The 55,602-nt window shown below is 64.8% G+C and carries 50 protein-coding genes, 3 tRNA genes and 2 pseudogenes (2 of these 55 running past the window's edge); 24 read left to right on the top strand and 31 right to left on the bottom strand.

Translation table 11 applies throughout. The annotated features are described in order from the left end of the window. Together Q0K12_RS00765 and Q0K12_RS00760 are read right to left on the bottom strand one after the other, a co-directional pair. On the bottom strand, positions 1 to 709 hold the beginning of the coding sequence (locus Q0K12_RS00765; RefSeq protein WP_297259507.1) for a HEAT repeat domain-containing protein. 1,226 nt of this gene lie to the left of the window's left edge; the window shows 709 of its 1,935 coding nt (coding positions 1–709); it begins with the start codon at positions 707 to 709; the stop codon falls past the left edge of the window. Positions 710 to 735: 26 nt separating this feature from the next. Then, the gene (locus Q0K12_RS00760) at positions 736 to 1,983 is read right to left on the bottom strand and encodes a chemotaxis response regulator protein-glutamate methylesterase (RefSeq protein ID WP_297259505.1); all 1,248 of its coding nucleotides are present in this window, start codon (positions 1,981 to 1,983) and stop codon (positions 736 to 738) included. 125 nt (positions 1,984 to 2,108) lie between these two features. Here Q0K12_RS00760 and Q0K12_RS00755 point away from each other — a divergent pair. Further along, positions 2,109 to 2,186, top strand: a tRNA-Pro gene (locus Q0K12_RS00755). 429 nt (positions 2,187 to 2,615) lie between these two features. Here Q0K12_RS00755 and Q0K12_RS00750 read toward each other — a convergent pair. The 4 genes from Q0K12_RS00750 to Q0K12_RS00735 are packed head-to-tail and all read right to left on the bottom strand — an operon-like array spanning position 2,616 to position 7,156. Then, positions 2,616 to 3,455: a lysophospholipid acyltransferase family protein gene (locus Q0K12_RS00750; protein ID WP_297259503.1), complete on the bottom strand. Its 840-nt coding sequence runs from the start codon at positions 3,453 to 3,455 to the stop codon at positions 2,616 to 2,618. A gap of 1 nt (position 3,456) precedes the next feature. After that, positions 3,457 to 4,722, bottom strand: coding sequence for a replication-associated recombination protein A (locus Q0K12_RS00745; RefSeq protein WP_297259502.1), 1,266 nt, complete (start codon positions 4,720 to 4,722; stop codon positions 3,457 to 3,459). Beyond that, entirely contained in the window at positions 4,686 to 5,438 is a 753-nt protein-coding gene (locus Q0K12_RS00740; protein WP_363315604.1) for a 16S rRNA (uracil(1498)-N(3))-methyltransferase, read from the bottom strand. The genes Q0K12_RS00745 and Q0K12_RS00740 overlap by 37 nt, the downstream gene beginning before the upstream one ends. After that, complete coding sequence (locus tag Q0K12_RS00735; RefSeq protein WP_297259501.1) at positions 5,438 to 7,156, bottom strand: hypothetical protein; 1,719 nt, start codon at positions 7,154 to 7,156, stop codon at positions 5,438 to 5,440. The genes Q0K12_RS00740 and Q0K12_RS00735 overlap by 1 nt, the downstream gene beginning before the upstream one ends. Before the next feature lie 190 nt (positions 7,157 to 7,346). Here Q0K12_RS00735 and Q0K12_RS00730 point away from each other — a divergent pair, with 190 nt between their 5' ends. Genes Q0K12_RS00730 through Q0K12_RS00720 form a run of 3 tightly spaced genes read left to right on the top strand, consistent with a single transcriptional unit; the run spans position 7,347 to position 10,246 of the window. Continuing rightward, on the top strand, positions 7,347 to 8,396 hold the full coding sequence (locus tag Q0K12_RS00730) for a GAF domain-containing protein (RefSeq protein WP_297259499.1): 1,050 nt from the start codon (positions 7,347 to 7,349) through the stop codon (positions 8,394 to 8,396). Positions 8,397 to 8,398: 2 nt separating this feature from the next. Continuing rightward, positions 8,399 to 9,424, top strand: a complete 1,026-nt coding sequence (locus Q0K12_RS00725) for a rod shape-determining protein (RefSeq protein WP_297259497.1) — start codon at positions 8,399 to 8,401, stop codon at positions 9,422 to 9,424. Positions 9,425 to 9,430: 6 nt separating this feature from the next. Beyond that, positions 9,431 to 10,246, top strand: a complete 816-nt coding sequence (locus Q0K12_RS00720) for an inositol monophosphatase family protein (protein ID WP_297259495.1) — start codon at positions 9,431 to 9,433, stop codon at positions 10,244 to 10,246. Between the two features lie 585 nt (positions 10,247 to 10,831). On the opposite strand, the gene Q0K12_RS00715 is transcribed toward Q0K12_RS00720, so the two are convergent. Continuing rightward, positions 10,832 to 11,332: an NUDIX hydrolase gene (locus Q0K12_RS00715; RefSeq protein WP_297259494.1), complete on the bottom strand. Its 501-nt coding sequence runs from the start codon at positions 11,330 to 11,332 to the stop codon at positions 10,832 to 10,834. Here Q0K12_RS00715 and rimI point away from each other — a divergent pair. The 7 genes and pseudogenes from rimI (at position 11,331) to Q0K12_RS12415 (ending at position 17,149) form a co-directional block, all read left to right on the top strand. Then, complete coding sequence (gene rimI, locus Q0K12_RS00710) at positions 11,331 to 11,795, top strand: ribosomal protein S18-alanine N-acetyltransferase (RefSeq protein WP_297259492.1); 465 nt, start codon at positions 11,331 to 11,333, stop codon at positions 11,793 to 11,795. The two genes, Q0K12_RS00715 and rimI, sit on opposite strands and share 2 nt — an antisense overlap. Before the next feature lie 13 nt (positions 11,796 to 11,808). Continuing rightward, positions 11,809 to 12,561, top strand: coding sequence for a triose-phosphate isomerase (gene tpiA / locus Q0K12_RS00705; RefSeq protein ID WP_297259489.1), 753 nt, complete (start codon positions 11,809 to 11,811; stop codon positions 12,559 to 12,561). Positions 12,562 to 12,635: 74 nt separating this feature from the next. Next, positions 12,636 to 13,013, top strand: coding sequence for a preprotein translocase subunit SecG (secG, locus tag Q0K12_RS00700; RefSeq protein WP_297259487.1), 378 nt, complete (start codon positions 12,636 to 12,638; stop codon positions 13,011 to 13,013). Positions 13,014 to 13,079: 66 nt separating this feature from the next. After that, positions 13,080 to 14,048 carry a Smr/MutS family protein gene (locus tag Q0K12_RS00695; RefSeq protein WP_297259485.1) on the top strand — a complete coding sequence of 323 codons (969 nt, stop codon included), beginning with the start codon at positions 13,080 to 13,082 and terminating at the stop codon, positions 14,046 to 14,048. Between the two features lie 342 nt (positions 14,049 to 14,390). After that, the gene (locus tag Q0K12_RS00690; protein WP_297259483.1) at positions 14,391 to 15,590 is read left to right on the top strand and encodes an XRE family transcriptional regulator; all 1,200 of its coding nucleotides are present in this window, start codon (positions 14,391 to 14,393) and stop codon (positions 15,588 to 15,590) included. A 74-nt stretch (positions 15,591 to 15,664) separates the two neighbouring features. Continuing rightward, entirely contained in the window at positions 15,665 to 16,306 is a 642-nt protein-coding gene (locus tag Q0K12_RS00685) for an ABC transporter ATP-binding protein (protein ID WP_297259482.1), read from the top strand. 37 nt (positions 16,307 to 16,343) lie between these two features. Further along, a pseudogene (locus Q0K12_RS12415) lies at positions 16,344 to 17,149 on the top strand (ABC transporter permease). A gap of 463 nt (positions 17,150 to 17,612) precedes the next feature. On the opposite strand, the gene Q0K12_RS00670 reads toward Q0K12_RS12415, so the two are convergent. The 7 genes and pseudogenes from Q0K12_RS00670 to xerD all read right to left on the bottom strand — a co-directional run bounded on the left by Q0K12_RS00670 (position 17,613) and on the right by xerD (position 26,353). Then, the gene (locus Q0K12_RS00670; protein ID WP_297259477.1) at positions 17,613 to 17,957 is read right to left on the bottom strand and encodes a hypothetical protein; all 345 of its coding nucleotides are present in this window, start codon (positions 17,955 to 17,957) and stop codon (positions 17,613 to 17,615) included. Positions 17,958 to 18,023: 66 nt separating this feature from the next. Continuing rightward, positions 18,024 to 18,443 carry a DnaJ family domain-containing protein gene (locus Q0K12_RS00665; RefSeq protein WP_297259475.1) on the bottom strand — a complete coding sequence of 140 codons (420 nt, stop codon included), beginning with the start codon at positions 18,441 to 18,443 and terminating at the stop codon, positions 18,024 to 18,026. A 316-nt stretch (positions 18,444 to 18,759) separates the two neighbouring features. Continuing rightward, positions 18,760 to 21,426 (bottom strand): annotated as a pseudogene (gene mutS / locus Q0K12_RS00660) (DNA mismatch repair protein MutS); the annotation flags it as partial. A gap of 170 nt (positions 21,427 to 21,596) precedes the next feature. Next, positions 21,597 to 22,103 carry a LapA family protein gene (locus tag Q0K12_RS00655; RefSeq protein WP_297259474.1) on the bottom strand — a complete coding sequence of 169 codons (507 nt, stop codon included), beginning with the start codon at positions 22,101 to 22,103 and terminating at the stop codon, positions 21,597 to 21,599. A gap of 24 nt (positions 22,104 to 22,127) precedes the next feature. Continuing rightward, positions 22,128 to 22,601, bottom strand: coding sequence for an HIT domain-containing protein (locus Q0K12_RS00650; protein WP_297259473.1), 474 nt, complete (start codon positions 22,599 to 22,601; stop codon positions 22,128 to 22,130). Positions 22,602 to 22,691: 90 nt separating this feature from the next. Next, the gene (locus tag Q0K12_RS00645) at positions 22,692 to 25,394 is read right to left on the bottom strand and encodes a CBS domain-containing protein (protein WP_297259471.1); all 2,703 of its coding nucleotides are present in this window, start codon (positions 25,392 to 25,394) and stop codon (positions 22,692 to 22,694) included. Continuing rightward, on the bottom strand, positions 25,391 to 26,353 hold the full coding sequence (gene xerD / locus Q0K12_RS00640) for a site-specific tyrosine recombinase XerD (RefSeq protein WP_297259469.1): 963 nt from the start codon (positions 26,351 to 26,353) through the stop codon (positions 25,391 to 25,393). Before xerD ends, Q0K12_RS00645 begins: the two co-directional genes overlap by 4 nt. Before the next feature lie 83 nt (positions 26,354 to 26,436). Between xerD and folK the strand changes: the two genes are divergently transcribed. Both folK and Q0K12_RS00630 read left to right on the top strand, forming a co-directional pair. Continuing rightward, positions 26,437 to 26,949 (top strand): 2-amino-4-hydroxy-6-hydroxymethyldihydropteridine diphosphokinase, encoded by a 513-nt coding sequence (gene folK, locus Q0K12_RS00635; protein WP_297259468.1) that lies wholly within the window; start codon positions 26,437 to 26,439, stop codon positions 26,947 to 26,949. A 76-nt stretch (positions 26,950 to 27,025) separates the two neighbouring features. Next, positions 27,026 to 27,325, top strand: coding sequence for a TRASH domain-containing protein (locus tag Q0K12_RS00630; protein WP_297259466.1), 300 nt, complete (start codon positions 27,026 to 27,028; stop codon positions 27,323 to 27,325). A gap of 210 nt (positions 27,326 to 27,535) precedes the next feature. On the opposite strand, the gene Q0K12_RS00625 is transcribed toward Q0K12_RS00630, so the two are convergent. The 5 genes from Q0K12_RS00625 to acpS form a co-directional block, all read right to left on the bottom strand. Next, positions 27,536 to 27,925 (bottom strand): RidA family protein, encoded by a 390-nt coding sequence (locus tag Q0K12_RS00625; RefSeq protein WP_297259464.1) that lies wholly within the window; start codon positions 27,923 to 27,925, stop codon positions 27,536 to 27,538. Positions 27,926 to 28,384: 459 nt separating this feature from the next. Then, positions 28,385 to 29,608, bottom strand: coding sequence for an aspartate kinase (locus tag Q0K12_RS00620; RefSeq protein WP_297259462.1), 1,224 nt, complete (start codon positions 29,606 to 29,608; stop codon positions 28,385 to 28,387). Between the two features lie 34 nt (positions 29,609 to 29,642). Continuing rightward, positions 29,643 to 30,155: a tRNA (adenosine(37)-N6)-threonylcarbamoyltransferase complex ATPase subunit type 1 TsaE gene (tsaE, locus tag Q0K12_RS00615; RefSeq protein WP_297259460.1), complete on the bottom strand. Its 513-nt coding sequence runs from the start codon at positions 30,153 to 30,155 to the stop codon at positions 29,643 to 29,645. Further along, positions 30,149 to 31,810, bottom strand: a complete 1,662-nt coding sequence (locus Q0K12_RS00610) for an NAD(P)H-hydrate dehydratase (protein ID WP_297259458.1) — start codon at positions 31,808 to 31,810, stop codon at positions 30,149 to 30,151. Before Q0K12_RS00610 ends, tsaE begins: the two co-directional genes overlap by 7 nt. Before the next feature lie 2 nt (positions 31,811 to 31,812). Continuing rightward, entirely contained in the window at positions 31,813 to 32,196 is a 384-nt protein-coding gene (gene acpS / locus Q0K12_RS00605) for a holo-ACP synthase (protein WP_297259456.1), read from the bottom strand. A gap of 143 nt (positions 32,197 to 32,339) precedes the next feature. On the opposite strand from acpS, the gene Q0K12_RS00600 reads away from it, so the two are divergent. Further along, a complete protein-coding gene (locus Q0K12_RS00600; protein WP_297259454.1) occupies positions 32,340 to 33,680 on the top strand; it encodes a UDP-glucose/GDP-mannose dehydrogenase family protein in 1,341 nt (446 codons plus the stop codon). 355 nt (positions 33,681 to 34,035) lie between these two features. Here Q0K12_RS00600 and Q0K12_RS00595 read toward each other — a convergent pair whose 3' ends face one another. Then, a complete protein-coding gene (locus Q0K12_RS00595; RefSeq protein WP_297259453.1) occupies positions 34,036 to 34,374 on the bottom strand; it encodes a helix-turn-helix transcriptional regulator in 339 nt (112 codons plus the stop codon). Between Q0K12_RS00595 and Q0K12_RS00590 the strand changes: the two genes are divergently transcribed. Further along, positions 34,367 to 35,098 (top strand): class I SAM-dependent methyltransferase, encoded by a 732-nt coding sequence (locus Q0K12_RS00590; RefSeq protein ID WP_297259452.1) that lies wholly within the window; start codon positions 34,367 to 34,369, stop codon positions 35,096 to 35,098. The genes Q0K12_RS00595 and Q0K12_RS00590 overlap by 8 nt on opposite strands. 399 nt (positions 35,099 to 35,497) lie before the next feature. On the opposite strand, the gene Q0K12_RS00585 is transcribed toward Q0K12_RS00590, so the two are convergent. Next, the gene (locus Q0K12_RS00585) at positions 35,498 to 36,523 is read right to left on the bottom strand and encodes a molybdopterin-binding protein (RefSeq protein ID WP_363315607.1); all 1,026 of its coding nucleotides are present in this window, start codon (positions 36,521 to 36,523) and stop codon (positions 35,498 to 35,500) included. Between the two features lie 184 nt (positions 36,524 to 36,707). On the opposite strand from Q0K12_RS00585, the gene Q0K12_RS00580 reads away from it, so the two are divergent. From Q0K12_RS00580 to Q0K12_RS00570, 3 genes are all read left to right on the top strand, one after another. Beyond that, entirely contained in the window at positions 36,708 to 37,229 is a 522-nt protein-coding gene (locus tag Q0K12_RS00580) for a DVU3141 family protein (protein ID WP_297259448.1), read from the top strand. A 114-nt stretch (positions 37,230 to 37,343) separates the two neighbouring features. After that, on the top strand, positions 37,344 to 38,906 hold the full coding sequence (locus Q0K12_RS00575; protein WP_297259447.1) for an SLBB domain-containing protein: 1,563 nt from the start codon (positions 37,344 to 37,346) through the stop codon (positions 38,904 to 38,906). Between the two features lie 369 nt (positions 38,907 to 39,275). Then, positions 39,276 to 39,632, top strand: a complete 357-nt coding sequence (locus Q0K12_RS00570; RefSeq protein WP_297259445.1) for a hypothetical protein — start codon at positions 39,276 to 39,278, stop codon at positions 39,630 to 39,632. A gap of 99 nt (positions 39,633 to 39,731) precedes the next feature. Here Q0K12_RS00570 and Q0K12_RS00565 read toward each other — a convergent pair whose 3' ends face one another. Further along, entirely contained in the window at positions 39,732 to 41,915 is a 2,184-nt protein-coding gene (locus Q0K12_RS00565) for a heavy metal translocating P-type ATPase (RefSeq protein WP_363315606.1), read from the bottom strand. A gap of 445 nt (positions 41,916 to 42,360) precedes the next feature. Here Q0K12_RS00565 and Q0K12_RS00560 point away from each other — a divergent pair, with 445 nt between their 5' ends. Further along, positions 42,361 to 42,852, top strand: a complete 492-nt coding sequence (locus Q0K12_RS00560) for a Cd(II)/Pb(II)-responsive transcriptional regulator (protein ID WP_297259442.1) — start codon at positions 42,361 to 42,363, stop codon at positions 42,850 to 42,852. Positions 42,853 to 42,959: 107 nt separating this feature from the next. Here the strand turns inward: Q0K12_RS00560 and Q0K12_RS00555 are convergent, their stop codons facing one another. The 6 genes from Q0K12_RS00555 to Q0K12_RS00530 all read right to left on the bottom strand — a co-directional run bounded on the left by Q0K12_RS00555 (position 42,960) and on the right by Q0K12_RS00530 (position 48,788). Further along, positions 42,960 to 43,670: a DUF533 domain-containing protein gene (locus Q0K12_RS00555; RefSeq protein WP_297259441.1), complete on the bottom strand. Its 711-nt coding sequence runs from the start codon at positions 43,668 to 43,670 to the stop codon at positions 42,960 to 42,962. A gap of 202 nt (positions 43,671 to 43,872) precedes the next feature. Further along, positions 43,873 to 43,948: transfer RNA gene (locus Q0K12_RS00550), tRNA-Asn, on the bottom strand. Positions 43,949 to 44,267: 319 nt separating this feature from the next. Beyond that, positions 44,268 to 44,343 (bottom strand) — tRNA-Asn (locus tag Q0K12_RS00545). Positions 44,344 to 44,411: 68 nt separating this feature from the next. Further along, complete coding sequence (locus Q0K12_RS00540) at positions 44,412 to 45,080, bottom strand: epoxyqueuosine reductase QueH (protein ID WP_297259439.1); 669 nt, start codon at positions 45,078 to 45,080, stop codon at positions 44,412 to 44,414. Then, complete coding sequence (locus tag Q0K12_RS00535; protein ID WP_297259437.1) at positions 45,065 to 47,749, bottom strand: Rne/Rng family ribonuclease; 2,685 nt, start codon at positions 47,747 to 47,749, stop codon at positions 45,065 to 45,067. Before Q0K12_RS00535 ends, Q0K12_RS00540 begins: the two co-directional genes overlap by 16 nt. A 343-nt stretch (positions 47,750 to 48,092) precedes the next feature. Then, complete coding sequence (locus Q0K12_RS00530; protein ID WP_297259436.1) at positions 48,093 to 48,788, bottom strand: metallophosphoesterase; 696 nt, start codon at positions 48,786 to 48,788, stop codon at positions 48,093 to 48,095. 70 nt (positions 48,789 to 48,858) lie between these two features. Between Q0K12_RS00530 and Q0K12_RS00525 the strand changes: the two genes are divergently transcribed. The 5 genes from Q0K12_RS00525 to Q0K12_RS00505 are packed head-to-tail and all read left to right on the top strand — an operon-like array spanning position 48,859 to position 53,030. Continuing rightward, complete coding sequence (locus Q0K12_RS00525; protein WP_297259433.1) at positions 48,859 to 49,479, top strand: 5-formyltetrahydrofolate cyclo-ligase; 621 nt, start codon at positions 48,859 to 48,861, stop codon at positions 49,477 to 49,479. Then, positions 49,470 to 50,222, top strand: a complete 753-nt coding sequence (locus Q0K12_RS00520) for a polyphenol oxidase family protein (RefSeq protein ID WP_297259431.1) — start codon at positions 49,470 to 49,472, stop codon at positions 50,220 to 50,222. Before Q0K12_RS00525 ends, Q0K12_RS00520 begins: the two co-directional genes overlap by 10 nt. Positions 50,223 to 50,252: 30 nt before the next feature. Then, positions 50,253 to 51,293: an iron ABC transporter permease gene (locus tag Q0K12_RS00515; RefSeq protein WP_297259429.1), complete on the top strand. Its 1,041-nt coding sequence runs from the start codon at positions 50,253 to 50,255 to the stop codon at positions 51,291 to 51,293. Then, positions 51,293 to 52,165, top strand: coding sequence for an ABC transporter ATP-binding protein (locus Q0K12_RS00510; protein WP_297259428.1), 873 nt, complete (start codon positions 51,293 to 51,295; stop codon positions 52,163 to 52,165). The genes Q0K12_RS00515 and Q0K12_RS00510 overlap by 1 nt, the downstream gene beginning before the upstream one ends. After that, a complete protein-coding gene (locus Q0K12_RS00505) occupies positions 52,074 to 53,030 on the top strand; it encodes a helical backbone metal receptor (protein WP_297259426.1) in 957 nt (318 codons plus the stop codon). Before Q0K12_RS00510 ends, Q0K12_RS00505 begins: the two co-directional genes overlap by 92 nt. 736 nt (positions 53,031 to 53,766) lie before the next feature. Here Q0K12_RS00505 and Q0K12_RS00500 read toward each other — a convergent pair. The 3 genes from Q0K12_RS00500 to Q0K12_RS00490 all read right to left on the bottom strand — a co-directional run. Then, positions 53,767 to 54,306, bottom strand: a complete 540-nt coding sequence (locus tag Q0K12_RS00500; protein WP_297259424.1) for a hypothetical protein — start codon at positions 54,304 to 54,306, stop codon at positions 53,767 to 53,769. Positions 54,307 to 54,322: 16 nt separating this feature from the next. After that, positions 54,323 to 54,604, bottom strand: coding sequence for a hypothetical protein (locus Q0K12_RS00495; RefSeq protein WP_297259423.1), 282 nt, complete (start codon positions 54,602 to 54,604; stop codon positions 54,323 to 54,325). A gap of 235 nt (positions 54,605 to 54,839) precedes the next feature. After that, a protein-coding gene (locus tag Q0K12_RS00490; protein WP_297259422.1) for a nitronate monooxygenase crosses the window boundary here: on the bottom strand, positions 54,840 to 55,602 show its 3' portion. 335 nt of this gene lie beyond the right edge of the window; 763 of the gene's 1,098 nt are visible here — the last part of the coding sequence; its start codon lies beyond the right edge, outside the window; it ends in the stop codon at positions 54,840 to 54,842.

Below are 55,602 nucleotides of genomic sequence, written 5' to 3'. Positions count from 1 at the left end.
CGCTGACGTTTTCCAGCGACTTGAACAGCAGCGGGATGGTCTTGAGGTCGCCCACGCTGCCGATGGCGTCGATGATGGCGGAGCACACCAGCGGCGAGACCTCCGGCAGCACCTGCACAAGGGCCCGGATGGTCGACTCGTCATTGATGCGGCTCAGGGCCTCCACCACGGCGAACTGCACCCATTCCTCATCTTCCATCATGGCCTTGGCCAGGTAGTCCACCGCTTCGGGAAAACCCAGCTCGCCCAGACTCACCGCCGCCTGATAGCGCACGTTGACTTCCGGGTCATGCAGCAGCACTTCGCCCAGCAGGGGAACGGCAAGATGATCCTGCGTATAGCCCAGGATATCGGACACGAAAATACGAACATCCGGATCCTCGTCATGCAGCCACTCGCGCAGGGCGCGCATGTTGTCCACGCCGATCTCGCGCAGGATATCCATGGCCACGTTACGGATGGGCGCATCGTCATGGCGCAGCAGCGGCAGGACGGCATCCACGGTACGCGCGCCGCGGATCTTGCGCAGGGCGTACTCCGCCGCTTCCTGTATGCCCAGATTTTCACTGGTCAGATGTTTGCACAGATAGGGGAGGGCCTCCTCAAGGCCTGCGTCACCCGCGGCAAAGGCGCCGCTGCGAATGGCGTCACTGTCTTCGCTCTGAAGATTTTCCAGTATCTGATGCACATTGGTAGACGAGTCGAGCATGATGGTGTCCTTGAGTAGGGGGTCAACTAACCTTTTACACAGGCCATTATTGCCTTGGCGATATCATCGGCATCAAGAATCTGATCGGCCAGCCCCGCATCCACGACCGCCTTGGGCATGCCGTAGACGACGCAGGAAGCCTCGTTCTGGGCAATCAGGTAGCCGCCTCTCTGCTTGAGCACCTTGGCGCCCTCGCAGCCGTCGGACCCCATGCCGGTCAGCATGACGCCCAGCACCCGCCGGCCCAGACCGTTGCCCGCCGTCTCCATGAGCACGTTGACGCTGGGCTTGTAGAGCGCGGAAGTAGGTTCCGTCGTCACCAGCACTTCCGGCAGCGGCCCCCGCATCTGGATGCCGATATGTTTGCCGCCGGGGCAGACATAGGCATGCCCGTTCTGGATTTTGTCGCCGTTGGCGGCCTCCGTCACCGTGATCTGGCAAACGCTGTCGAGGCGCTTGGCGAACGGGCCGGTGAAGGTCGCCGGCATATGCTGGGCCACCAGGATGCAGGCGGGGAAATTGGCGGGCAGGGCGGAAAGGATCTTCTGCACCACCGGCGGCCCGCCGGTGGACACGCCGATGACCACGATGTCATGCGTGCCGGTGCAGGGCCGGATGATGCCGCCTGCCGGGGTCGCGGCACTCGTGCCCGCCGCTGTGGCGGAAGTCCGCAGGGTGGGGCGGGCGGTCGCGCCCTGACGCGAGGCGGCGGAAGCGCCGCTGGTCAGGCTGCTCGTGCCGGACGTCCTGCCCAGACCGGAAGACAGGGAAGAGGGGCGCGCCGCGCTGCTGCCAAGGGACGAGGCGGAGCTGCCGGCAGAGGAAGAGAGGGAAGAGCTGCGGCCGGACTCAAGACTGGTCCTGGTGTAACGCAGACGGAGAAAAGCCTTGCGCCGGGCAATGGATTTGACCTTGTGGCGCAGTTCGACGCCGAAATCTTCCTGCTCGGCCCCGCTCACCTTGGCAATGAAATCAAGCGCCCCGTATTCCAGAGCCTTGAGGGTCGTTTCCGCCCCCTCGGCCGTCAGGGAGCTGACCATGAGCACGGGCAGGGGATTGGTCCGCATCAGTTCCTTGAGTGTCGCCAGTCCGTCCATACGCGGCATTTCCACATCCAGGGTGATGATGTCCGGTTGCAGCTGGGCAACCTTGGCCAAACAGTCCTGCCCGTCCTTGGCGGTACCGCAGACGGTGATTTCGGGATCTTTTTCCAGCAGGGCCACGATGGCGCTGCGCATAAACGTAGAATCGTCAACGACAAGAACTCGTACCACGGGAAAGCTCCAGAGCTAAAGTATTTCATCGCTCAACGAAAAAAATCTACCGCAGATAAAAAAAATTGACAAATGAAAAAAAGGCTTGCAATTCTTCCCGCGTTGGGCTAGGTTCTTTTTCGCAACGGGATGTGGCTCAGTTTGGCTAGAGCGCAGCGTTCGGGACGCTGAGGCCGCGCGTTCAAATCGCGCCATCCCGACCAGAAAAATCAAGGGGTTATGCAAATGCATGACCCCTTTTTTCGTTGTCTGGACAGGATCGTCCCGACCGATCCACAAAAATCTCCCTGACGGGGCCCGCCCGGTACAAGGAATTTCTCCTCCCGGCCCGGAAAAATCAAAAAAACTTGTCCCGCAGAAAAAAGCCGGGGCCGCTTCCCAGCAAAAAATGGCTCCACCGTCCGGCAACGGCAAAACGCGAGGCGGCGGTACAGCGCCGCCCGGCCCAAAGTGAGCGGAAAAACCGCGCTTTTTCCGCGAAACGACAGGCCGTATGGTTTGAAACGCAGCGCGTTTCAAACGGGAAATGCTCTAGTCCCTGCCGGCCAGCGCCTACATATAAATATAAAAGAGGGGACGCCGTACGTCCCCTCTTTTTTTCCAACACCGGGCGAAAAGCCGACAGGCCGTGCTCATGCCGCGCCGTTGACCCCGTCCTCCGCTTCCCAGCGAACAAGATGCTCACGGATGAACGAGCAGATGGCGGCATGCTCCGCCTTGCCGTTGCCGCTGACGTTCATGGCTTCGCCAAAGACGAAACGTACCGGCATGCCGGGACGCACCGGGCCCAGCTCCTTGACGTGCTTCCCCTTGCCCCAGGCATCCGTCTTGAGGGCCAGCGGCACCACGGGCACGCCGGCCTTGCGCGCAAGCTTGATGCCGATGGTATTGAAATGCTCTTCGCTGAACTGCCTGGACCGTGTGCTTTGCGGAAAGACGATGACGGAAATCCCCTTTTCCAGCAGGCGCTGTCCGCCCTCCAGCACCGCCGCCAAATCCTGACGGGGATTGACGCGCTCCACGACGATGGGGTCGCGCGAGCGCATGACCGCTCCGAAAAAGGGCATGGTGGTCAGACTTTTCTTGACCACGAAGGTCACGGGCCGGAACGGACGAATGATGCTGGGGAGGAGGAAGGTCTCCAGCGTGCTCATATGGTTGCCCACAAAGAGGCACGGCCCCTCCAGCCGCTCAAAGTGCCGCATGCCGTCTATATGGATGGGGCAGCCCAGCCCTTCCATGAGTTCGGCCACCCAGGCGCTGGCATGCACCCAGGCCGCGTCCGTGCATTCGCCGCGGGCGGCTTTGGCGCACAGCCAGCGTACAGGCCCCAGAAAAAGCCGATAATAAAAACCGCAGGAACGCAACAGCCCCGGCGCGGGGGCCGCGGGCAGGGCAGGGCTGCGGTAACTGTCCTCGGTCAGGAACTTGCGGCTAAAAAAACTGTCGTCAAAGGGCATGGGCATTTTCATGTCAGCCGTCCTTGTGAATTTTGTGTATCCTGCGCCACCACTGACTCAGGCGCGTCTCGTCGCCGCAGTCCTTGGGCTGGTAGAAGCGCCGCCCCTGCACCTCATCCGGCAGATAGGCCTGCTCCACATAACCTTCAGGGTAATTGTGCGGATATTTGTAATCCTTGCCGTAGCCCCATTCCCGCTGCAGCTGGGTCGTGGCGTTGCGCAAATGCAGCGGCACAGGCGGTACGCCGTTGAGCTTCACCTCACGCTGGGCGTTGAGATAGGCGGCGTAGCTGGAGTTGCTCTTGCGGGCAAGCGCCAGATAGACGACGGTTTCCGCCAGCGGGATGAAGCCCTCGGGCATGCCCACGAATTCCACGGCCTGCTGACAGGCCACGGCCAGCGGCAGCGCCTGCGGGTCGGCCAGCCCCACATCCTCGGATGCCGACAGGATGAGACGGCGGCAGATGAAGCGGGGATCCTCGCCCCCCTCCAGCAGGCAGGCCAGATAAAAAAGCGCCGCGTCCACGTCGCTGCCGCGGATGGACTTGATGAGCGCCGAGGCCAGCTCATAATGATTGTCGCCGTCCTTGTCATGCCGGGCCAGCATTTCCGGCAGGGCGGCCTTGAGCGGCTCGGCCTTCCGGCTCTCTTCCGGCAGGGCGGCCGCATATTCCACCAGATTGAGCAGAGTGCGGGCATCGCCGCCCGCCGCGGCCGCCAGCACTTCCCGGGCGGGATCCTCCAGCGTGATGTGCAGGGATTCCGCGCCGCGCCGCGCGAGCTCCATGAGCTCCGTCCGCCCCAGCGGACGCAGGCGCAGCACATGCAAGCGGGAAAGGAGCTGACGCGTCACGCTGAAGGAGGGATTTTCCGTGGTGCTGGCCAGCAGGGTCAGCTCGCCGGATTCCAGCAGCGGCAGGAAAAAATCCTGCTGGGCTTTGGAAAAGCGGTGCAGCTCGTCCAGCACCAACACCTCCACGCCGGCCAGCGAGCGCCGCAGATGCTGCAAGCCCGCTTCCGGCGCGCTGATGCGCAGGTAGCGCCTGCCGCTGGCCCGTGCCAGCAGAAGGGCCAGGGTGGACTTGCCGCAGCCGGGCGGCCCGAAAAAAAGCAGGCTCGGCAGGCGCGGGGCCTGCATGAAGGAACGGATCTTGGCCGCAAGGTGCGGTTGTCCCAGAAAAAGATCCAGCCCGTCCGGGCGCAGCCGTTCCGGCAGGGGACGGGAGGCAGCCTCCCCGCTGTTCAAGAGGGACGGTTGTTCGTGAGGTGCGAAGCCCACCAGTGAATCCCCAGACAAAGAGTTGCCGCCGTCTCGCAGCGCAGGATACGCTGCCCCAGACTGACCATGCGGAAGGAGGCCGCCTTCAGCGCCTCCAGCTCGCGCGAAGAAAAGCCGCCCTCAGGCCCGATGACATACAGGGTCGTGCCGGGCCGGCCCGCCATATCAGGCGTCAGCATGGAGGAGCCGTCCTGCAGCTCCCAGGGCAGGATACGCTGGTCCACCCCGGCGGACAGGGCGATCAGCTCGCCTATGCCTCCGGAGAGCGCGCGGATCTGCGGCAACCAGGGATTGCCGCACTGCTTGGCGCCGGCGATCATCTGATTCTGCCAGGATTCCCGGATATCGGCGGGCAGACGTCCCTGACTGTGATCCCCCTGCCAGAGCCAGACCTCCCAGGCGCCCAGCTCCACGGCTTTTTCCATAAAAAAGCCGCGCCGTACGGCCTTGCTGAAGGCCAGGGCGATGATGGGGCGGGAAACGGGTTGCGGAGAGATGTCCACACTGCGGCAGACAAGACGCACCCTGCGCTTGCCGCTCTCCACCACGGTAAACAGGCCGGTGCGTCCCCTGCCGTCCAGCAGACCGACATCCGTTCCGGGGCCAAGACGCAGGGACTGCGCCAGATGCACGGCCTCCTGCCCTTCCAGCAGGGCCTCGCCCTGCGGGGCGTCGGGCCAGTCTTCCGGCGCCAGATAAAAACGATGTTCGCTCACTACGGGGCCTCATCCTTGTGGGTTCTTGCCTTGCGGACAGCCTTGAAGCCGTCCAGCAGGGAAACCAGTTTGCCATAATTGCGCCGTATTTCAAGCCCGGCCTTGCTCAGGTGCTCTTCCGGCGGTTCCATGTAGGTGCGGAGCATGTAGCGATCAGAGAGCATGTCCTCCACACACTTCATGATGGCGTCCACAAGATCAGGGAAGAAAGTGGAGATCTCGAACTTGAGATCCGTGAGCTGTTCGAGCGCCTCGCGCATCATCTGCCGGTAGGTGATGCGCGTGCCCTTGAAGGTGCGCAGGCGCAGATCTTCCAGGATGCGCACACGCCGTGCCTGCTGGATGTAGCTGAAACGCGTGCAGACCTCGCGGTGCAGTTCGCGCATGGTCTCGAAGGCCTCGTCATTCTCCGGCGTATAGAGGTAGCGGGAAAGCACCTTGCTCACGTTGGAAAAAAATTCGTCGCTGTAGCTGATCATGCGGCGCTGATGCTTGGTCAGCCAGGCATAGAGGAATTTGAGCCGCTTCTCGTCGGTATCGGTATTCTCCACCACTTCGGTACGCTTGTAGACGATGCGCCCCGAATATTCCCCGCGCACGATGTCGTTGAGGCGCAGGAACATATTGGTGGTATCCTTGATGATGTTGAGCCCCGGCAGCGGCTGGCCCGTCAGCGGGTGCAGCACTTCCTGAAAGGCCACCGAGAGCGCGCGGTCCTGCCGGACGTTGCTCTGGTCGAAACTGTGCTGACGGTAGGTGATGCGAATGATGATGACCCGGCGGGCCCTGTCGAGGAAAAAGCCGCCCTCGTCGATACGTTCGATGGCTTCTTCCTGATCCTCATCCACCTTGACGAGCGCGATCTTTTCCAGAAGAGGGTAGCGCCGGTTCTCGCCGTCCGCCGTGTAGGTGGTGAGGGTGCGGTCCGTCTGTCCCAGCACCCGCAGCAGGAAGCGCTCTCCCATCTTGTGCAGCTTGCGGGCAAAAAGAGCCGAAGAGGTGCGGCGCTCGGAGACGATGGGAAAGCCGTACAGCTCCATGAGATACTGGTAGACGAACATGCGGTTGCGCTCGTACAGTTCGTTGTCGCCGTAAACGAACTTGCCGATGCGGATGCCGAACCGCTTGAGCTCGCTGTCGATATCCGAGGGAAAGGAAGCGAAGATGCCGGCCAGATGGAACTGCCGCCCGGCATCCAGCGCCAGCACCTGCGCCCTGTCCATGCTGCAGAGATAGGGCACGAGGGCCGGGTAGGTGTCCAGCAGGGAGGTGTCCGCCGTACGGAACTGCTGCCGGAAGACGTCCTGATGCAGACGCGGCAGACGGGAGGCTATGGTCTCCAGATTCTGGTGGTAGACCTGGCTTTCCAGGGGACAGCAGGGCACGCCCTCCACCTCGGTGATGACCGGATGCAGCTTGTCGTACTGGAAGATCTCGGAAAAATAGTGCAACTGCCGGGCAAAGGCCACCATGGCAAAGCCGGGCAGCTCCTTGTGCTCGAACATGTCGTTGTCAAAGGAGGGGAGCAGCTCGCGCGACTCCACCAGCGGGTAGCCCTTGGTCTCCTGAAAGGGCTTGACCAGGCAGAAGCGAATATGTACCGCATCAAGAAAAGACTTGAGCTGGGTGAGGTTGCTGCACGACAACGGCTCGGCAAGCGTTTCGGCGTCCCGCCAGGGCAGGCCGTTCTTGCTGAAAACTTCTTGCCATTTGAGCATGCGTCACCTTCTCTGCTTAGTAAATAATTCTACGATATTTTTCTGCCGATTTCCAGCCCCCCGCCTGCCGTTTTTTACAAAAAAACCGGCGAGCCGGACAGTTGCAGCCAGCCCGCACCTCTGGTAGCATAGCCCCGACGTCCGTGATGACGGGCCATACCCTCAACATCGGTGCATTCCCCGCATACCTATGAACAACATCCTTGAAAAACACGTCCTGAGCATCGTTTGCAGCGTTTTCGACGCCTATTCCGCCGTCCTCTTCCTGCCGGAGGAGCACGCGGAAGGCGAAGGAGAGGTTCACCGCCTGGTCGCCGCCTTCAGTCTGGGCGACGGCATTGCGGAGGGCAGCACCATCCAGCCGGGCAAGGGACTTGTGGGCTGGATCCTGCGCAGCCGTCAGCCGCTGGTCGTGCCCAACTTCGACAAGAGCCAGAGCACGCTGGGCTACTACCGCGAAGGCGAGGAGGGCGGCGTCAAGGCCTTCATGGGCTGTCCCGTGCCCACGGGCGGCGCGTTGTGCGTGGACAGCAAACGCCAGTATTCCTTCACGGACAAGGATTACAAGATCCTGCAGATGTTTGCGGAGCTCATCACCCGCCAGCAGGCCGCCCAGAACAGGACGGAACCGCTGGGAGGGGATATCTCCCGCTATTTCGCCCAGCTCTGCGTCATCCAGAACCTGCGCCTCCACCACAAACGCTGGCCGCAGTTCATCCAGAACTATCTGAAGACGGTGGCCGAGGCCACCCACTTCGACTATTGCGCCTTCGCGTCGGTGGTGCGCCCCGGCGAAGCCTATTGCCTGGAGTGCGAGTCCGTCCCCCTTCTGCTCAATGAGGGGGAAATGCTGGAATTCAGCATGAGCAGCGGGATCGCGGGCTGGGTGTTCAACAACGATCAGCCCGTCTTCGTGGAAGGCAGCAACAGCGGGCAGGGGACCATGCTCTTTGCCAAGCTGCCGGACATGCCGGACTTTCAGGCCGTCATCTGTCTTCCGGTCATCGTCAACAAGAGCACGCGCTGCGTGCTCTGCCTCGCCCACACCGCGCCCCGCGAAATGGACGAGGCTCTGCGCAGTTTCGTACAGCTGGCGGTGGATCATCTGGCTCTCTTTCTGGAAAATCTCTATCTCAAGACCAGGCTGCGCAATATGCTGCCGCGGGCGCAAGTGCACACCAGCGGTTCCCGCATGTACGACCCGGACAACGCCCCGCACCCCCACGCCAGTGAAGAATAGCCATGCTGCCGCATCTGCTTCGCCGCTTTTTCGCCCAGGACATCGCCATGGATCTGGGGACAGCCAACACGCTGCTGTTCACCCGCAAGCATGGCATCGTCATCAACGAGCCCTCGGTGGTCGCCGTAGCAGTCCAGAAAAACACGGTACTTGCCGTAGGGAGCGAGGCGCGCGAGTATCTGGGGCGCACCCCGCAGCGCATCCGGGCCATCCGGCCCATGAAGGACGGCGTCATCGCGGACTTTGACGTCACCCGGGCCATGATCGCCTATTTCGTGCGCAAGATCATCACCGGTCTGCGCCTGGTCAAACCGTCCATGGTCATCTGCATCCCCACCGGCATCACGCAGGTGGAAAAACGGGCCGTCATCGACTCGGCCCATCTGGCCGGCGCGCATGACGTCTCCCTGGTCGAGGAGCCCATGGGCGCGGCGCTGGGGGCGGACCTGCCCGTGGGCGAACCGCTGGGCAACATGGTGCTCGACATTGGCGGCGGCACCAGCGAAGTGGCGGTCATCACCTTGTCCGGCATCGCGGTCTCCCAGTCGGTCCGCGTGGCCGGAGACGCCATGAACATGGCCGTGCAGCGCTATCTGCGGGATGTCTTTCGGCTTGAAGTCGGCGAGATAACGGCGGAAAACGTCAAAAAGATCCTTGGCAACGCCGTGCCGCGTCCCGATTCGCCCCGGCTGGAGGTCTCCGGCAAGGATCTTGTGGAAGGCGCGCCCAAAGTCATCACCATCGGTGAGGGGCATATCCGCGAGGCGCTCAACGAATGCATACAGGTCATCGTGGGGGCCGTCCTGCGGACGCTGGAGCGCACCCCGCCGGAACTGGCCGCGGACATCCACCGCAACGGTCTGCTCATGGCCGGGGGCGGTTCCCTGCTCCGAGGACTGGATCAGCGCATCGCCCGGGAGACGCGCCTCAAGGTCTTTGTGGACAAGGAGCCGCTGACCACCGTGCTGCGCGGGACAGCCAAGGCCATGCTGGATCGCCGGCTCTATCAACCTGTCTTCATCAACTGACGCGCCATGTACGATCTTTCCTGCAACCTGTCCGCCCTCACGGACAAGGTGGAGGCCTTGGTACGCCGCAGCGGCGACATCATCCTTGAGCACTGGCGGCATCCCAGCCATGTCCGCCACAAGGGCCGTATCGATCTCGTCACCGAGACCGACGAGGCCGTGGAGGCCTTCCTCGTACAGGAGCTGCAGCAGCTCCTGCCGCAGGCGGGCATCCTTGCCGAGGAGGGCGACGCCTCCGGGCCGGGGACGGACGGCCTGTGCTGGATCATCGACCCGGTGGACGGCACGACCAACTTCGTCCACCGCCTGCCCCATGTGGGCACGTCCGTCGCTCTCTGGGACAAGGGAGAACCCTTGCTGGGCATCGTCAACGTGCCCATGCTGCATGAATGCTACCGGGCATGCCGCGGCGGCGGAGCCTTCCGTAACGGCGTCCGCCTCTCCGTCAGCGGCGCGGAACGCCTGACGGACAGCCTGGTGGCCACGGGCATCCCGTACGCCATACAGGAAGATCTGCCGCACATCCTCGCGCAGCTCGCCGCCGTCCTGCCGCAGGTGCAGAACCTGCGGCGCATGGGGGCGGCTTCCATCGACCTGGCCTATGTGGCTTCCGGCCAGTTGGACGCCTATTTCGAGAAGGGACTCAAGCCCTGGGACGTGGCGGCGGGCATCCTGCTCGTCACCGAGGCCGGGGGCCGGATAAGCCGCAGCGACGGCGCTCCCTACCGCTTCGGAGACGAGATCCTGGCCAGCAACGGCCATGTGCATGCGGCCATGCGCGATCTGCTGCAGTCGGCCGCGCAGGCCTGCCCGCACGGCTAGGGCCTGTGGCGCTATTGGCTGTTTGTCTGGGGGGGGAAGAATCAGGGACACGAGGCGGCGAGCACAGCGCCGTCCGGCCGAAACCAAGCGGAAAAACCGCGTTTTTTCCGTGAAATGCCGGGCCGTATAGTTTGCAAACTGAAAATGTTCTAGGGCCTGTTAACACTAATTTTACAAATAATTTCAATAGATAATTCTTATCGCCCCGACACGCTCCGCTTGTCATAGAGGCGGGGTTGCCTCGTTTCCCTGACTCTTCCCCCGGTAAAAGCGCGCTGGGGAAGGGATGGGGGGGCTTGGGGGGAAGGAGCCCCCCTCCCGCGCCGGCGGCGACCGAAAGGCGGCCCGGAGGGCCGTGTCCGTTGGGCGACGAAGGAGCCTTACGGACATCGACAGCAGAGCGCGACCGAAAGGCGGCCCGTAGGGCCGTGCCCGTTACGACGCAGGAAGTTACGGGCATCGACAGCAGAGCGAGGGGTTCCCCTTCCCCCCAAACAGACAGTGAATAGTGTTAACAGCCCCTAAAAGCAAGCGAACACGACGGACGAAACGGGCAAGACGGACAGCGCGGACAGGGCAAGCGGTTCAGCCCAGCAGATCGCTTTCCAGAACGGCATAGCGCACAAGCGGAGAAAGCAGATCGCCGCCATGCCGCGCCAGTCCCCGGAACTCCTCCTGATCCAGCGGCAGGCGCGTGGCGGTATCCTCGGCCAGCAGGCGCAGCCGGGAAGGGGTGATCCGCAGCGCGAACAGGGTCACAAAGGCCTGCTCCGTGGCCGGGCAGGGCGGCAGCGTGCCCAGCTCGCGCAGGCGGCAGGGCCCAAGCTCCAGCCGCAGGGCCAGCGCCTCGGCGCTCTCCTGCAGGGATGCGCCGGCGGGCACGGGGCTGCGGGCAAAGAAATCCCAGCCCTGCGGGCCGGCGGCCAGCAAGATGGTCTCCCTCTCCTGCACCAGCAGGCAGACTTCCCGATGGGCGAGCCGCTGCTCCCGCACGAGGCGCCCGGCAAGACGGCAAAAAGGACGATTGCGGGCATCGACGACTTCCAGCAGGGAGTGCGTGCCCGCCAGCAAGGGACGATTCCGCATGATCACACCTGAAACGGATCTGACATTCCGCCGCCTGTGCGCCGACGACGCACAGGCCATGTTCAGCCTGGAAAAACGCTGCTTCAGCCAGCCCTGGACAGCGGAACAATGCCTCGCCGCCTTCCGGCAGCCGGCTTTTGCCGCCTTCGGACTGATGCAAAAAACGGCCGGGCTAGCGGCCTACATTTCCTTTTACCACAGCGCCGATGAACTGGAAATACTCAATATCGCCGTGACGCCGGAGCGGCGCAGGCAGGGACTGGGACGCCGGGTCCTGGGAATGGCCTTGCAAGTTGCGGGGAAAATGGGTATCAAAAAGAGTTTGCTGGAAGTGCGAGAAAGCAATATCCCGGCCATCGGCCTGTACGAAAGCTTTGATTTTCGCCCGGTGGGGCGACGCCGCAACTACTACCGCGCCCCGGACGAGGACGCCCTGATCTATGAGCGCCTTGTCAGGGACTGAATGGATGCCCATCATGCAAAAAATTATTGCCGCCAACTGGAAAATGTACAAGACCCGGGCCGAAGCCCGGGAAACGGCCACCGCGCTGGCCCGCCACCTGACGGAAAAGCAGCCCGAGGGGCGGCAGGTCATCGTGTATCCGCCGTTCACGGCCATTGCCGAAGTGGCCGCCGCCCTGGCGGGGACCGCCTGTGCGGCCACCGGCGCCCAGGACGTCTATCCCGCCGCGGAGGGCGCCTTTACCGGCGAGATCTCGCCCGGCATGCTGCGTGACGCTGGGGCCTCCTGGGTGCTGACGGGCCATTCCGAGCGCCGCCACGTCCTGCTGGAAAGCGACGAGCTGGTGGGCCGCAAGACGGCCTTCGCCCTTGCGCAGGGCCTTTCCGTCATGCTCTGCATCGGCGAGACCCTTGCCGAACGGGAGAGCGGCCAGCTGCGCGCCGTGTTGCAGCGCCAGCTTCAGGCGGGTCTGGCGGAGATCGCTCCGGCCGACGTCAGCCGCCTGGCCGTAGCCTACGAACCGGTCTGGGCCATCGGCACCGGCAAGGTGGCCGGCCCGGAAGAGGCCGGCGAGGCCCATGCCCTTGCCCGCGAGCTGCTGCGCGAGGTCATCGGCGCGGCAGGGGAGAGCACGCCGCTGCTGTATGGCGGCAGCGTCAAGCCCGGCAATGCCGCCGGCCTGCTCGCCCTTGACAATGTGGACGGCCTTCTGGTAGGAGGCGCTTCTTTGGACGCGGATTCTTTCGCCCAGATCATCTTTGCCTAATCCCCGCCGGCGTCGGTGCAGCACGCCGTAAAACTTCAGGTACTGCCTGAAGGCAGGACTTCCCGGAGGAAGCAGTGGAAACCCTTATCTTAACGCTTCACATCATTGTTTGCGTTCTCCTTGTCATTCTCATCCTCCTGCAGGCGGGCAAGGAGGGGATGGGCGTCATCTTCGGGGGAGGCGGCAGCACCTCCGTGTTCGGCAGCGCCGGCGCAGGCGGCATCCTTGCCAAGCTGACGGCGTTCATGGCGGTCATCTTCGTCATCACGTCCCTGAGCTATACCTTCGTCACCAGCCCGCGCAGGGCCTCCGACGAGTCCCAGATCCTCAGCACGCCGCCGGTCAGCATCGAGGACAGCGCTCCGGCCGCTCCCCAGGCTCCTGCCGCCGCTCCGGCAGCCGAGGGCGCACAAGGCGCGCCTGCGGCGGAAGCGCCCGCCGCGGCACAATAACTCTTCCATCAGAACCTGAAAAAGCCGCGGCTCCGCCCGCGGCTTTTTTGTCCGAAGGGCTTCGCCATGTCCCACAAGGCTCATTCCGACGATACCGGCAATTCCCGTTTCAACAATCCCTTTGCCGCGCTTGATCAGAGCGCCTTCCCTCGCCGGGGAAAGCAGAGCGCTGCGGAGCGCGCGTCCGGCAATGTCCGTTCCGCATCCCGCAGCGGCGGAAAGAAACAGGCTCCCACGGATGACGACGCCGACGCGGCCCTGTTCCTGTCGGCCATGTCGCGTGTGGAAAAAACGCCCCCCAGCCCTGCGGGACGGCGGGGCTTTTCGCTCGACGAGCAGGGAAACCTCACGGAAAAGATGAAGAAGACCCGCCGGAACGCCGGCGGCACGTCCGCCCAAACTCCCCAGCCAGCCGCCCGGCAGGAGGCGTCCGCACCGGCCGCCGCCCCGGAGAACCGCCCTGCGGACGAGGAAGACGCCTTCCTGCTGGCCATGAAGCAGGTCGCTCCTCTGGCGGGCAAGGGAAGGGCCGTGGCCCCTGCCGTCAATCCCCAGTCGCCGCCGCCCGCGGCGGACACCTCCCTGCAGGACTTTCTGGACGGCAAACTCGAATTCGCGCTTTCCTTCACGGACGAATATCTGGAAGGGCATGTGGTGGGCCTGGACCCGCTCATCATGGGCAAACTGCGCTCCGGCTCGCTCAGCCCGGAGGCGCACCTTGACCTGCACGGCCTCAACGTCCTGCAGGCCTTCGAGACACTGCGCGGCTTCATGCGCGGCGCCTGGTACAAAGGCCTGCGCACGGTGCTGCTGGTGCCCGGGCGCGGCAAGAATTCGCCGGACGGCGTAGGCATCCTGCGCGGCAAGCTGCAAACCTGGCTGACGCAGGATCCCTTCAAGCGCGTCGTGCTGGCCTTCTGCACCGCCCAGCCGCACGACGGCGGCCCCGGCAGCATCTACGTCCTGCTGCGGAAGTTCCGCAAAAAAGGACGCATCTGCTGGGAGCGCATGCCGGCGGACGCCGACCTGTTTTAGCGCCTGTTGACACTCTTGCGATTTCCTTGGGGGGGAAGGGGAACCCCTCGCTCTGCTGTCGATGCCCGTAAGGCTCCCGCGTCGCCTAACGGGCACGGCCCTGCGGGCCGCCTTTCGGTCGCGCTCTGCTGTCGATGCCCGTAAGGCTCCCGCGTCGCCTAACGGGCGCGGCCCTGCGGCCGCCCGTCGGGTCGCTGCCGGCGCGGCAGGGCTTTCCCTTCCCCAGCGGCTTTCCTCATGAGAGCGAAACGGGATAGTCGAGGGCGTTCGCAAAAAAACAGACGGGCAAGCGCAGGGAGCATATCCTCTTGCCGGCAAAGCGGAAGCCCCGATGGAGCAGATATGGCTGACTATATTTTGAAACTCTTTGACAGGGAGCTGATCCGATTTTCCGCTGTCGATACGGGCGACATGCCCAAAGTCAGCATAACCCGCATGGAGCAGGCAGCCTTGCCGCTGCTGCCGCTGGGGATGGAGGCGAGCAATACGGGCGTGGCCCGCTGGCTGCGTTCTCGTAAACTCCCCAGGAACAGGGCCTTCATCCACTCCTTTCTGGCCAAACTCGGCTTGTCACCCAATGCCACACTGGCCATCATGGACGTCAGCAAGGGACTGTCGCTTAATGACAGCTACTGGGTCGTCCGCGCCGATTTCACCCAAAGCTTTGCGCGGTGCAACCTTTACGACAACAAATTCAGCGAACTGCTGGCCCATATGGCCTTTACCGGCGAGGGAAGCGCCGTGCGCGGCCCCGTGGCATCCAGTCCCGAATTCACGACCAACGGCATGCTCCCCAAGTGCTGGCGGAGACTGTCAGGAAAGATCTTCCTGTACAAGGGTGGGACGGAAGGCGCATCCAATACCGGCAACGAACCCTACTCGGAGTATTATGCATGGCAGGTCGCCCAGTTGCTGGGCGTCAACGCCATTCCCTATACGCTGACCCGATGGAAAGAAACGCTCTGTTCCCGCTGCGAGTTGTTCACCAGCAAGGAAAGCGGATTCGTGCCTGTCGGGCAGATCGTGCAAAGTGGGGGCATGCAGGCCGTCATCGACCACTATGCAGGGCTTGGGCAGGAATGCAGGTCAGCCCTGGAAGACATGTTCGTCCTTGATGCGGTCATCGGCAATACCGACCGGCATCTGGGCAACTTCGGCTTTCTCGTCGCATCGGAAAACAACCGCCTGACCGGGCCGGCGCCGTTTTTCGATCACGGCAACTCCCTGTTCAACTTTGCCGCTCAGGCCGAACTGGAGAGCAGGCAGGCCTTTCTTGCGTTTGCGGATGCCCAGACGCCCGCCTGCTACAGCGACTTTTTTTCCGTGGCAAAGGCCTGCCTGAAAGACCGCCATCGTGAAGGCCTGGGCCGCCTGCTGCACGTCAGGCTGAAGCGGCATCCCCGCTATAACCTTTCTCCGCGGCGGCTGACGCTCATTGAGGCCGCCATACGGGAGCGGGCGTCACGCCTGCTTGACGGAGAGGGTGGGGCAGCAAGCGAGCTGGATTTTAGCCGCTGGGAACAGGCGGCGGAAAATGCGTAACGCTCCCGCTTCGGAGGGCAGGTACGGCCGCCGGCGCTGCCCCCGCTCGATCCATCCCATCATGGCAGGAGGAAATGTCCTGTGATGTCCCGCCCCCGTCCCTGCAGCCCATACTGACCACCCACGATCTTTCCTTTGCCGGGATTCGCTATCCTGACGTCGCCTTTGAGCGAGAGGGCATCAACATCATCTGCGGCCCCAGCGGCTGCGGCAAGAGCACCCTGCTGCGTCTCTGCAACCGGACGCTCGTCCCCGCCACAGGCCATGTGCGCCTTGACGGCCGGGACATCCGCGACTGTGACCCGCTTGAGGTCAGGCACGAGATCCTGCTTGCCGGGCAGGACGTCTTTCTTTTCGACGGCAGCATAGCCGACAATTTCCGGGAGTTCTACGCGCTGCGCGACATGTCGGAGCCGCAGCAGGGGGGCATGCGCCGCTTCCTTGACCTCTGCGCATGTGATCTGCCCGTGGACAGTCCCTGCGGCACGCTCTCCGGCGGGGAGCGCCAGCGGGTCTTCCTGGCCATATGCCTTTCCCTCGTGCCGCGCGTCCTGCTGCTGGACGAGCCGACATCGGCCCTCGACGCCGGCACGGCCCGCCGCTTCATGACGAACCTGCGCGACTTCGCCGCGCAGCACGGCATGAGCGTCATCCTCGTCAGTCATGACCGGGAACTGACGGCCCGCTTTGCCGGCAACCTGCTGGAGCTTGCCTGAACCGTCCCCCCCTTGCCCCACAACCACGGAAGATGACATGGAATCCGCGCTGATCGCCCAGATATTCCCCTTTCTTCTGGCTTACGTCCTGCTGCTCATGGTCGGCGGCATCATGAAGGCCTGCCGTATCGCGCAGACGCGCCTCCTCTTCATGGCCGGCCTGCGCATGACCCTGCAGCTCATCCTGGCCGGTTTCGTGCTGACCTGGCTGTTCGCCCATCCGCATCCGCTGCTGACGGCCGCCTATCTGGCTCTCATGACCGGCTTCACCATCCGCACCGTACTGGGACGCCACCCACAGCTCAACCGGCGTTTTGCCCGCTGCGTGTCCTGCTGCCTTGCCTGTTGCGGCCTGCTTTCCACCATTTTTTTCGTGACCTGCATCGCACGGCAAAATGCCCTTGATCCGCAGTACGCCATCCCGCTGGGGGGATGCTCATGGGTAACGCCATGACCGGCCTCAGTCTGGCGCTCAAGAGCTTTGAAACGTCCCTGCAGGGGCAGCAGACGCGCATCCGCACTCTGGTCAATCTGGGTGTGCGCCCACAGCGCATCCTCTTTCCGCTGGTTCGCACGGCGCTGGAAACGGCGCTCCTGCCCACGCTCAACTCCATGCTGGGCATGGGCATCGTCTTCTTGCCGGGCATGATGACCGGCCAGATTCTCGCCGGGGCGGACCCGGCCACGGCCATCCTGTATCAGGGCAGCATCATGATGGCCATTTGCGCCACTGTCTGCCTGACGGTGCTCAGCGCGCTGCTCTGGGGCTACCGCAGCCTCTGGGACGCGGACATGTGCATCCGCCTGCCTGGCGATGCCCGGCAACCGGGACGGAAGGCATAGAGCGTTTTATCTTTGAACAAGATAACAGGCGAGGCGGCGGCACAGCGCCGCCCGGCCCAGACCAAACGGAAAGACCGCGTTTTTTCCGTAGTGTGAGAGCATCCGCATGGAAATTGGGCACACTTTCCATGTGAAGCCGCTCTCAGCCCGAAAACGAGGCGAGGAGGGTCATTGAGGGTAGCCGTCATGCTCCGGCACGGCTACGCCGCACCATGTCCTGTAATCCAGCTTGTCCAGACCGGGACAGGGCACATCCTTTGCCATGACGGCATAGGGCATCACGCCGGCATAATAGAGCGTTTCTCCTTTGAAAAGGGTGAAACGCGAGGCGGCGGCACAGCGCCGCCCGGCTCAAACCAAACGGAAAAACCGCGTTTTTTCCGTAGTGTGAGAGCATCCGCATGGAAATTGGGCACACTTTCCATGTGAAGCCGCTCTCAGCCCGAAAACGAGGCGAGGAGGGTCATTGAGGGTAGCCGTCATGCTCCGGCACGGCTACGCCGCACCATGTCCTGTAATCCAGCTTGTCCAGACCGGGACAGGGCACATCCTTTGCCATGACGGCATAAGGCATCACGCCGGCATAATAGTAGAAGGCATCATCTTCCCCATACAGCCAGTATTCGCCATTGCCTATATTGTCCAATGTAACGGAAAAGGTAAAAAGAGAAGACTCTTTCGGGATGAAGTATCCCCGGCTCGCAACGAGCGCTCCTATATTGCCCCAAAAATTTGTGCCCAACGACACATAGAGCAGAAGGAATACGAACACCCATTTCACGCTACGCACGAACTTTATGGAAAACATATCCCTTCCTGTCACGCTGCGGAGCAGGCTTCTCCACGCCAGCGCAGGTACGCCGGCAAGAGCGGATCAGACGTTCTTCCCGCCTGTTTTCCCGGCTGCCGTCTTGCGGGAAAGCCGGTCCAGCAGCCGATCGTAATACTGCTCGTCATCCAGATGCAGCACCCGCTCGTGGCGAGTTTTGGCGCGCATGATGAGCATGCGGAGTTTCTGCATCTGGCGCACGCGCTCCTGCTCATCCTCGCATTGTTCCAGCATGTCCGCCAGATTGGCGATGTCCTTGCGATCCTGCATCTCCGGCGGCAGGCAGCCGGCATTGCGCAGCACCTTGTAGGCCATACGCAGCTCCGGCGGGATATGGCTGTCATCCTCCAGCTGCAGCGGGCGGCCCGCCCCGGGCAGATTGTCGAATGCGCCCTGTTGCTGCGCTTCGGCAATGCGCTGTTCGGCAATGGACTGGATGACGCTCCACGGATTGGGTTGACTCATGCGTCGTTTCCTTTTCCCGTCAGGGCATGCGGGCACTTTCGACCGCTGTACTGGATGACGGGGCCTCCTGCGGCATGTTCCCTGCCGCGCTGGAAAAAATCAGACCGGCACAGACCATGCCGCTTGCCCGGCAAGGACTGGACAGGGGGCGAACAGTCCACACAAGCCCCTGTGCAGCATCCTGCGCCTAAAACGGCGGTTCGTCCCCACTCGCCGCCCCGGAAGGCGGCACGGCGTAGGAAAGTTCCGTCTTGCCGTCCGTTTCCTGACCCGCGGGTGCTTCGCTTTCCCTTTCGTCAGTCGGGCGTGGCGGCATGCCCCAGAGCTGTTTCCATTCCGTCACCAGCCGGAGGGCTTCCAGCGGGGTCAGCTTCTCCGGCTCCACGTCCCGCAGCAGCAGGACGAGGGGATGTTCCTGCGGCTGTGCCCGGCAGGCGTCATGCGGATCGACGGTGACCGTGCCCTTGCTCTTTTTTGCCGGGGAGGCTTCCGGCAGCTCCAGGCCGGGCAGGGCAAGGGAGACGGGGCCTTCGCCGCGCCGCCCGCTCTTGCCGCGCTCCAGTTCGGCCAGGATGGCGCGCGCCCGCTGTACCACGGGAGCGGGCACACCGGCCAGGCGGGCCACCTCCACGCCGTAACTGCGGTCGGACGGGCCGGGGACCAGACGATGCAGGAACAGGATCTCGTTGTTATGCTCCCGGATGGCGATGTTCATGGTGAAGACGCCGGGGATGTTCCCTTCCAGGGCGGTCAGTTCATGGTAGTGCGTGGCAAAGAGGGTGCGGATGCCGTCAAGACGGCCGGCCAGATTTTCCACCACGGCCCAGGCCAGAGCCACACCGTCATAAGTGCTGGTGCCGCGGCCGATTTCGTCCAGGATGACCAGGCTGCGCCGGGTGGCCTGCCGCAGGATGCGGGCGGTCTCCATCATCTCCACCATGAAGGTGCTCTGCCCCTGCGCCAGATTGTCCGACGCGCCCACCCGGGAGAACAGCCTGTCCACAAGGCCTATGCGGGCTTCGGCAGCCGGCACCATGCTGCCCATCTGGGCCAGCAGGCAGATGATGGCCACCTGCCGCAAGACAGTGGACTTGCCCGCCATATTGGGCCCCGTGAGCAGGCAGAGCCGCCGTCTGTCGTCCAGCACCACGGTATTGGGCACAAAGTTGGCGCCGCCCACCATGGCTTCCACCACCGGATGGCGTCCTTCGCGCAGGAAGAGCTGCGTGGAATCCTCAAGCACGGGACGGCACCAGCCGTTGCGCCGCCCCACATGGGCCAGCGCCTGCCAGTAGTCCAGCTGGGCCAGCACATCCGCCATATGCAGCAGGCGCTCCCGCTGGGCGGCCATATGCGCCCGCAGGGACACGAAGAGGGAATACTCCAGCTCCTTGCGCCTGTCCGAAGCGGAAAGAAGCCGTTCTTCCAGCTCCTTGAGGGCGGGGGTCGTGAAGCGCTCGGCATTGGCGAGCGTCTGCCGCCGGATGAAGTGGTCGGGCAGGGGGCCGGAATGGGCGGCCTTGCTGACTTCATAAAAATAGCCGAACACGCGGTTATAGCCGAGTTTGAGCTTGCCGATGCCCGTGGCGCGCTGCTCCTCTTCAAGCATTTCCTGAAGTTTCTGCTCGCCATGCTCCACAAGATCCATGAGGCTGTCCAGATCCGCATGGTAGCCGGGCTTGAACAGACCGCCGTCCGTGATGACCGTGGGCGGACTGTCCACGAGGGCCTGCGTCAGCAGTTCCGCGCAGTCTTCCAGCGAATCCCAGCCGGCGCAGAGCTCATGCAGGGCGGCGGGCAGATCGTTGCCAAGGCTCTGCGTCTCGGTGGCGTACTGTCCGTCCGCCGGCGAGGTCAGGGCCGCGTACACATGCGGCAGCGCCGCAAGACTGTTGCGCAGGGCGATGAAATCGCGCGGCGTGGCGCGCTCCAGCGTGATGCGCGTGGAAAGCCGCTCGATGTCGTAGACGGCATCCAGCGCTTCGCGCAGGCGCTCCCGCCGGACATCATCGCCATGCAAGAAGGCCACGGCGTCCTGGATGCGCACGATGGGCCCGCGCTCCCGCCACGGGTGCCGCAGCATATCCTCCAGCAGACGCCCGCCCATAGGGGTCATGGTCTGATCGAGCACATGCCGCAGCGTCCCCTTGCCCTTGCGGCCGTTCAGGCGCGAAAAGATCTCCAGGTTGCGCTCCGTCACGTCATCGACGAGCATGCGCCGCCCCAGATCGAGCGGCTGGAAGGGCAAAAGATGTTCGGGAAGGCGCTTCTGCGTCTGCTCCAGATAATGCAGCAGACCGCCGCAGGCCCGCAGGAGCATCTCCTTGTCCTGCAGGCCGAGGGCCTGGAGTTCCTGCACGCCCTGAGCCCGGAGCACACGCTGCGCGGCCCGGCCCGGCTCGAAGGCCACACGCGGCAGCCGCACCAGCCGGATGCCCTCCAGCAGGCAGTGCGGCGGCAGGGTCATGTCCTCGGGCACGAGCAGTTCCCGCGGGGACAGCTTCTGCGCCCATTGCCACAGCTCGTTGGCCCGGCGCAGTTCCACGCCCGACCACTGGCCGGTGGAGATGTCCGCCCAGGTGAAGCCTCCCCGGCCGCCGTCGTCCAGCAGCAGCGCGCCAAGATAATTATGGCTCTTGCTGTCCAGATTGGCGTCGTCCAGCACGGTGGCCGGCGTCACCACCCGCGTCACGGCACGCTGCACGAGTCCCTTTGCCTGCCGCGGGTCCTCCACCTGATCGCAAATGGCCACATGGTAGCCCTTGTCCACCAGCTGGGCGAGGTAGCTCTGCGCCGCGTGCCAGGGCACGCCGCACATGGGCACGGGGTTCTCGCTGTCCTTGCTGCGGCTCGTGAGGGCTATCTGCAGTTCGCGGGCGGCCGTGACCGCATCGTCGAAAAAGAGTTCGTAAAAGTCGCCCATGCGGTAGAAGAGCAGGGCATCGGGATGCTCGGCCTTGATGCGCAGGTACTGCTCGAACATGGGGGTGAGCTTTGTGCCGGCAGGGGCCTGCACGGCGGAAACGGCGGGAGAGGAGGTATCGGATGTGACGGACATGGCGGCGGATCGGGCAAAAGAGGGAACAGACGCAAAGGGGCGACACCATCAGAAGATGATGCCGCCCCTCTGAAAAACGACCATGAGTGGCCCTGCTAGGGCTTGTCGGGATCGGGCGCCACGATGTCTTCGACAGGGGCGGCCGTCTCGGCTTCCTTGGCGCTGGTCTCCAGCGGCTTGGTGTTGGCGGGCTTGTCCGCGGGGGTCCCGGCAGGCTTCTCGGCGGGCTTGCCCTGCGCGGCGCCGTCCTTGTCCTGACGGGCACGCTGGAAGAAGGACTGCTTCTTGCCCTCGGCGGTCAGCTGCTTCTGCAGCTTCTCCACTTCCCGCTCGAGCTGGCTGATGCGCCAGCGGGCCTTCATGAAGCGGGCCGTGCCATGCATCTTGTCCCAGACCAGGAAGCAGACGGACAGCAGCGCGCCCAGCGCAAAGGCGGCGATGAGCATGAAATAGAGGGGCAGGGGGATGGAGGACATGGGCTCCATGAAGAAGAGGTTCAGCGTCAGCACCATGTCCTGAGACAGGGCCGTCTGGTTTTGGAACAGAAAAACCAGCGCCAGAAAGATTGCCACAACCAGAATCAGGACTTTAAGAAAGCGCATAGCTCCTCCTCATGGCGCTTTTCGTTAAAAACAGGCCCGCAGGGCCTTGTACGTTTCGCGGATATGCTGGGGAACGGTCCGCACGTCATCCATGACGGCGATGAAGGACGAATCCCCGTTCCAGCGGGGCACAAGATGGAAATGCAGGTGCTCGCCTATGCCCGCGCCGGCGGCCTTGCCGAGGTTGAGCCCCACGTTGATGCCTTCACAGTTAAAGTGCTGCTTGAGGATCCCGCTGCAGCGCTGCACAAGGTCCATGACGTCATGGGCTTCCTCGCGGGAAAGTTCCGTCAGCTCGGACACATGGCGATAGGGACAGACCATGATATGCCCGTTATTGTAGGGATAACGGTTCATGATGACGAAAGCGTGCCCGCCGCGATGCAGGACGAGGCGTTCCTCATCTTCCTCCGTGCTGTCCGGCAGACAGAACACGCAGGCATCGGGCTTCGGCCCCAGGATATATTCGATGCGCCACGGCGCCCAGAGCTGTTTCATGGTTGGTGACTATACACCTCCTCCGCGCCGAGGGCAAGCCCGCAGGCCGCCGCCCCTGACAGGAATGCGGCCGGGGGCCGCGGGATCTTTCTATTTTCTCCCCGCCGTCTCCCCGGACGCGGCGGCTTCGGCCAGCGCTTCCTGCACAAGGTCGCGGGCCAGCTCCCACTGGGCTTCGCCGCTGACCGCCGTACCGTTGAGCTTGGCCGCCAGCACCTGCCGCAAGATCTCGGTAAAGCGCGGGCCGGGCCGCAGGCCAAGGGCGATGAGGTCCGCCCCTCTGACGTCCGCCTTTTCCCTGCGCCACTGGGTGATGTAGCGGGAGAAGTTCTTCTGCAGGCCCTCCTCGTCGGTGGCCGCCATGAGATAGAGCAGGAACTCCAGCTCAAGCCCCTCCAGCATCTTCCAGAAACCGAAAACATCCGTATGGGCGTCGCTCTGCTTGCGCTGCCAACTCTCCAGACGAGAGCACAGATAGCGGGCCTTCTCCCGCAGATGGAAGACCGCTTGACGCCGCTGCGGCGGCAGGCCGAAACGCTCGTAGACGCTGCGGGCGTCCTCGTAATTGAGGTTGTGGCAAAGGGCCAGAAAGTAGGCCAGCCAGTGCTGCACCGGCTCTTCCAGATAGAGCAGATGATACCAGCTCACCATCTCCCGCATGCGCATGAGGGTCTCGCGCCGGGTGGGCGTGAGCGCCAGCTGCGGGCTTATGGCCTTGAGCAAGCCCAGCTCCTCCATGCGGATGAAGCAGGCCGGCGGGTTGGGCTCGGTGCACATGTGGCTGTATTCGTGATAGATGCGCGGGCTGCTCAGCTTGTCCAGCAGCTTGAGCGACAGGACGTTCTTGATGAGCTTTTCCGCCGCCGGGTCCATATGGAAGCCGTAACGCTGTTCAAAGCGCACGGCCCGCAGGCAGCGCGTGGGATCTTCCACGAAGCTCAGGGTATGCAGCACGCGGATGTTCCCGTCCTTGATGTCCCGCTGGCCGCCGAAAAAGTCCACCATCTGCCCGTAGGGGGAGCAGTCCAGCCGGATGGCAAGGGCATTGATGGTGAAATCCCGCCGGAACAGATCCATCTTGATGGAGGAAAGCTCCACCGTGGGCAGGGCGGCGGGATACTCGTAGTATTCCAGCCGGGCCGTGGCCACGTCGATGCGCAGCTCCTCGCCGTCCGGGCCGGTATAGATGACCACCGAGGTCATGAACTTCTGATGCTCGCGCACGCGCCCGTCCAGCGCCTCGGCCAGCGCCTTGGCCAGCTCGATGCCGCTGCCTTCCACCACCAGATCGATGTCCTCGTTGTCCCGGTCCAGCAGGATGTCACGCACGAAGCCGCCCACCACATACACGGGCAGGCCCAGCTTGCGCCCCAGATTGCCGGCCAGCTCCAGGATGGAACGCGTATGCGCCGAGAGCCTGTCGCGCATGAGCTTGGCCACATTGCGCGGTTTGATGACCGGCTGGTCGTTCTCCTTGAGCTGCACGGGCTCGTTGGCAAAGACGTTGATGAGGTCGGTGCGCGTCACCACGCCGATGACCTCGTCATGCTCGATAATGGGCACAAGACGCTGCCGCGCGCCCACGATGATGGCCGAGAGCTCGCTGAGCGGCGCGTCCGGCGGCAGCAGGGTGGGAGTGCGGAGCATGTAGTTCTCCACCATGAACTCGCCCAGTCCGTGCAGCCGGGCGCGTGAGGCCGTCTGCGCGTCGAGGAGGCCGCAGCAGCGGCGCGTGCCGGGCACGAAGACGGGGACGGCCTTGAGGCCGAAATGCAGCATGAGCTCGTCGGCCGCGCGGATGGTCTTGTCCGACTCGATGCCCACGGCGGGGGTGGACATGTAGTCTCTGGCGGTCTTGTCTTCCCCGAGCTGGCCGCGCAGATTGCGTACGATGGCGTCATGCACCTCGTTGAGCATCATGTTGCGTACGGAGGCCGAGGCCGCGTAGGCGTGGCCGCCGCCGCCCAGTTCGGCGCAGACCGCGCCCACGTTGATGAGCTCCGTCCGGCTGCGGGCCACCACCTGGATGCGGTCCTCCATGCGGCCCACGGCAAACAGCACCGTAAACTTCTCCATCTCCATGAGCCGGTGGGCCAGATAGGCGAAATCGCCGAGGTAATGCTCCATCGAGGCTTCGGCGATGACCACGGGGATGCCGTTGATGGTGTAGGTGCGGGCCGACTCCAGCAGGCTGTTCAGGGCCCGTACATGTACGCTGGTGAGCTCGTGCGCGGCCATGTCGTCGATGTCGTTGACGCGCATCCCCTGCGTGAGGAGCCAGGCGGCGCTCTCAAAGTCCAGCGGCGTGGTGGAGGAATAGGTGAACGAGCCGGTATCGCCGTAGATGCCGAGGCCCAACAGGGTGGCCTCGTCCGCATCCAGCCGGATGTCGGCAACGGAAAGGGCCTTGACGATGAGGCTCGTCACCGCGCCCACTTCGGCCCGGTGCGTCACCGTGGGCACCACATCGTCCCCGGAATCGGGGTGGTGATCCCAGACCTCGATGCGCATGCCCTCCCGGTCCAGCAGGCGGCCCACATGCTGCAGGCGGTCGCGCTGCCGGGTATCCACCACCACAAGGCGCGTCACGGCGTCCCAGTCGATCTCGTCGCTTTCGCATAGCGAATACCGCTCTTTGTCCACGGAGGCGGCGATCTTCTGGAGACCGCGTTCCTGCGTGCCCGGGAACAGCAACAGGCAGGGCGCGTACAGATGCCGGACGGCCAGCATGGCGGCAAAGGCATCGAAATCGGCGTTGGCGTGGCAGGTCACAAGGGTGGAAACGGCTGTCATCGGGACTGGCTCCGGGGATGGTGGGCACGATGGATGCTGCGCAGGCGTTCGGCCTGCACATGGGTATAGATCTCGGTGGCGCTGATGTCGGCATGCCCCAGCAGGACCTGCACGGAACGCAGATCGGCGCCGCCTTCCAAAAGATGCGTGGCAAAGGAATGCCGGAAGGTATGCGGCGAGATCTCACGGCGGATGCCCGCCGTCAGCGCGTATTTCTTGATGGCTTTCCAGACGTATTGCCGCGTGAGCCCGTTGCCGGAACGGTTGACGAAAAGCAGACGGCTGTTGGGGGAAAATTCGGGGCGGCAGTGGGCGATATAGTCCTGCAGCCGGGCCTGCGCCTCGGCATGCAGGGGCACCAGGCGCTCCTTGCTGCCCTTGCCGAACACCCGCACGAGCCCGCGCTGCAGGTCGATGTCCTCCAGCGTCAGGCCGCAGACTTCCGACACCCGCAGGCCCGCCGCGTACAGCACCTCCATGAGGCAGCGGTCCCTCCGGCCGGACTTGTCGCGCAGATCCGGCTGCGCAAGCAGGCGCTCCATCTCCTCGCGGCTCAGCACCTCGGGCAGGTATTGCGGCAGCCGGGGGCTTTCCAGCAGGGCGGCGGGATTGGCCGGCAGCACTTTCTCCTCCACGGCAAAGGCAAAAAAGCTGCGCAGGGCCGACAAGCGCCGGGCCAGACTGCGCCCCGTGTTCTGCCGCGCACGCAGCCAGGCCAGAAAAAGCATGATGTCCTGCTCGCCAAGCTGGAAGGCATGCGAGGAGGCCGCCCCCCGGCCCATGTCCCACTCGTCCAGATAGAGGAGGAAGAGCTCCATATCCTGCCGGTAGGCTTCCATCGTCCGCACGGAAAGTCCCCGCTCGGCCAGAAGGGCATTGGCCCAGACCGGGACAAGGCGCGCCAGCGCGTCACGCAGTCCGGCAAAGGGCAGGGCGGGGGAGGTCAGGCTTTTCTCCATCTCCTTATGGTAGCCTGCCTCCGCCGGGGGAGCAAGCCTCCGACGTTTTGACAGCCCGGCCCGTTCTGGGCTATTTTTTATGGATGTTGTCCGCTGACGAACTGCTGGTCTATGTGAGCCTCGGCTCCAATACTCCCGATGCCGCGCATATGCTCGACGCCGCCGGCGCCGCGCTGGAGCGGCTGGAAGGCCTGCGCCTCGTGCGGGCCGCCTCCCGCTACGCCACCGAACCGCAGGGCTATGCGGAGCAGCCGTGGTTTGAGAATACCGTGCTGGAGCTGGCTGTGGACGCGGGCCGCTGGCAGCCGCGCGAGCTGCTGGCCGCCATGCTGGGCATGGAAGCGGCGCTGGGGAGGCGGCGTGATCCCGACCTGCGCTTCGGCCCGCGCAGCATCGACATGGATCTGCTCCTTTTCGGCAACGAAACAAGCGCGGATATCCATTGCCTGTTGCCGCACCCGCGCATGTGCGCGCGGGCCTTCGTGCTCGCGCCGCTGGCGGAGCTCGCGCCGGATCTCATCGTCAACGGGCGCAGCGTCGCCCAGTGGCTGGACAGCCTTGTCTGGCGCAGGGAAGGGCGGGCAATTTTTCAGTGACCTTTCGGCAGGCCTGTGCTACACAGGGGCATTGCCGCGCTGCCCGCGCCGCATCCCCCACCGTTAAGGAGTATCTATGTGGAAATGGCTTATCCTGGCCGTGGCGGTCTATGTGCTCTACCGCATGTTTGCCAATGACATCCTGAAAAAGAAGCAGGCGGACAAGAAGGAAGACACCGCCGAGATGGAACGCAAGGTCGCCGCCGGGGAAATGGTCAAGGACCCGGAATGTGGAGCCTACGTTTCCGTGGACGACAGCATCACCGTGCGGGACGGCGAAAAGGTCTACCGCTTCTGCAGCTATGACTGCCGTGACAAGTTCCTCAAGCGCCTTCAGGAAGGCGGTCGGGAGCTGCCCGCCAAAGACGAGGAATAGAGCGGAAGAAGCCCTGACGACAGATCCGCCCGCGCCGACGGCTGCGGGCAAAGAAGGTCGATATGCAAAAGCGGCATTGCCAACGTCGGCAATGCCGCTGTTTTTCCTGCACTCCCCGCCGCGAACAGCCCCGTTCTCTCGTAGTCTGCGGTTAACCGCGTTCCGTCAGCGACCCGCGGCCGGTTCCCTTCGCGCGGCGCTCCTCGGGCGCTATTTGCCCTGCGGCTGTTTGTAGGCGATGCAGTCCACTTCCACCCGCAGGTCGCTCATCATGGCCGCCTGCACGCACACCCTGGCCGGGGCGTGCTCCGCCGTGAAATACTGGGCGTACACCTTGTTGAAGCCGGCAAAGTCGCGCGGATCATCCAGAAAAACCGTGACGCGCACCACATCCTCAAGACCGTAGCCCGCCAGTTCCAGCGCGGCCTTGAGATTGTCCAGCGCCACACGGGCCTGCACGCTGATGCTGCCGCTCACGATCTCCCCGGAAGCGTCGCGGGGGACCTGCCCGCTGACGAACAGCCAGCCGTCAGCGGCGACGGCCTTGGCAAAGGGCAGAGCGCCGGGAGCCGTGGGGATGCCGAATCGTTCGATGGACATGAGGTTTCTCCTTTCTCTTGAGGTTTTGTTTTATAAAATATTTCATGAAAAATAAAGACGGCGGGAAAAAGGCCGCTCACGCGGCCTTGATTCCCGTATCCGCCGGGGCGCGTCAGCGGCTCGCCGCTGCGTCACGCCGTCCCGTCGCTGGCGGGCGTTCGGCTAGGGTCCGTAACGCCTCCGCTGCTTGTTTTGGGGGGAAGGGGAACCCCTCGCTCTGCTGTCGATGTCCGTAAGGCTCCTTCGTCGCCTAACGGACACGGCCTGCGGCCGCCTTTCGGTCGCCGCCAGCGCGGGAGGAGTTCCCCTTCCCCCCAAGCCCCCCATCCCTTCCCCAGCGCGCTTTTGCTAGGGGAAGAGACAGGGATACGAGGCAACCCCGCCTCCCAAGATAAGGGACCATGCGGGGGTAATTTTCGGTTCCTGCTGGAATAATGTATAAAACTTGATTAGCAGGCCTTAGTTGATGTCCCAGTCCAGACCGAAGGTATCGTGCAGGATGCGCACGGCAAGCTCCACATACTTTTCCTGGATGAGGATGGTGATCTTGATCTCCGAGGTGCTGATCATCAGGATATTGATGCCTTCCTGCGTGAGGGCGGCAAAAGCCCGCGCGGCCACGCCGGAATGGTTGCGCATGCCCACGCCGATGGCCGAGACCTTGGCCACGTTGACGTCGTGCACCACTTCGGAAGCGCCGATCTTCTTGGCCACTTCGTCCATGATGGCCAGGGTCTGGTTGAGATCCTTGCGGGAGACGGTGAACGTGATGTCCGTATGGCCGTCGAGGCTCGTGTTCTGCACGATCATGTCCACCAGCACGCCCTTTTCGGAGAGCGGGCCAAAAACGGCGGCCGCGATGCCGGGCACGTCCGGCACTTCATGCAGGGTCACGCGGGCCTGGTCCTTGTCGTAGGCGATGCCGGATACAAGAAGAGCTTCCATGCTCGAATCCTCCTGGGTAACTAGGGTGCCGGGATCATCCGTGAAGGTCGAGCGCACCCGTACCGGCACTTTGTACTTTTTGGCAAATTCCACGGAACGAATGTGCAGCACCTTGGCCCCCATGCTCGCCATTTCGAGCATCTCCTCATAGGCCACGCGATCCATCTTGCGCGCGGTGGAGCAGATGTTGGGGTCGGTGGTGTAGACGCCGTCCACATCCGTATAGATCTCGCATTCCACGGAGCCGAGCGCGGCGGCAAGGGCCACGGCGGACGTATCCGAACCGCCCCGGCCCAGCGTGGTGATGCGCCCGTCTTCGGTGCAACCCTGAAAACCGGCCACGACCAGCACGTCATATTCTTCCAGCGCGGCACGCAGCTTCGCGCTGTCGATATCCGTGATGCGCGCCCGGCCGTAGTCGTCATCCGTCGTCATGGGAATCTGCCAGCCCAGAAGGGAACGCGCGCGAACGCCCGCATCCTTGAGCAGCATGGTGAACAGGGCGATGGACACCTGCTCCCCGGTGGAAACCAGCACATCGCATTCGGCCTTGTCCGGCGTATTGGACCATTCATCCGCCAGGGCAAGCAGGCGGTTCGTCTCGCCCGAACGGGCAGACAGCACCACCACCATCTTGTTGCCCCTGGCCAGACCGGCAAGGACCTTTTCACGAACCTTTTTCATGCACTCCAGATTGGCTACCGAAGTGCCGCCAAATTTTTGCACGAGAATCTTCATGCCACTCTCACGCCACCTGACTGCAACAAGTGAATCACAGGGCAACAGGATCGACCCCTTGCAGGCTGGGCCATCCCTCTTGCAGCCGTTCAACCAGACGCTGTGCGGCCGGACCCCTGGCCCGCAGCGTCACAAGGCGTTTGTCTTCGCATGAGTTCAGGCAGATGTCCAGATATTCCTTGGGCAGATCCGCCACCGGCAGGGCTTCCCCCCATTCCACGAGGCAGAGGCTTGCGCCGTCGTCCAGCGCATCCCACAACTCGTCGGGCGCGCCGGCAGGGCAGCGGTACAGATCGGCATGCAGGACGGGCGGCGAGGTGGGATAACTGTTGCACAGGGTGAAGGTCGGACTGGAGATCTCCGCCCTGTCGCCGCCGGGCAGGGCCTCCACCACGGCACGCGTGAGCGTGGTCTTGCCGCTGCCCAGATCGCCGTGCAGCAGGCAGAGCCGCACGGCGCCATCCTCCCGCAGCGCCGCCGCCAGCAGGCGGCCCAGCCGCCGGGTATCCTCGAGGGAAGCCAGTACGAAAGAGCATTCCTTCAGCATCTGCCGTCTCCTGTGGCGGCCCGGCGTCCGCCGTGCGCCGCATGCACGGACGGCAGGACGTCGGCCAGTTCATGCGCCAGATTGCCGCGCGTCGGGTACCGCTCGGCCACGGCGCGGCCGGCCAGCGCATGCCAGCTCACGCCCACGGCGGCAAGCGTCAGCGCATCCACGGGGCAGCCGCCTTCCGCCGTCGCGGCGGGATGCGCCGCCCGCCGGGCCAGCAGCGCGCCCATGCAGCCCGCCAGCACGTCGCCGCTGCCCCCCACGGCCAGCGCGGGCACATCCCACGGACTCACGCAGACAGGCCGCAAACGCTGCGCCCGCTGCTGCCCGATCAGGGTCCCCGCGCCCTTGAGCACCACACAAGCCGGCGTCAGGGCGCAGAGGGCCCGCAGGGCCTGCCGGCGGTCCGCCTGCACCTGCGCGGCCGTCGTGCCCAGCAGGGCCGCCGCCTCGCCCGGATGCGGCGTGAGCACATCCTGCTCCCGCAGGCCGCGCAAAAGTTCAGGCTCGCGGGAGAGCAGCACCAGCGCATCCGCATCCAGCACGGCGCAGGGCCGTTCCGCGCAGGATAGCAGGGCGCGCAGCAAAGCCTGCGCCGCCTCGCCACGGCCCATGCCCGGCCCGATGACCAGCGCCTGCACCCTGCCCACGCTCTCCTCCAGCAGCAGCCGCAGATTGCCCGACGGCAGCGACGGCCACAGCCCCGGCGAACTTCCCGGCATCTCCCGCACCATGATCTCCGCCAGCCCGTTGCGGACGGCAAGGCCGTTGCCGCAGGGCACGAGCGCGCCCGCCAGCCCGGCCCCGGCCCGCAGAGCGGCCCGCGCGGCAAGATGGGCCGCGCCGGACAGGTCCTCCGCGCCGCCCACCACCAGCACATGGCCGTAAGAGTTCTTGTACCCCTGCGGCCGGAAGGGCGGCAAATGCCCCAGGACGTCCGCGCTGAGCAGACGGGCGGAGCAGGGCGCCGTGCGGCGCACCGCCAGCGGGATGCCGATGGGCAGGGTGAGCAGGCGTCCCGTGAAGGGGGCGCTTTCCGGCAGGACCAGGCCGTATTTGGCGGCTTCAAACGTTACCGTGGCGTGGGCGCGCACGGCTTCCGGCTGCGGGCGTCCGCTCGCCGCATCCAGACCGGAGGGCACATCGAGCGCCAGCACGAAGGCTTCGCGCCGCAGGGCGTTGATGTGCCGGACGAGAGCGAGCATGTCCGGCCGCAGTTCCCCGTGGAAGCCGGTGCCGAGCAGGCCGTCCACCACGATATGCGGCAGTTCCGGCCCTTTGCGGGCCTCCCCGGCAAGGCAGCGCCCCACGGGCAGGAAGGCGACGCCGCAACGGCGCGCCATGCGCACATGCTGGCCGCAGGCGCCCCGGTACTGCCCCAGGGGCCGCGTATGCCAGACGGTGGGCAGGCCGCCCGCATCCAGCAGATGCCGCGCCAGCGCGGCGGCATCGCCGCCGTTGTTGCCGCCGCCCATGAACAGCCAGATCCGGCGGCCCGCCGGCGGCACGCCGCAGATCTCCAGCGCACGCAGGGCCGCGCGCGAGGCGTTTTCCATGAGCATGACTTCCGGCAGGCCCAGCGCAAAGGACGCTTCGTCCCATTGCCGCATCTCTTCCGGCAGCGGCAGGGGAGGCAGGGTGGACATGACCATACTTACTTCTCCAGAATGACGACCGCCACGGCGTAATGCCGTTCATGGCTGATGGAAACGTGCAGGCTCCGCGCTCCAAGCTGCCGCTGGCGCACGAGGGCCTGCCCAGCAAAGGAGAGGCGCGGCCTGCCGCCGGCATCGGCGAGGATCTCCACATCATGCAGGCCGATGCCCGCGCTGAAGCCTGTGCCCAGCGCCTTGACCGCGGCCTCCTTGGCGGCGAAGCGCCCGGCGAGCCGGACGGCGGACGGCAGGCCGCCCTCGGGAGCGAGCAGGGCAAGTTCCGCGGGGCTGAGGATCCTGGCGGCGTAGCGCGGACCGAAACGCTCCAGCCCGGCAGCGACGCGGTCCACCTCCACGATATCCGTCCCCATGCCTACCATCATGCCCTTTCTCCCGCCCGGGGCGTCCGGCGCATCGCGCGCACGTTGCCCATTCCGACAAAAAAACGTAGAATACCCTGCGCATTTGAACGTATCCCTTTACCGGCGTCAAGCGGCCCGGCCGTTGACGCCACACAGGAGCAAGAATGAGACTTTGCATCGTGGGAACAGGCTATGTGGGCCTTGTCAGCGCCGCCTGTTTCGCCGAAATGGGCAATACCGTCGTTTGTGTGGACGTCAATCCCGCCGTGGTGGACAAACTCAATGCGGGCAAGGTGCACATCTTCGAGCCGGGGCTTGAGGATATGGTGCAGCGCAGCCGTGCGGACGGGCGCCTGACCTTCACCACCAGCCTTGAAGAAGGCCTTGCCGAAGCCGAATGCGCCTTCATCTGCGTGGGCACGCCTCCCGGCGAAGACGGTTCCTGCGATCTGCACTATGTGGAACAGGTCGCCACGGCCATCGGCAACCATATGCGGCATGAGCTCGTGGTGGTGGACAAGTCCACCGTGCCCGTGGGCACGGCCGACCGCGTGCGGACGCTCATCGGCGAGGCGCTTGAGCGGCGCGGCGTCAGCATCCCCTTCGAGGTGGTGTCCAATCCCGAATTCCTCAAGGAAGGGGACGCCATCAACGATTTTATGAAGCCTGACCGCGTGGTGCTGGGCACGGAGTCCGAAAAGGCCGCGGATCTGATGCGCGAGCTTTATGCTCCCTTTGCCCGCACGCGGGACAAGCTCATCGTCATGGGCATCCGCAGCGCGGAAATGACCAAGTATGCCGCCAACTGCATGCTGGCCACCAAGATCTCCTTCATCAACGAGATCGCCACCATCTGCGAGCGGGTGGGGGCCGACGTGCGCGACGTGCGCACGGGCATCGGTTCGGACTCGCGCATCGGCTATCAGTTCATCTATCCGGGCGTGGGCTACGGCGGTTCCTGCTTCCCCAAGGACGTCAAGGCCCTCATCCATACGGCCGAGCATGCCGGCGTCACCCCGACGCTGCTGCATGCCGTCGAGGCCGTCAATGCCCGGCAGAAGCGCCACATGGCCGAACGCATCAAGGAATATTTCGCGCCGCAGGGCGGCGTGAAGGGCAAGACGCTGGCCGTCTGGGGACTGGCCTTCAAGGCCAATACCGACGACATGCGGGAAGCCGCCGCCATCAGCATCATCTCCGCGCTGACGGCGGAGGGCATGCGCATCCGCGCCTTTGACCCGGTGGCGGCGGACAATGCGCGCACCATCTTTGCCGACAATCCGCTGGTGGAGATCTGCGACGAACAGTATGCCGTCTGCGACGGGGCGCAGGCCCTGCTGGTCGTCACCGAGTGGAACCAGTTCCGCAACCCGGATTTCCAGCGCATCCGCAACCTGCTGACCGCTCCGCTGCTCTTTGACGGCCGCAACCTCTATTCGCCCTCGGCCATGGCCGAACGCGGCTTCGCCTACTTCTGCATCGGCAGGAAGAGCGACGCGCAATAAAACGGCCTCCCCAACCACACCTTGAAGAAAAGAGACAGGTCCACGCCTGTCTCTTTCTTTTTCCGGCCCGGGCCTGCCACGCCAAACGCCACCGGCGCAGGGCCTGCCCGTCCTCAACCTGATCCCGACTTCCTCCTCCCTTCTCCCTTTCCCTCAGTTCCGCACAGCGCCCATCCTGCACATGGATGAGGCCAACGCGGAGCCTCACATCTCCGCTCCACATTGAACACGCGACATCCCTTTTTCCTGAAAAAGCGCCATCGTGTCATAAGAACGTAACAAAAATTTCATATCCTCTCCAAAAAACAGCAAAAATGACGCCTCTGTCTGGTGAGGACCGCGGCAAGCGAAATGCCTACTCAAGCAGGCCGGCTTCCCTGAGCATGGCCACGGGATCGACCTCCATCTTTTGCGCAATGGTTAGAAATTCAATGACATCAAGCCTGCGTTCGCCGCTTTCATATTTCGATACATATGATTGCGGCTTGTCGAGGCGCGCGGCAAGCGCCATCTGGGTAAGACCGCAGTGCTTGCGTGTACGCTTGAGGACCGCCGTCAACGCCTCATACGCCCGAGTTTCTCCTGTGGACATGGTGCACCTCATCTTTTCGACGAGGCTAGTTGAGCTTGCACAATATCCCAAAATAGGATATTTTTCTCCAGGAAAAAACGAGGAGGGAAACTCCATGCTCATCCCGCTGATATCCTATGTGCTGGATCGTCTGCCTTTCGGCAATTCCCTGAAGGGCATCACGCCCGCCATGCTGAAAGACTTCATGATCAGGACGAGAGCGCCGCACTGGCATGAATACGCCATCCGCAAGCGGCAATGGCGCCGCCACGCCTGCACGGCCTGCCGCTGGCTGTACGGCGTCCTGCCACGCGACGCGGCCGTTTTTGAACCGGGCTGCGGCAGTGCCGCCAATCTCCTCTGGCTGGGACAGAAGGGCTTGCGAAAGCTGTCCGGCTCGGACATCTCGCCCGAGGCGCTGGAACTGGGCGTACAGCTGGCGGGCAGCCTGCATCTGCCGCTCGAGGTCTGGCATGACGACGCCCTGCACCCGTCACGCCTGCCGCAGCAGCTGGACGGCATCCTTTCCGTGAACTGGCTGTACCACATCCCCGGCGCGGATCTTGGCGATTTCCTGCGGCGCTACCGGCCGGCCCTCAAGCCGGGCGGCTATCTTGCCTGCGACATGGTGACGCGCCACTATGATCATGTGCCGGGCAATCAGTGGCATTCCGCGGACAGGGAGCTGCCCGAAGAACAACGCCGCCCGTCGGAGTACACGCTGCGGCTCGATCCCGACGAGGTGCGGCAGCTGGCGGAGGAGCACGACTTCCGTCTTGTGCGCTCCACCTGCTTCGTGCTGAGCCGCCCGCAGCGCGCCGTCTACCTCCTGCGGCGCGAAGCATAGAGCATGTTAACACAAATTTTACATATTATTTCAATAGATAAGACAATTCATTCATATAAACTCCGCTTGCCCTCAGGGGGGTGGCTGCCTCGTCCTCGGTATCCTCCCCTGATAAAAGCGCGCTGGGGAAGGGATGGGGGGCTTGGGGGGAAGGAAAACCCGCTCCCGCGCCGGCGGCGACCGAAAGGCGGCCCGCAGGGCCGTGCCCGTTAGGCGACGAAGGAGCCTTACGGGCATCGACAGCAGAGCGAGGGGTTTCCCTTCCCCCCAAATAGGCAGTAAATAGTGTTAACAGGCCCTAACAGCCCGGACGCAAGGCGAGATCTGCCGTGCGTGCACGCCAAAGCGCCCGCATCTTGTGATGCGGGCGCTTGCGGGATTCGGAAAGACTGTTTTCGTCTACTTGCCGAACGGGCACACCGGATAGCGACACTGCGGACAGCCGGAACAGAAGCCGCCATGCCCCAGTGCCGCGATGTCTTCCGCGCGGATATCCAGCCCGGCCAGCAGGCGGGGCACCATGAGTTCAAAGATGCTGGCCTTGTGGTACATGACGCAGCCCGGCAGGCCCAGCACCGGTATGCGCCTGCCCGCCGCCTCCAGGAAGGCCAGCAGGAACATGGCTCCGGGATAGACGGGCGCGCCGTAAGTGACGATCCGCGCCCCCGTGGCCCGGATGGAGGCGGGCGTCCTGTCGTCCGGGTCCACGGACATGCCGCCCGTGACCACGATCATGTCCGCGCCCTGCGCCACAAAATCCGTGATGGCCGCCGAGGTCATGGCCTCATCGTCGCTGGTCAGGGTCTGCCCCAGCACCGTGCAGCCCAGATCCGCGAACTTCTGGCGCAGCACCGGCCCGAAGGCATCCTTGATGCGGCCGCTGTAGATCTCGCTGCCCGTGGTCACGATGCCCACGGCGGCGGCGGCCAGCGGATGCACCCGCAGCACCGGCGCGCTCACCAGTTCTTCCAGACGCCGCAGGCGGTCCTCCTCGATCATGAGCGGCACCACGCGCGTCCCGGCCACATCCTGCCCGGCTTCCACAAGGCGCATGCTGTGCAGGGTGGCCAGGGTGATCTCGCCTATGCCGTTGATGGCGGCCAGCGTGGGCACATCCACTTCCAGGATGCCGCGGCAGTCCGCCGAAAAGTTGATGCGGCCCTCCTTGGGCTCGCTCAGGCGCAGATGCGGCCCGCACACCGCCGCGGCGATGCGGGCGGCGGCATCGTTCTCATGCACCATGCCGGGGCAGGGCGCATAGACGTAGAGGTGTTCCTTGCCCACATCCAGCAGGGTGGCGATATCCTCCTCGCGCACCACATGCCCCTTGCGGAACACGGGCCCCTTGCTTTCCCCGGGCACGATGCGGGTGATGTCATGACAGAGCACCGTCCCCACGGCATCCCGCACATCAATGATCTTCATATCCAGTTTTGCCATGCTTCCTCCGAAAACGCGCCCTCCCGGCGCAGGATACATCTTAGCCCATTGACGCCAAAGCGCAAGCCCGGCGGACGCGCGCGGCACATTGCACGGAGCGCGCACGTTGACAGCGACGGTAATCTTTGCAAGATGAATCAGGCGGGCAAAGACCCGCAAGGAGCCCTTCATGAAAAATGCCGCACTTTTGCTTGCCCTGTCCCTGACGGTCCCGCTGGCGGGCTGTTTCGGCGGAGAAAGCACGCCGCCTCCGCCGCCGCCCGGCCCGGTGGAGACCTTTCTGATCAATGCCGCGCCGGGAGCCAGCACCACGGTGGACGATCCGCAGTTCGGCCCGCAGGTTCATGTGTTGCTTGAAGACAACTTCATCTCCGCTTCGGGCGAGAACTGCCGTCGCGCCACCGTGCGCAGCCAGCGGCAGGAGGCCGAAGTGGTCGTCATCTGCCGGGACGGGCAGGGCGTCTGGCGTCTGGCCCCCCGCGTCTGGGGACAGGGGCTGACGCCGCCTTCCGCGGAAAAGACCGCCGCCCCGCAGACGAAGCAGGCTGCGCCCGCCACGGCGGCCGCCGGCCAGCCTGCAGCCCGTCCGACGGCTGCGGAAACGCCGGCGCAAGCCGCCGCCCCCGCGGCCTCCGACGCTCCGGCGGCAGACAAGGACGGCGGCACGGAAAGCCCGGCCTCGTCCCTGTAACTTCGTCATCTCGGGGAACGCCCCGCACAACCTTCTTCCGCTCCCTCGTCGCCCATCCGAAGCAACGAGGGAGCAATAGTTTCTCAGTCCCCTTAAACAGAGCAAGGAACTCGCATGAAACGTCCTCTTCTTTACACGGTGCTCCTGCTGCTGGGCCTGCTTTTCGGGCAGCAGGACGCGCAGGCGGCGGATGCGCCGGCTCCTTACGGGGCCAATCTCTTTCAGGGAAATTTCAGCAAGGAAAGCAAGAGCGGTCAGGTGCTGCCCGGCGACCGCATCGTCCTGCGCCTCTGGGGCGGCCCGCTCACGGTGGACACCACGCTTACCGTGGACGCCAATGGACATGTCGCCATCCCCGAAGTCGGCGACATGCTGGTGGCGGGGCTGGCCTATGACAATCTCACGGACGCCCTGCGCAGCAAGCTGGCCGCCTCGGGCCATGCGGACAGCCAGATCTATGTGGCCCCGCTGGACAATCAGCCCGTATCGGTCTTCATCACCGGCAACGTGGTGCGGCCCGGCCGTTACAGCGGCATCCCCAACGACACGGTGCTGAGCTTCCTGGACAAGGCCGGCGGCATCGACCCGCAGCGCGGCAGCTACCGCCGCATCCAGCTCAACCGCGGCGGACGCACCCTGCAGGAATTCGACCTCTATCCCTTCGTCCAGCGCGGGCAGTTGCCGGGCGTACGCTTCATGGACAACGACACGCTGGTGGTGCTGGACAAGGGCCCGTCCGTCAGCGTCGCCGGGGCGGTGCGCAACAGCGCCCTGTTTGAGCTGCGCGCGGGGCAGACCAGCGGCAAGGACCTCCTCACGCTCGCCGAGCCGGACAATACCGCCAGCCACATCGCCCTCAAGGGCATACGCAACGGCGCGCCCTACAATACCTATCTGCCCCTGCGGGAACTGGCCTCCCTGCCGCTGCAGGACGGCGACAGCCTGACGTTCATGGCCGACAATCCCGGCAGCACCATCAGCGTGCAGGTGCAGGGGGCGGTGCGCGGGGCGCGCAGCTTTCCCGTGCGCCGTGGCGCGCGGCTGGCCGAAGTGCTGAACTTCATCGCCGTGGAGCCCGGACGGGCCAATATCGACGCCATCCACATCAAGCGCAAGAGCGTGGTGCAGCAGCAGAAAAAGGCACTCGCCGACAGCCTGCACCGTCTGGAGGAGACCGCCCTTACCGCGTCCTCTTCCAGCTCCGAAGAGACCCAGATCCGCGCCAAGGAAGCGGAGATGATCACCAAGTTCGTGGAGCGGGCCAAGACCGTGGAGCCGGAAGGCATCGTGGTGCTGGGCCGGGGGGACAAGGTGGGGGATCTCACGCTGGAGGACGGCGACATCATCGTCATCCCCGCCAAGAGCGACGTGGTGCTGGTCAACGGGGAAGTCATGATCCCGCAGGCCATGCTCTGGAACGAGGACAACGACCTTGCCGACTACATCAAGGGAGCGGGCGGCTACAACAGCCGTGCCGACCGCGCCCATGTGCTGGTCATGCGCCAGAACGGTTCCGTCTCCGGGGATACGGACGACATCCGGCCCGGGGATCAGATCCTGGTGCTGCCCAAGGTGGAATCCAAGAACATGCAGGCCGTCAAGGACGTCTCCACCGTACTCATGCAGGTGGCCGTCTCGGCAGGCACGGTGCTCGGCCTGAGCTCGCTGCTCAACTAGAGCATTTTCCGTTTGAAACGCTTTGCGTTCCAAACCATACGGCCTGTCGTTTCGCGGAAAAACGCGGTTTTTCCGCTCACTTTGGGCCGGGCGGCGCTGTGCCGCCGCCTCGCGAACACTATTTTCTGCTTATTTGGGGGGCAGGGGAACCCCTCCGCCGGCGCGAGAGGGGTTCCCCTGCCCCCCAAGCCCCCCATCCCTTCCCCAGCGCGCTTTTACCAGGGGAGAGTCAGGGGCACGAGGCAAGCCAGCCCTCAAACGCATCTTCTCTTTTGAAATAATTTATAAAATTTCGTGATCGAAGGAGGGGGGAACAGACGCAGGCCTGTTCTCCCCCCCTTTTCACGCCGCCAAAGGAGGCAAAAGTTCATGTTCTCGTTGAAGTCTCTTCCCTTCCCCGGCGGACGGATATCGGGTAAGCGCCTGCTCTGGCTGCTGTTCTGCGGTTTCATGGCGGTGCTGTTCGCCCATGAGCTCTGGAACGTGCTCGCGCGGCCGGAGCTATATGCCCAGCTGTGGGGAGCGGTAGCCACAAGCGCTTTCTGGCAGTATTCTTCCCGTGAGATCTATATCCTTTCCACGGCTGCGCTGGCTGTCTGGTTTCTGGCGGGCGTGGGCCTTGCCCTCTGGCGTCGCCCTGCCGGGCACATCCTCCTTCGGGCGCATGTCGTCCTGAGCCTGCTTTGGCTGGTCTCCACCATGCTGCAGGGCAGGGAGTTTTGCTGAGCGCGGCGGCACGAAAAAACGCGGGGAAAGCATCCCCTTTCCCCGCGTCATGGACAATGTATCATGGACAATGCCCGGCCTGTCCGCCGGATGGCCGCCCTACAGGCGGCGGGCCCGCAGGCCGTTGGCCACCACGATGAGCGACGTGCCCACGTCGGCAAAGACAGCCAGCCACATGCTGGCCTGTCCGCTGAAGGTCAGGACAAGAAAGATCGCCTTGACCCCCACGGCCAGCACGATGTTCTGCACGATGATACGGTAGACGGCGCGGGAAAGCCGGATGAAACGGGGGATCTTGCGCAAGTCGTCGTCCATGAGGGCGACGTCCGCCGTCTCGATGGCCGTGTCCGTCCCTCCGGCCGCCATGCCGAAGCCGATATGCGCGCAGGCCAGCGCGGGCGCGTCGTTGATGCCGTCACCCACCATGCCCACAGGGCCCTCACGGCCCAATTCCCGCACGATGCGCTCCTTGTCGTCCGGCAGCAACCGGGCATGGACGGCATCCACGCCCGCCGCACGGCCGACCGCTTCCGCCGTATGCGGATTGTCCCCGGTCAGCATGACGGTGCTGATGCCCAGCTCCCGCAGTTCCCGCACGGCCTCGACGCTTTCGGGGCGGAGCGTATCCGCCACGGCGAGGAGGGCCAGCACCTCGCTGTCAGCGTGCAGGGCCACCACGCTCTTCCCCGCAGTCTCCAGCGCCGTGATCCGTTCTTCCAGCGCGGGGGAGAGCAACTTCCTCTCCGCCAGCATGCGCCTGTTGCCCAGCGCCACTTCACGGCCGCCGATGCGGCCGCGTATGCCCTGTCCCGGCACGGCGGCAACGTCCTCCACAGGGGCAAGGGCGCTTTCCGGCAGGGCCGCGGCCGTGACGATGGCCCGCGAGACGGGATGGTCCGAACGGGCGGCCAGACTGGCGGCCAGCAGGCGGCACGCTTCCTCCGCAAGGGAGCCGCAGGGCAGGAAGTCCGTCTGTCGCGGCCGGCCGTGGGTCAGCGTCCCCGTCTTGTCCAGCGCCAGCCGGCGCAACTGACGGCCCTTTTCCAGAAAGACGCCGCCCTTGATCAGTATGCCGTGGCGGCTCGCCGCCGCAAGTCCGCTGACGATGCTGACCGGCGTGGAGATGACCAGCGCGCAAGGGCAACCGATGACGAGCAGCACCAGCGCCATGTATACGGCATCCGCCCAGTCGCTCAGTCCCAGAAGGGGCGGCAGGCAGGCCGTCAGCAGGGCCAGCAGGAAGATGGCCGGCGTGTAGTAGCGAGCAAAGCTGTCCACCAGCCGTTGCAGGGGCGCGCGCGTGGCCTGGGCCTTTTCCACCGCGTCGATGATGCGCGCCAGCGTGGACGCCGAGGCCGGGGCCGTGCTTTCCATGATGAAGGAGCCGGACGTGTTGATGGTCCCGGCATAGACCGTATCGCCCGCCGTCTTTTCCACCGGCAGGCTCTCGCCGGTGATGGGGGCCTGATCGACGGCGGAATGGCCTTCCACGACCAGCCCGTCCAGAGCGATCTTTTCCCCGGGAGCCACGCGCACGCGGCTGTGCGGCGCGATGTGGCGCGCCTCCATCCGCTGCCATGTGCCGTCCGCCTGCTGCACGAGGGCGGTCTCCGGCGCAAGGGCCAGCAGTTCGCCTATGGCGTTGCGCGCCCGCTCCAGTGCCCGGGCTTCCAGCGCCTCGGACAGGTTGAAAAGCACCATGACCATGGCCGCTTCGGGGAAGTGCCCGATGCAGACGGCTCCGGTCACGGCCACGGACATGAGCGCATTGATGTTCAGATTCCCGTTGCGCACGGCCAGCCAGCCCTTGCGGTAGGTGGTGAGGCCGGATACGGCGATGGCCGCCAGCGCGCAGAGCAGGGCGACGGCCTCCGGCAGGCTCCAGCCCCCCGGCCAGAGGGGCGTTGGCGAGAGCGCGGCCTGCGCGCGCCACATCTCGAACAGTTCGGCGGCTTCGGAGAGGGCCGCCAACCCCCCGGCCAGCAAAAGACGCTTCCAGGGGATGGAGGCGGCGGGCAGAGCCTCCCCGCCCCGGGCCGGGATGCCCGCTTCAAGACGCTGCGGCTCCATGTCGATGTCCCGCAGGGCCTGCTCGATGCTTTCCGTGGAAGGCAGCGCATGATGCACCGTCAGCACCCGCTGCATCAGGTTGAACTCCAGCCCCGTGATCCCCGGCAGGGAAGAAAGCTTTTTCCTGATCAACGCCTCTTCCGTGGGGCAGTCCATGTTCAGGATGCGGTACAGGACGCAGGTAGCCGACGTCAGCCTTGCCACGGCCGCCATATCAGGCGCTTCTAGCGCCGCATCATGGCCGCCGCAGCAGCAGTGTTCATGGGCAGGCGAGGCTCCCGCATCCGGTGATGACGGGCAAGCGGCGGGCGATGCCGCCTTTTCCGCAAGGGGCGCGTCCGCGGCGGCATCCCGGCAGCAGGCGCAGGAGGAAAGGACTTCAGCCATAACATACTCCAGAGGATACGGCCTCCGCCACGTACGGCGGGGCCGGGTTGATGACATATCCCCCTGTTGCATGGCATACTTGCCGACAGGGGAGGCTCCCGCCGTTCATCCGGCGTCCCGCACGCAGCGGGGACAGCGGCTGAGCGGCAGGAGATACGTCAAGCCTACTCCCTCGAGCTGGTAGAGGGTCAAGCCCTTTTTCTTTTTTTGGGGGATAACAAGAAGACAAAGGACGGGAGAGGGGAAAGCCGCAGCTGCATGGAGGAAAAAAATGGCGTACAAGATCGGCGAACTGGCCCGTCATGTCGGTTGTCGCGTCGTCACCATCCGCTATTACGAAAAGGAGGGGCTGCTCCGCTCGCCCGAGCGCACGGCGGGCAATTACCGTCTTTATGACGAAACGGATGTCGAGCGCCTGCGCTTCATCCGCCAGTGCCGCCTGCACGGCATGGCGCTCCACGAGATCCGCGAACTCCTCTCCTTTCAGGATCAGCCTCGGCAAAGCTGCGACTGGATCACGGCCCTGGTGCAGCGGCATCTGGCCAATGTGGATGCGCAGATCGCCGCGCTGACGCATCTGCGCGAGCATCTTGCCTCGCTGCTGCATGCCTGCACCGGCGGCCGGGCGGCCGACTGCGGCATACTGGCCCAGCTGCGCAAGGGGGAAACTTGCCGCCGCTGCGAAGAGATGCAGCAGCAACAGGACGCGACAGGACATACCCCGACCGGAGGCACGACGAAAAAACGCACGCCCACGGCCTGAACGTCAGACAGGGAACGGCAAAAAGCCGGAGCAGGACTCCGGCTTTTTCATCATGACGGCCTCCTTTGGGAAAAAGGAGGGCGGCATACTGCTCAAAGAGCAGGGGTTCAGGCGGTGACGGCCAGCTGCTGCTTGGCCTGGACGGCTTCCAGCTCCAGCACATCCTTTCGCTGCGGCAAGATGTTCAGGGCCTGCGCAAGCCCGTCAAGGTAGCTGCGCTCCATGAAGTGGTCGATATCCACGATGAGGCAGGAGAGACGGTAGACGTCTTCTCCCTGTTCGGCGGAACAGACCTGCGCCGCCAGCACGGCCGGATTGATGGGCTCGTTCAGCAAGGCATTGACGAGCTGGCCGGCATCCTGTCCGGGGAACATCTGGGCCACCATCTTGGAGATGCGCTCCTGTTCCGTGGCGTCGATGTGCCCGTCGGCGCGGGCGGCGAAGATCATGGCCCGCAGGAGCAGCATGGCCGTGGGATCGCCGGCCCCCACCACAGGCCCCGCCGGGGCCGCGGCGGGCTGCGCCATCCCGAAGCTTGCGGCGGCCTGCTGGGTCGCAGCGCCTTGCTCCTTCTTGTCCGACCATTTCTTGTAGAAATTCCAGGCCACTGCCCCGGCGCCCACCAGCGCCGCGTTCTGCAGCATGTCCTTGGAAAGCACGGAGCCCAGCAAGGCCCCCAGCGCACCGGCCCCCAGCAGGCCGCCCATGCCGCCGGGCGTATTCCTGGTCAGATCGCTCGCGCCGCTCTTGGCCTTGTCGGCCAGCGAACCGAGGGTAGCGCCCCAGTCCTTGCCCTTGATGATATCAAAAAGTGACATATTGGTTTACCTCTGAAAGATTGCGGGAGTGATATTCTGGAAGAAGATAATAGACCGCAGGTCTGTTCTGTCAAGGCGGGAAGGGAGAGGAGGGGAGTTTGTCACCCAATTGTCACATTGCGTGCCGCCGCCTCTTTTTCGGGCGGCGGAACGCACAAAAGGAAAAGCCCCTGCGCTGAACAGCGCAGGGGCTTTGCTTCCGTGGCTCCCCGAGACGGACTTGAACCGCCAACCTAGTGATTAACAGTCACCCGCTCTGCCGATTGAGCTATCGGGGAATGTCGAAATGACGAAGACCCTTTTATGTGATGCCGCCCCATCTGTCAAGGAAAAACATATTTTTTCTTTGCCGCAGGATGCGTGAGCGCACCGCCCGTGGAAACGGCGTCGTTTGCGCGGGGCAGGGCGGCGGGAAGTATCGGGCGTACCTGTCCCGCTATGCCACGGCGATGCTTTTTCCGGTATCGGCGGCAGGCGGGATGAGGCGTCCCTGTTCGTTCCGGTTCGTTCGTGCTGGCGCAGCTCCCTTGTCTTGCGGACAAAGCGCCCATAATGGAAAAAGCCCCTGCGCTGTTCAGCGCAGAGGCTTTGCTTCCGTGGCTCCCCGAGACGGACTTGAACCGCCAACCTAGTGATTAACAGTCACCCGCTCTGCCGATTGAGCTATCGGGGAATGTCGAACTGACAAAGATGCTTGTACGCATCTTTTCGCCTGAGGTCAAGAAAAAAATTTTCTTTTTTTCAGGCCTGCCCGCCGGCCGTCACCAGACGCCGCCATTTCTTGTGGTAGCGTTCCGCCTCGCTGTAGACGCAGCCGCAGTACGGTTGCCGGTAAACGCCCCAGGCCTTGGAAATGTCGATGCCCGCCTGCCAGTCCGTGCGGAAATCCTGATAGACGAAGCGCGGCCCTGCCGTCTGTGCGGCCTCCGCTCCCGCCGTGGAGGCGGGGAGCGCCTCGGGCAGGACAGCCGGGACATCCAGCCCGCTCAGCCGAAAGCCCGCCGCGGCGATGGCATCGTGCGGCTGATAGCGGGAGTAGAGCAGGCTGCTGGAAAAATGGGCATAGCCCAGCGCGCGGGCAGCGGCATAGGCCGCCTCCATCCGGCTGGTGCAGCACCAGCGACAGCGTTCCGGCGGCAGGTCGCGCCCGGCCACCTGCCGCAGCCAGGCCACGATATCCCACGGGGCATCCTCGTACAGGATGGGGATGCCCAGCCGTTCGGCACATTCCCCGGCGGCCTCACGCCGCCGGAAGTACTCGCTCAACGGCTGGATATTGGGATTCATGAACCAGGCCGTCACCGCATAGCCCGCCTCCTGCAGGCGCTGCACCGGCATGATGGAGCAGGGCCCGCAGCAGACGTGCAAAAGCAGGCTGTTGGCGGCAGGAGGCGTTACGGACGCAGGCATATCTCGATGCTCTTGCCGAAGCTGTTTTCCATATCGCGCAGGGTATCCCGCTTGTGGTTGAGCAGATACATGCCCACTTCGGCGGTGGTCTCAAAGCGCAGCCGCTCCTCCTGGCAGGAACGCAGCAGGCTGCGCAGTTCGCGCAGGGCCTGCAGGGCCTGCCACTCGCGATTGCGCCGCTGGCCGGTACCGTTGCAGTGCGGGCAGGGCTCCATGCTGATGGCCAGCGCCGAGGACCCCATGCGCTGCCGCACCAGCTCCAGCAGCCCGAAAGAACTCATGCGGCCCACATCGTGCCGGGCGCGATCATTCTTCATGGCCGTGCGCAGGGTCTTCTCCACTTCCAGGATATGCTTGCGGTCGCGCATCTCGATGAAGTCGATGACCACCTGTCCGCCGATGTCGCGCAGCTTGAGCTGACGGGCGATGGTCTCCGCCGCTTCCACATTGGTCTTGAAGGCCATGGACTCGAAGTTGACCTTGCCGGAGATCTTGCCGGAGTTGATGTCCACGGCCATGAGGGCTTCCGTCTGGTCAAAGACCAGCCGCCCGCCCGAGGGCAGGGTCACCTCGCGGGAATAGATCTGGTCGAGCTGACGGCGCAGGTTGAAACGCTCCCACAGGGTATGCCGCGTGTCCGAATGCAGGCGCACCAGATCCTTCTTGCGCGGGAAGAGCTGGCTCACCGTATCGCGGATGCTGTCGGCCAGCGCCTCGTTATCCACCCATATCTCGCACACGTCGTCGGTCAGGTAGTCGCGCACGGCCCGTTCCGGCAGGCCGGGCTCCTCATGGATGAGGGCCGGGGCCGTCACTTCTGTCGCCTTCTTGCGGATGTCCTTCCAGACGCGCTTGAGGTATTGCAGGTCGCTGCGCAGGATCGTCTTGGTGACCCCCGCGCTCACCGTGCGGACGATGACGCCCAGCCCCTCGCCGGGGTCGATGCCGTTCATCATCTCGCGCAGCCGGGCCCGTTCCTCGTCATTGTCCACCTTGCGCGAGACGCCGATCTGTTCCTGACCGGGCGTCAGCACGAGGAAGCGTCCGGCCAGCGACAGCCAGGTGGTGAGGAAGGCCCCCTTGCTGCCGTTGGGCTCCTTGACGACCTGCACGAGCACTTCCTGTCCGGCCTTGAGCACCTTTTGGATGGGCGGGTACTTCTTGCCCTTGGCCGGTTCATGATGGGTCAGCCAGTATTCGGGGTGCACCTCGTCGATCTGCAAAAAGCCGTTCTTGCCCGCGCCGTAGCTGACGAAAGCCGCCTGCAGGTTGGTGTCGATATTGTGGATGACGCCCTTGTAGATATTGCCCTTGAGCTTCTTCTGATGCAGCATGTCAAGGTAGTATTCCAGCAGCACGCCTTCCTCGGACAGGGCGACTTCCACCTGCTCGCCGGGAAGGATGCTGATGAACATGCGCTGCCGCCCCGTGGAGGATGCCGCTCTGGCCTTGACCGCCGCCGCGCGGACGCCGCCCTTCTTGACCGGTTCGGCGATCTCCGCGCCTTCTTCGGCGTCCTCCGCCTCGCCGGCAGGGGAGGGGGCGTCTTCCGCCGCGTCTTCCCCGGCAAAAATATCGCTCAGCGAGGGCGTTTCCGCAGCCTCGCCAGCCTGACGGTTCTTGCGGTTGCGTCCCCGGCCGCCCCGCCGTCCGCGGCGGCTCTTGCGGCGCGTCCCTTCCTCTTCCGTACCGGCGGAAGCCGCGGCGTCCCCGGCGTCTTTCGCCGGCTCCGTTCCCGCCGTCTCCGTGTCCGCGCCGGCGGGGACAGGGACCGGCAGGGCCTCTTCCCGCAGGGCGGGGACGCGGCTTTTTTCCTGCACGGCGGGCGGGAGGATATCCTGCTGCTCCAGGGCAAGCACAGCCTCCGGGGCGGCTGCCGGCGCTGCCGCTTCCGCCGCGCTGCCGCGCTTCCTGCCGCGAGAGGACGTCTTGCGGGAAGCGGGAGCGGCTCCATCGTCGGTCGCTTCGCCCTCGGACGAAGGCGCGTCAGCCGTGGTCCGCTGTTCCCGGGCCTCGACGGCCTGCCCGTCCGCCTCCGCCGCCGTCTTTTTCCTACCGCGTCCGCTGCGCGCCGTACGCCGGGGAGTGGCCGCCGCGCCTTCTTCAGCGGGGGCAGCCTCCTTTTCCGCAGCTTCCGCAACGGATGAAGGAACGCTTCCCTCTTCCGGCACAGCCCCCTCCGCAGAGGTGGCGGCCAGCGTCCGCTTGCGTCCCCGGGTACGCGACCTGGACGCGGGCGCGGCGTCGCCTTCCGCACCGGCCGTCTCGACCGGGCCGGCCTGCTCAGCGGAAGAGGCGGTCTCGGCTCCGGCATCTCCGGCGGCACGGGCTGCGCCCGTCTTGCGGCTCTTTCGTGCCGGGGACGTCTTTTTGGGCGCATCGGTCAGGGGATCGGGAGAGGATGCGGCGGCTTCCGCCTCCAGACCGGGGGCCATCGCCGCTACCGCATCTTCCGCCGCATCGGCGGCCCGGCGGCTGCGGCGCTTGCGCGGGGTGGCAGCCGCTTCGGCGGCATCGCCGGAACGGCGGGAGCTGCGTGCCGTACGGCGCGCGGACGAGGGAGGAACTTCCGGGGTGTCGGCGGCGGGAGCCGCGGCGGGAACAAAGGTGGGAGATGTATCGGCAGCGAGGGTCTCGCTTCCTTCAGGCTTTTCCTGATGGGATGTCATACCATTCCTTATGGACTGCGGACCGCAGTCAAAAAAAGTTTGCAGCCATCGTACGGACGGAGAAAAGTCTCTCCCTGAAAGCGGACAGGCCGCACGGGCGGTCCGCGGCTGCGAAAAGCCCTTGCCGCCGGAAGTTCCGGCGGGGGCCCGCGCCAGCGTCGAGAGGGCTGTCTGTCAAAATAGCATCATCCGCGCGAAAGATCTCCGGCGGAAGAGGGAGCAGAGCATACGGCCCGGCGTCCCGAAATTTACCGTCAACATGCCTGCGGCACGCGATGCCGGCCGCCACCCCCAAGCGGCGACCGCAAACGCGGCGGGATGGCCTTGAGCGGCCCGCGGCCGCCTAGTCTTCCTGCGGATCGAGGCGGCAGAGTTCGGCGGAAAGCTGGCCGTCGTTGCTGCGCACGACCACATAGCCGCCCTGAGCCAGCGCGCCGGGATTGACCACCAGCGTACGCCCCACGCGGTCGATGGCCCGCGCCTCATGGATGTGTCCGCACAGGCAGAGCTCCGGCTGAGCTTCTTCCAGAAATTCGCGCACCGCCGTGGAGCCCACATGCACATCGCCGGGAATGACGTCGCAGGCCGTATCCTTGGGCGGGTTATGGGACACGAGGATGGTGTGCGGATACACGCGCGCCCGCTGCCAGCAGGCATTGAGCCATTCCGAGAAGCTGGCTTCCGGGAACTCGCTGGGCGTCCCGAAGGGGGTGAAGGTCGATCCGCCCACCCCGAACAGGGCGATATCCGGCGTCAGTTCCTGTACGCGGGTATGCAGGTTGCATCCCTTCTCGCTCAGCCAGGCATCCACCTCGGGCCGGTCCATATTGCCGATCTGCGCCCACACCACGGGGCAGTGCCGCCACAGGACATCCATCACGAGCTCGGCCTGCTTGGCGCCGCCGGTAATGGTCAGATCGCCGGTCACGATGATCCCGTCGGCCTGCGCCAGTTCGGGGATACGGGCAAAGCACGCCGCATCGTCGTGTATGTCGCCTACGGCGATCCAGAGATAATCCTGCTTGGTGAGGCTTGGCATGGTCACACTTCCTTTGTTAGGCTTGCAACGCCGAAGACTGTGCCATATTTTACGCCACAAGGAAAGCACTATGTCCGCCACCTCTTTACCGGAACAAAAAAAAGTCCTGCGCGCGCGGCTGCGGCGGCTGCGCCGGGAGGTCGCCGCCACGCGGGGCGAAGAGCTTGCGGCGCGGGCGCACGCCCACCTGCTGGCGTCTCCTCTCTGGCGGCAGGCGCGCAGCGTCGCCCTCTATGTCTCCCTGCCGGACGAGCTGGATACGGCCCCTCTGCTGGATGCCGCCTGGCAGGCGGGGAAGACGCTCTATCTGCCCCGCGTCCGGCAGCAGTATGGTCTCATGGACTTCGTGGCGGTAGGCGGACGGGACGAGCTGCGGCCCGGCCCCTTCCAGCTGCTGGAACCGCTGGACAGCCTGCCGGGCTTCGGGCCGGACGCGGCGGGAGCGGCCTTCCGGCCGGACATCTTCATCGTGCCCGGTCTGGCCTTTGACCGGCAGGGCAGGCGGCTGGGCTTCGGCGGCGGCTATTATGACCGCTTCCTTTCCGGCGTGCGCGCACAGGGCGGCGACGCCGGCCCCCGCCCCTTTGTGGGGCTGTGCTTCCACTGCCAGCTCCAGGATGCGCTGCCCGCCGAACCGTGGGACGAGCGCATGACCCATATCTGTACGGACAGGGAGTGGCTATGTCTGTGAACGTGATCGCCTTCCATTTTCCCGGTCTGCCGCAGGTCGGCTGCGCCTTCCAGCTGCGGCGGGACCCCGTGCCGGAGCTTCCCGCCTCCGGCGGCAACATCTCCTTTGCCGTGCGGAGCGATACGGCGGAAAACGTGCTGGCCGCCCGGCGCGGACTGGCCGCCCGGCTGCATATCGAACGCTGGGCGGAATTGCGCCAGGTGCACGGCGACGGCCTGCTTTTCGATCCCGAACCTGTCGCCGCGGATGCGCAGCCCGTGGCGGAAGGGGACGGCATGGCCACCGACAGGCCCGATCTGCCCCTGTGCATCAAGACGGCGGACTGTCAGCCCATCCTGCTGGCGCATGCGGACGGACGGCACATCGCCGCCCTGCATGTGGGCTGGCGGGGCAACCGCTGCGGCTTCCCGCAGTCGGCCGTACGGCGCTTCTGCGAGCGTTACCATCTTTCTCCGCGAGACATCATGGCGGTGCGCGGGCCGAGTCTCGGCCCGGCCCGGGCGGAGTTCATCCATTTCGACACGGAATGGGGAGCGGACTTCCGGCCGTGGTTCCAGCCCGAGAGCCGGACCGTGGATCTCTGGGGCCTGACCCGTCACCAGCTGATGGAGGCCGGTCTCTTGTCCCGTCATATCTTCGGGGTGGACATCTGCACGGCCAGCAATCCCCGGCTCTGTTTCTCCCATCGCCACCACCCGGCCTCCGGGCGGCAGGCAAGCCTCATCTGGCGGCGGGAAGGCTGAGGCCCGCCACTTTCCACGGAGCGGATACGCATGTCCTGTCCTCGCATCCTGTCCCCCGCCGGTCTGCTTGCCGGCATCGTCCTGTTCTGGCTGGCGTCAGTCCCGTTGTCCTGCCTCGGCGGGCCGGTCTCGCTGACGCTGCCCGAGATCTGGTCCGTCTTTGCCGGGATGGCCGGTTTCGGGGAAAGCGCCGTGGATCCCGTGGCCCGCTCGGTCATCAGCGAGATACGGCTTTCCCGCGCCGTGCTGGCCCTGCTGTGCGGCGGCACGCTGGCCGTAGCCGGCGTGGCCCTGCAGGGCGTGCTGCGCAATCCGCTGGCCGACCCCTTCACCCTCGGCATCTCCTCCGGGGCGGCCTGCGGCGCGAGCATCGCCATCGCTCTGGGCGGTTCGCTGGGCCTGACCGTCCGGCTGGGCGCCAACGGCATGAGCCTCATTTCCCTGTGCGCCCTCCTGGGCGCGCTGCTGGCGCTGGCCGGCACGCTCTGGCTGGGCAGGGGAGACGGCGGGTTCCGGCGGGAGACCGTCATCCTGGCCGGCATCGCCATGTCGGCCTTTCTGGGGGCGCTGGTGGCCCTCATCAAGGCCCTCAACGAGGAATCCGTCACCAGCATCGTCTTCTGGATCATGGGCAGCCTGCAGGGGCGCGGCTGGCAGGCCCTGCCGCTGCTGCTGCTGACGCTGCTCCCGGGGCTGCTGGCCGTGGCGCTGCACTGGCGGGCGCTGGACGTGCTGGCGCTGGGCGACGAACAGGCCGCGCAGGTGGGCCTGCATGTCGGACGGGCCCGCTTCTGGCTGCTGGCCGGCGCAAGCTGCATGACGGCGGGTTGCGTTGCCGTGACGGGCGTTATAGGCTTTGTGGGCCTTGTGGTGCCGCATCTCTTGCGTCTGCGGCTGGGCGTGCGCCATGCGCCCCTGCTGATCGGCGCGTTTTTTGGCGGCGGGATCCTCCTGCTGTGGGCGGATGTGCTGGCGCGCGGCATCCTGGACGGCGGACGAGAGCTGCCGGTGGGCGTCGTCACCTCCCTTTTGGGCGGGCCGTTCTTCGGAATCATGCTGCGGAGGCGCTGATGCTGTGCTGTGAACACATCCGCGCAGGCTATCCCGGCCGGGAAGTGCTGCGCGACGTCAGTCTGACGGTGGCCCCCGGCGAGAGCGTGGCCCTGCTCGGGCACAACGGCAGCGGCAAGACCACGCTGCTGCGCGTGCTGGCCGGGCAGCTTGCCCCGGATGCCGGACGCGTCCTCCTGGAGGGCAGGGAACCCGCGGCCCTTTCTCCCCGCGAACGCGCCCGCAGGATAGCCGTGGTGCCCCAGCGCGCGGAATTCTTCCCGTCCCAGATCGTCCGGGACATGGTGCTGCTGGGCCGCTATGCCCATCTTGGCTGGTGGGGCGTCTACGCCGCCCATGACTACGAGGCGGCCGATCAGGCCCTGGCCAGCGCGGGCGCGCGGGAGCTGGCCCAACGCCGCATGGGCGAGCTCTCCGGCGGCGAGGTGCAGCGGGTGATGCTGGCCCGTGCGCTGGCGCAGGAAAGCCGCCTGCTGCTGCTGGACGAACTGGCGGCCGCCCTTGACTGGGCCAGAGTAGTGGAACTTTTCGACCTGCTGGAGCAGCGCCGCCGGGCCGGCATGGCCATCGTCATGGCCGTGCACGACTGCAGCCTGGCCGCCCAGTACGCCACCCGCCTTGTGGGGCTCAAACAGGGCCGCGTGCTTTTTGACGGCCCGCCGGAGACGGTTTTTACGGAGGAAAATCTCGGTGCCCTTTACGATCTCTCCCTCTGCGTTTTTGCCCATCCGCGCAACGGCCTGCCGCAGGCGCTTCCCGCCTGCCCGCACGGCCCGCACCATGCGGATCGCGAGACTCTGCCGGATCCCCATCCTTTGCCTGGGGCTGCTGACGGCCGTCTGCTGTCTGCCGGGGACGCCCCGCGCGGATGACGTTGCCGGGACGGTCCCCATCAAGAGCAGCATCACCCTCAGCACCCAGGACGGGAAGGGCCTGCCCATCCCCGCACGCCGGGTCATCTCCCTTTACGGCTCCTTCAACGAGATCCTGCTGGCGCTGGATGCACGGGATGTCATCGTGGCCCGCACCGCCGCCGACGAGCATCTGCCGGAACTGGCCGGACTCCCGGCCATCGGCACCCACATGCAGCCCAATGCCGAGCTCATCGTGGCCCAGAAGCCGGACGTCATCCTGCAGATGAAGGGACGCCGGGAAACAGGGAGCCAGACGGAGCACCTGCGGGAACTGGGGATCCCCGTCCTGACCTTTGAACTCAACTCCCTTGAAGATCTGTACGCGGTCACCCTGACCCTCGGCCGCCTCGTGGGCCGCGAGGTGGAGGCCGCCAATCTGGTCGGCCAGTGGCGTCGGCGTCTGGCCGCCCTGCGCAACAGCTACGCCACGGAGCCCGCGGTGCGCGTCTTCTTCGAGGCGGGTTCCCCCAATCTGCTGGCGGCCGGCAAGGGAAACATCGTCAATGATCTCATCAATGCCGCCGGGGGCATCAATGTGGTGGACTCCCCCCGCAAGCTGGTCCGTCTCAATGAGGAGGCCGTCATAGCCGCCGATCCGGATGCCTACATCTATCAGGTCGGCCCCATGAACCCCACGCCGCAGCCCGTGGCCGAACGGCCGCATTACCGGGAGCTGCGCGCCGTGCGGGAGGGTCGCATCCTTGAAGTGAAGGAAGAACTCTTTTCCCGGCCCGGCCCGCGCTCCATCGACGCGGCGGAAATGCTCGGGCACTGGCTGCATGCCCGCCCCGGCGCGGCGCAAGACACACGGCAGGCGGATTGATCGCCGTCATGACGCAAAGGAACAGGGGAGCCCGGAACGCGTATCGTCCGGGCTCCCCTGTTTTTTGAGAGCGTTTGTCATAGAGCAATTCCACATTGCAAATGTGGAATTGCTCTGGTAGTCGCGAGAGCGACTACCCGCAAGCGAACACACGGAAAAACCACGCTTTTTCCGTAGTGTGAGGGCAGCGTCAGCATTGAAATTGAATACAATTTCAATGCGAATCCGCTCTAAAAAGGCAACGCGCGAGGCGTGCGGCACAACGCCGTCCGGCCCGAAACGAGCGGAGATACCGCGTTTTTTTCCCGAAAAACGACAGGCCGTAAGCTTTGCATCGCAAAGCGTCTCAAACGGAAAATGCTCTCCGTACCGCCGCTACCGGCCGTGAAGGCTCCTTCCCGCCTGGAAAAGGTGAAGTATCCCTTGAAGAGCAGGGCTGTCCGCGCCCCGACAACCACGGCGGGGTCCGCCAGGGCCTGTTGACGCTATTTGCTGTTTGTTGGGGGAAGGGGAAGCCCTCGCTCTGCTGTCGATGCCTGTTTGGGGGGAAGGGGAACCCCGCGCCTAGCGCGGGCGGGGTTCCCCTTCCCCCCAAGCCCCCCATCCCTTCCCCAGCGCGCTTTTATCGGGGGAGGAGTCAGGGACACGAGGCAAGACCGCCACAAAAGGCAAGCTGAACGCGTTCAGCTATTTTCTTATACTTTGAAATTATTTGTAAAATTTGTGGCAACAGGCTCTACTGCAGACGCGGCAGCGTCCCCGCTTCGGCCATCTGTCCGGCCTGACGCTCAAGCTCGGCCCTGATCTGCCCATGCACGCGGCTTTGCGCCTCCAGCAGATCGGCCAGCGGTTCCAGCCCCTCAAGGGCGCGCATGGCCGTGAAGGCGGACTCCCAGATGTCCTGGAAGCCTTCGGCGATACGGGTATCCCTGTCCGCTGCGGCGGCGTCCGTCGTGCGCAGCAGCTCGGCAAGGGCGGCCGTATAGCGCAGAAGGATGTCATGCACCGGCTGCCAGTGGCTTTCCAACACCGCACGCTCCTTCTGGAGCTTTTCGCACCAGAGGAAATCCAGACGGAACTGGAATTCGCGCCAGGCGTCGTTTTCCGCCTCTTCACGCGCATGCGGCGTGCTTTCCAGAAAATGGATGAAGCTGTGCGCGAGCTCCTCGGAATAAAACCAGCCGACGGTGGTGAACCCCAGCAGGGTGGGCACGCTGGCGGACCAGCGGGTACGCCCGTCGGCCGTTGTCGTTCGCTTGCAGAAAAAGACCATCATTCCCCAAACCTCCCGTTCATTGCTGTTGCCGGGACACGGCCGCCGGCCCAGACGCGGCGGACGCAGCGGGCGCGGGCTGCGACACGGCCGGATCGTCCGGGAGCCGGCCGCCGGGCTGCGGCACCACCACATGCGCCAGCACGAGCCCGGCCAGACCTACGCCCAGCCAGAGCAGCACGCCCTTGAGGCGTGTCTTGCGGCGGAAAAATATCGCCCCTCTGGGGCTGATCAGGCTCATGAGCATCATGACGGGACTCAAGGCCATGAGCATGGCGGACAACAGTTCAAGACGTTCCATGACAGCTCCTTCTGATCGCCTTCAGTGGACAGCCCCGGGGGCCTTCTTCCCGGAAAAAAGGGGGCAGGGCGCGCGACGCCGGAAGCCCCTTTGTGGGCCGCATCCGTCCCTGCGCCCCATTCCGGCCGCCGCCTGTGCGGACGGGCAAGGTAAAAAAGGAGGCGGCCGGCCGGCCGCCCTCCCATCAAGACGGCGGACATCCCGCCCCCTTGCGCCGTGCGTGCGGCAAAACGCCTCAGGCCTGCACGGCTTCGTATTCGCGCTGCAGGGAATCCATCAATTCCCTGACGGAAATGATCTCCTTCACGCGGGAAACATTGGCCCCGCAGAAGGCAAAACCCCGCTCCAGATTGCCCTTCATGGCGTTGATGAGGGCGGAGGCGATGCAGTAGGGGGTCTTTTCCTGCTCGCAGGTGCTCACACAATGAAAGACGCACTTGAAGGGTTTTTTGCGCCCTTCACGTGCCGCTTCAATAAAGGCATTGTTCAGGGCCCGGCCCGGCATGCCCACAGGGCTCTTGATGATGGTCACATCCGCATCCGTGGCCGCAAGATAGCTTTCCTTGAAACGCTGATCGGCATCGCACTCATGGGTGGCCACGAAACGCGTGCCCATCTGCACGCCGGAAGCGCCCAGATGCAGGAACTTGTCGATATCGGCCCCGTTGTAGATGCCGCCGGCCGCAATGACCGGGATGGCCTTGCCGCACTTGTCCTCGAAGGGCTTGACCGCATCCACCACCTCGGGGATGAGCTTTTCCAGGGCAAAGGCCGGATCGTCCAGCTCCTCGGCCTTGAAGCCCAGATGCCCGCCGGCCCTGGGGCCTTCCACCACCACGGCGTCAGGCACATAGTCGAAGCGGCTCAGCCATTTTTTGGCGATGACCGTCGCCGCGCGGGCGGAAGAGACGATGGGCACGAGCTTGGTCTTGAATTCCTGCTTCTTTTCTTCGCAGAGTTCCCGCAGCTGACGGGGCATGTCCAGCGGCAGGCCCGCG

Source organism: uncultured Desulfovibrio sp., from assembly GCF_944324525.1.
In the GTDB taxonomy this organism is placed as follows: Bacteria; Desulfobacterota; Desulfovibrionia; order Desulfovibrionales; family Desulfovibrionaceae; genus Desulfovibrio.
The sequence above is the reverse complement of the archived record's forward strand: the minus strand, read 5'-3'. Positions and strand labels throughout refer to the sequence as shown.

Excerpts from the sequence above, each read along its gene's own strand:
- folK (WP_297259468.1), top strand. The coding sequence starts at position 26,437 with ATGTTGTCCGCTGACGAACTGCTGGTCTATGTGAGCCTCGGCTCCAAT.
- Q0K12_RS00500 (WP_297259424.1), bottom strand. The coding sequence starts at position 54,306 with ATGATGGTCTTTTTCTGCAAGCGAACGACAACGGCCGACGGGCGTACC.
- Q0K12_RS00735 (WP_297259501.1), bottom strand. The coding sequence starts at position 7,156 with ATGCTCAAATGGCAAGAAGTTTTCAGCAAGAACGGCCTGCCCTGGCGG.
- tpiA (WP_297259489.1), top strand. The coding sequence starts at position 11,809 with ATGCAAAAAATTATTGCCGCCAACTGGAAAATGTACAAGACCCGGGCC.
- Q0K12_RS00515 (WP_297259429.1), top strand. The coding sequence starts at position 50,253 with ATGTCCTGTCCTCGCATCCTGTCCCCCGCCGGTCTGCTTGCCGGCATC.
- Q0K12_RS00610 (WP_297259458.1), bottom strand. The coding sequence starts at position 31,810 with ATGGTCATGTCCACCCTGCCTCCCCTGCCGCTGCCGGAAGAGATGCGG.
- Q0K12_RS00600 (WP_297259454.1), top strand. The coding sequence starts at position 32,340 with ATGAGACTTTGCATCGTGGGAACAGGCTATGTGGGCCTTGTCAGCGCC.
- acpS (WP_297259456.1), bottom strand. The coding sequence starts at position 32,196 with ATGATGGTAGGCATGGGGACGGATATCGTGGAGGTGGACCGCGTCGCT.
- rimI (WP_297259492.1), top strand. The coding sequence starts at position 11,331 with ATGATCACACCTGAAACGGATCTGACATTCCGCCGCCTGTGCGCCGAC.
- Q0K12_RS00730 (WP_297259499.1), top strand. The coding sequence starts at position 7,347 with ATGAACAACATCCTTGAAAAACACGTCCTGAGCATCGTTTGCAGCGTT.
- Q0K12_RS00650 (WP_297259473.1), bottom strand. The coding sequence starts at position 22,601 with ATGAAACAGCTCTGGGCGCCGTGGCGCATCGAATATATCCTGGGGCCG.
- Q0K12_RS00530 (WP_297259436.1), bottom strand. The coding sequence starts at position 48,788 with ATGCCAAGCCTCACCAAGCAGGATTATCTCTGGATCGCCGTAGGCGAC.
- Q0K12_RS00575 (WP_297259447.1), top strand. The coding sequence starts at position 37,344 with ATGAAACGTCCTCTTCTTTACACGGTGCTCCTGCTGCTGGGCCTGCTT.
- Q0K12_RS00495 (WP_297259423.1), bottom strand. The coding sequence starts at position 54,604 with ATGGAACGTCTTGAACTGTTGTCCGCCATGCTCATGGCCTTGAGTCCC.
- Q0K12_RS00535 (WP_297259437.1), bottom strand. The coding sequence starts at position 47,749 with ATGACATCCCATCAGGAAAAGCCTGAAGGAAGCGAGACCCTCGCTGCC.
- Q0K12_RS00620 (WP_297259462.1), bottom strand. The coding sequence starts at position 29,608 with ATGAAGATTCTCGTGCAAAAATTTGGCGGCACTTCGGTAGCCAATCTG.
- Q0K12_RS00715 (WP_297259494.1), bottom strand. The coding sequence starts at position 11,332 with ATGCGGAATCGTCCCTTGCTGGCGGGCACGCACTCCCTGCTGGAAGTC.
- Q0K12_RS00595 (WP_297259453.1), bottom strand. The coding sequence starts at position 34,374 with ATGAGCATGGAGTTTCCCTCCTCGTTTTTTCCTGGAGAAAAATATCCT.
- Q0K12_RS00520 (WP_297259431.1), top strand. The coding sequence starts at position 49,470 with ATGTCTGTGAACGTGATCGCCTTCCATTTTCCCGGTCTGCCGCAGGTC.
- Q0K12_RS00560 (WP_297259442.1), top strand. The coding sequence starts at position 42,361 with ATGGCGTACAAGATCGGCGAACTGGCCCGTCATGTCGGTTGTCGCGTC.
- Q0K12_RS00665 (WP_297259475.1), bottom strand. The coding sequence starts at position 18,443 with ATGAGTCAACCCAATCCGTGGAGCGTCATCCAGTCCATTGCCGAACAG.
- Q0K12_RS00695 (WP_297259485.1), top strand. The coding sequence starts at position 13,080 with ATGTCCCACAAGGCTCATTCCGACGATACCGGCAATTCCCGTTTCAAC.
- Q0K12_RS00540 (WP_297259439.1), bottom strand. The coding sequence starts at position 45,080 with ATGCCTGCGTCCGTAACGCCTCCTGCCGCCAACAGCCTGCTTTTGCAC.
- Q0K12_RS00670 (WP_297259477.1), bottom strand. The coding sequence starts at position 17,957 with ATGTTTTCCATAAAGTTCGTGCGTAGCGTGAAATGGGTGTTCGTATTC.
- Q0K12_RS00655 (WP_297259474.1), bottom strand. The coding sequence starts at position 22,103 with ATGCGCTTTCTTAAAGTCCTGATTCTGGTTGTGGCAATCTTTCTGGCG.
- Q0K12_RS00510 (WP_297259428.1), top strand. The coding sequence starts at position 51,293 with ATGCTGTGCTGTGAACACATCCGCGCAGGCTATCCCGGCCGGGAAGTG.
- Q0K12_RS00585 (WP_363315607.1), bottom strand. The coding sequence starts at position 36,523 with ATGAAGATCATTGATGTGCGGGATGCCGTGGGGACGGTGCTCTGTCAT.
- Q0K12_RS00505 (WP_297259426.1), top strand. The coding sequence starts at position 52,074 with ATGCGGATCGCGAGACTCTGCCGGATCCCCATCCTTTGCCTGGGGCTG.
- tsaE (WP_297259460.1), bottom strand. The coding sequence starts at position 30,155 with ATGCTGAAGGAATGCTCTTTCGTACTGGCTTCCCTCGAGGATACCCGG.
- Q0K12_RS00750 (WP_297259503.1), bottom strand. The coding sequence starts at position 3,455 with ATGAAAATGCCCATGCCCTTTGACGACAGTTTTTTTAGCCGCAAGTTC.
- Q0K12_RS00625 (WP_297259464.1), bottom strand. The coding sequence starts at position 27,925 with ATGTCCATCGAACGATTCGGCATCCCCACGGCTCCCGGCGCTCTGCCC.
- Q0K12_RS00720 (WP_297259495.1), top strand. The coding sequence starts at position 9,431 with ATGTACGATCTTTCCTGCAACCTGTCCGCCCTCACGGACAAGGTGGAG.
- Q0K12_RS00630 (WP_297259466.1), top strand. The coding sequence starts at position 27,026 with ATGTGGAAATGGCTTATCCTGGCCGTGGCGGTCTATGTGCTCTACCGC.
- Q0K12_RS00685 (WP_297259482.1), top strand. The coding sequence starts at position 15,665 with ATGTCCTGTGATGTCCCGCCCCCGTCCCTGCAGCCCATACTGACCACC.
- Q0K12_RS00555 (WP_297259441.1), bottom strand. The coding sequence starts at position 43,670 with ATGTCACTTTTTGATATCATCAAGGGCAAGGACTGGGGCGCTACCCTC.
- Q0K12_RS00570 (WP_297259445.1), top strand. The coding sequence starts at position 39,276 with ATGTTCTCGTTGAAGTCTCTTCCCTTCCCCGGCGGACGGATATCGGGT.
- Q0K12_RS00580 (WP_297259448.1), top strand. The coding sequence starts at position 36,708 with ATGAAAAATGCCGCACTTTTGCTTGCCCTGTCCCTGACGGTCCCGCTG.
- Q0K12_RS00645 (WP_297259471.1), bottom strand. The coding sequence starts at position 25,394 with ATGACAGCCGTTTCCACCCTTGTGACCTGCCACGCCAACGCCGATTTC.
- Q0K12_RS00590 (WP_297259452.1), top strand. The coding sequence starts at position 34,367 with ATGCTCATCCCGCTGATATCCTATGTGCTGGATCGTCTGCCTTTCGGC.
- Q0K12_RS00525 (WP_297259433.1), top strand. The coding sequence starts at position 48,859 with ATGTCCGCCACCTCTTTACCGGAACAAAAAAAAGTCCTGCGCGCGCGG.
- Q0K12_RS00725 (WP_297259497.1), top strand. The coding sequence starts at position 8,399 with ATGCTGCCGCATCTGCTTCGCCGCTTTTTCGCCCAGGACATCGCCATG.
- Q0K12_RS00565 (WP_363315606.1), bottom strand. The coding sequence starts at position 41,915 with ATGGCGGCCGTGGCAAGGCTGACGTCGGCTACCTGCGTCCTGTACCGC.
- Q0K12_RS00690 (WP_297259483.1), top strand. The coding sequence starts at position 14,391 with ATGGCTGACTATATTTTGAAACTCTTTGACAGGGAGCTGATCCGATTT.
- xerD (WP_297259469.1), bottom strand. The coding sequence starts at position 26,353 with ATGGAGAAAAGCCTGACCTCCCCCGCCCTGCCCTTTGCCGGACTGCGT.